At 41.2% G+C, this 57,671-nt stretch carries 48 protein-coding genes (1 of these 48 only partly in view); 20 read left to right on the top strand and 28 right to left on the bottom strand.

Features of this window, described 5'->3' with window-relative positions:
• Positions 1-20: 20 nt before the first annotated feature.
• On the bottom strand, positions 21-3,050 hold the full coding sequence (locus ACPPVU_RS15285; RefSeq protein WP_426667386.1) for a sigma 54-interacting transcriptional regulator: 3,030 nt from the start codon (positions 3,048-3,050) through the stop codon (positions 21-23).
• 1,366 nt (positions 3,051-4,416) lie between these two features.
• Between ACPPVU_RS15285 and ACPPVU_RS15290 the strand changes: the two genes are divergently transcribed.
• From ACPPVU_RS15290 to ACPPVU_RS15305, 4 genes are all read left to right on the top strand, one after another.
• A complete protein-coding gene (locus ACPPVU_RS15290) occupies positions 4,417-5,787 on the top strand; it encodes a sigma-54-dependent transcriptional regulator (RefSeq protein ID WP_426667387.1) in 1,371 nt (456 codons plus the stop codon).
• Positions 5,788-6,006: 219 nt separating this feature from the next.
• On the top strand, positions 6,007-7,020 hold the full coding sequence (locus ACPPVU_RS15295) for a sensor histidine kinase (RefSeq protein WP_426667388.1): 1,014 nt from the start codon (positions 6,007-6,009) through the stop codon (positions 7,018-7,020).
• A 153-nt stretch (positions 7,021-7,173) separates the two neighbouring features.
• Entirely contained in the window at positions 7,174-8,130 is a 957-nt protein-coding gene (locus ACPPVU_RS15300; protein WP_426667389.1) for a helix-turn-helix domain-containing protein, read from the top strand.
• Positions 8,131-8,133: 3 nt separating this feature from the next.
• On the top strand, positions 8,134-8,799 hold the full coding sequence (locus ACPPVU_RS15305) for a hypothetical protein (RefSeq protein WP_426667390.1): 666 nt from the start codon (positions 8,134-8,136) through the stop codon (positions 8,797-8,799).
• 180 nt (positions 8,800-8,979) lie between these two features.
• On the opposite strand, the gene ACPPVU_RS15310 is transcribed toward ACPPVU_RS15305, so the two are convergent.
• The 4 genes from ACPPVU_RS15310 to ACPPVU_RS15325 form a co-directional block, all read right to left on the bottom strand.
• Positions 8,980-10,245 carry an NAD(P)/FAD-dependent oxidoreductase gene (locus tag ACPPVU_RS15310; RefSeq protein ID WP_426667391.1) on the bottom strand — a complete coding sequence of 422 codons (1,266 nt, stop codon included), beginning with the start codon at positions 10,243-10,245 and terminating at the stop codon, positions 8,980-8,982.
• 22 nt (positions 10,246-10,267) lie between these two features.
• Positions 10,268-10,750: a hypothetical protein gene (locus tag ACPPVU_RS15315; protein ID WP_426667392.1), complete on the bottom strand. Its 483-nt coding sequence runs from the start codon at positions 10,748-10,750 to the stop codon at positions 10,268-10,270.
• Between the two features lie 109 nt (positions 10,751-10,859).
• Positions 10,860-11,498, bottom strand: a complete 639-nt coding sequence (locus tag ACPPVU_RS15320; RefSeq protein WP_426667393.1) for a phosphatase PAP2 family protein — start codon at positions 11,496-11,498, stop codon at positions 10,860-10,862.
• A 45-nt stretch (positions 11,499-11,543) separates the two neighbouring features.
• Positions 11,544-11,978, bottom strand: coding sequence for an ester cyclase (locus tag ACPPVU_RS15325; RefSeq protein WP_426667394.1), 435 nt, complete (start codon positions 11,976-11,978; stop codon positions 11,544-11,546).
• A gap of 653 nt (positions 11,979-12,631) precedes the next feature.
• Between ACPPVU_RS15325 and ACPPVU_RS15330 the strand changes: the two genes are divergently transcribed.
• Both ACPPVU_RS15330 and ACPPVU_RS15335 read left to right on the top strand, forming a co-directional pair.
• Positions 12,632-13,144, top strand: a complete 513-nt coding sequence (locus ACPPVU_RS15330; RefSeq protein ID WP_426667395.1) for a hypothetical protein — start codon at positions 12,632-12,634, stop codon at positions 13,142-13,144.
• 213 nt (positions 13,145-13,357) lie between these two features.
• Positions 13,358-13,672: a T9SS type A sorting domain-containing protein gene (locus tag ACPPVU_RS15335; RefSeq protein ID WP_426667396.1), complete on the top strand. Its 315-nt coding sequence runs from the start codon at positions 13,358-13,360 to the stop codon at positions 13,670-13,672.
• Positions 13,673-13,965: 293 nt separating this feature from the next.
• On the opposite strand, the gene ACPPVU_RS15340 is transcribed toward ACPPVU_RS15335, so the two are convergent.
• The 6 genes from ACPPVU_RS15340 to ACPPVU_RS15365 form a co-directional block, all read right to left on the bottom strand.
• Positions 13,966-14,346 (bottom strand): RNA recognition motif domain-containing protein, encoded by a 381-nt coding sequence (locus ACPPVU_RS15340; RefSeq protein ID WP_426667397.1) that lies wholly within the window; start codon positions 14,344-14,346, stop codon positions 13,966-13,968.
• A gap of 42 nt (positions 14,347-14,388) precedes the next feature.
• Positions 14,389-15,408 (bottom strand): MlaD family protein, encoded by a 1,020-nt coding sequence (locus ACPPVU_RS15345; protein ID WP_426667398.1) that lies wholly within the window; start codon positions 15,406-15,408, stop codon positions 14,389-14,391.
• Between the two features lie 6 nt (positions 15,409-15,414).
• Positions 15,415-16,176, bottom strand: a complete 762-nt coding sequence (locus tag ACPPVU_RS15350; RefSeq protein ID WP_426667399.1) for an ABC transporter ATP-binding protein — start codon at positions 16,174-16,176, stop codon at positions 15,415-15,417.
• Positions 16,177-16,185: 9 nt separating this feature from the next.
• Positions 16,186-16,956: an MlaE family ABC transporter permease gene (locus ACPPVU_RS15355; protein WP_426667400.1), complete on the bottom strand. Its 771-nt coding sequence runs from the start codon at positions 16,954-16,956 to the stop codon at positions 16,186-16,188.
• 383 nt (positions 16,957-17,339) lie between these two features.
• Positions 17,340-18,356, bottom strand: coding sequence for a cytochrome d ubiquinol oxidase subunit II (locus tag ACPPVU_RS15360; RefSeq protein ID WP_426667401.1), 1,017 nt, complete (start codon positions 18,354-18,356; stop codon positions 17,340-17,342).
• Positions 18,357-18,368: 12 nt separating this feature from the next.
• The gene (locus ACPPVU_RS15365) at positions 18,369-19,682 is read right to left on the bottom strand and encodes a cytochrome ubiquinol oxidase subunit I (protein WP_426667402.1); all 1,314 of its coding nucleotides are present in this window, start codon (positions 19,680-19,682) and stop codon (positions 18,369-18,371) included.
• Between the two features lie 473 nt (positions 19,683-20,155).
• On the opposite strand from ACPPVU_RS15365, the gene ACPPVU_RS15370 reads away from it, so the two are divergent.
• The 6 genes from ACPPVU_RS15370 to ACPPVU_RS15395 all read left to right on the top strand — a co-directional run bounded on the left by ACPPVU_RS15370 (position 20,156) and on the right by ACPPVU_RS15395 (position 26,625).
• Complete coding sequence (locus ACPPVU_RS15370; protein WP_426667403.1) at positions 20,156-21,355, top strand: acyl-CoA dehydrogenase family protein; 1,200 nt, start codon at positions 20,156-20,158, stop codon at positions 21,353-21,355.
• Between the two features lie 149 nt (positions 21,356-21,504).
• Positions 21,505-22,557 (top strand): enoyl-CoA hydratase/isomerase family protein, encoded by a 1,053-nt coding sequence (locus tag ACPPVU_RS15375; protein ID WP_426667404.1) that lies wholly within the window; start codon positions 21,505-21,507, stop codon positions 22,555-22,557.
• A 20-nt stretch (positions 22,558-22,577) separates the two neighbouring features.
• Positions 22,578-23,804 (top strand): CaiB/BaiF CoA transferase family protein, encoded by a 1,227-nt coding sequence (locus ACPPVU_RS15380; protein ID WP_426667405.1) that lies wholly within the window; start codon positions 22,578-22,580, stop codon positions 23,802-23,804.
• Positions 23,805-23,880: 76 nt separating this feature from the next.
• Positions 23,881-24,846: a 3-hydroxyacyl-CoA dehydrogenase NAD-binding domain-containing protein gene (locus ACPPVU_RS15385; protein ID WP_426667406.1), complete on the top strand. Its 966-nt coding sequence runs from the start codon at positions 23,881-23,883 to the stop codon at positions 24,844-24,846.
• Positions 24,847-25,018: 172 nt separating this feature from the next.
• Positions 25,019-25,948, top strand: coding sequence for a YncE family protein (locus tag ACPPVU_RS15390; RefSeq protein WP_426667407.1), 930 nt, complete (start codon positions 25,019-25,021; stop codon positions 25,946-25,948).
• Between the two features lie 203 nt (positions 25,949-26,151).
• Positions 26,152-26,625: an FUSC family protein gene (locus tag ACPPVU_RS15395; protein ID WP_426667408.1), complete on the top strand. Its 474-nt coding sequence runs from the start codon at positions 26,152-26,154 to the stop codon at positions 26,623-26,625.
• 128 nt (positions 26,626-26,753) lie between these two features.
• On the opposite strand, the gene ACPPVU_RS15400 is transcribed toward ACPPVU_RS15395, so the two are convergent.
• From ACPPVU_RS15400 to ACPPVU_RS15425, 6 genes are all read right to left on the bottom strand, one after another.
• A complete protein-coding gene (locus ACPPVU_RS15400; RefSeq protein ID WP_426667409.1) occupies positions 26,754-26,933 on the bottom strand; it encodes a hypothetical protein in 180 nt (59 codons plus the stop codon).
• A gap of 53 nt (positions 26,934-26,986) precedes the next feature.
• On the bottom strand, positions 26,987-29,566 hold the full coding sequence (locus ACPPVU_RS15405) for a BamA/TamA family outer membrane protein (RefSeq protein ID WP_426667410.1): 2,580 nt from the start codon (positions 29,564-29,566) through the stop codon (positions 26,987-26,989).
• Between the two features lie 12 nt (positions 29,567-29,578).
• Positions 29,579-29,938, bottom strand: a complete 360-nt coding sequence (locus ACPPVU_RS15410; protein ID WP_426667411.1) for a hypothetical protein — start codon at positions 29,936-29,938, stop codon at positions 29,579-29,581.
• Between the two features lie 69 nt (positions 29,939-30,007).
• On the bottom strand, positions 30,008-31,519 hold the full coding sequence (locus ACPPVU_RS15415; protein WP_426667412.1) for an MFS transporter: 1,512 nt from the start codon (positions 31,517-31,519) through the stop codon (positions 30,008-30,010).
• A 22-nt stretch (positions 31,520-31,541) separates the two neighbouring features.
• A complete protein-coding gene (locus ACPPVU_RS15420; RefSeq protein ID WP_426667413.1) occupies positions 31,542-32,609 on the bottom strand; it encodes an HlyD family secretion protein in 1,068 nt (355 codons plus the stop codon).
• A gap of 15 nt (positions 32,610-32,624) precedes the next feature.
• On the bottom strand, positions 32,625-33,974 hold the full coding sequence (locus ACPPVU_RS15425; protein WP_426667414.1) for a TolC family protein: 1,350 nt from the start codon (positions 33,972-33,974) through the stop codon (positions 32,625-32,627).
• 780 nt (positions 33,975-34,754) lie between these two features.
• On the opposite strand from ACPPVU_RS15425, the gene ACPPVU_RS15430 reads away from it, so the two are divergent.
• The 5 genes from ACPPVU_RS15430 (at position 34,755) to ACPPVU_RS15450 (ending at position 38,788) form a co-directional block, all read left to right on the top strand.
• Entirely contained in the window at positions 34,755-36,368 is a 1,614-nt protein-coding gene (locus ACPPVU_RS15430) for a Na+/H+ antiporter (protein WP_426667415.1), read from the top strand.
• 322 nt (positions 36,369-36,690) lie between these two features.
• The gene (locus ACPPVU_RS15435) at positions 36,691-36,987 is read left to right on the top strand and encodes a hypothetical protein (RefSeq protein WP_426667416.1); all 297 of its coding nucleotides are present in this window, start codon (positions 36,691-36,693) and stop codon (positions 36,985-36,987) included.
• Positions 36,988-37,315: 328 nt separating this feature from the next.
• Positions 37,316-37,561 (top strand): hypothetical protein, encoded by a 246-nt coding sequence (locus ACPPVU_RS15440; protein ID WP_426667417.1) that lies wholly within the window; start codon positions 37,316-37,318, stop codon positions 37,559-37,561.
• Between the two features lie 35 nt (positions 37,562-37,596).
• Positions 37,597-38,187 (top strand): hypothetical protein, encoded by a 591-nt coding sequence (locus tag ACPPVU_RS15445; protein WP_426667418.1) that lies wholly within the window; start codon positions 37,597-37,599, stop codon positions 38,185-38,187.
• Between the two features lie 262 nt (positions 38,188-38,449).
• Entirely contained in the window at positions 38,450-38,788 is a 339-nt protein-coding gene (locus tag ACPPVU_RS15450) for a single-stranded DNA-binding protein (protein ID WP_426667419.1), read from the top strand.
• 38 nt (positions 38,789-38,826) lie between these two features.
• Here ACPPVU_RS15450 and ACPPVU_RS15455 read toward each other — a convergent pair whose 3' ends face one another.
• Positions 38,827-39,243 carry a winged helix-turn-helix transcriptional regulator gene (locus ACPPVU_RS15455; protein WP_426667420.1) on the bottom strand — a complete coding sequence of 139 codons (417 nt, stop codon included), beginning with the start codon at positions 39,241-39,243 and terminating at the stop codon, positions 38,827-38,829.
• A gap of 89 nt (positions 39,244-39,332) precedes the next feature.
• On the opposite strand from ACPPVU_RS15455, the gene ACPPVU_RS15460 reads away from it, so the two are divergent.
• Positions 39,333-40,340 (top strand): zinc-dependent alcohol dehydrogenase family protein, encoded by a 1,008-nt coding sequence (locus ACPPVU_RS15460; RefSeq protein WP_426667421.1) that lies wholly within the window; start codon positions 39,333-39,335, stop codon positions 40,338-40,340.
• A gap of 225 nt (positions 40,341-40,565) precedes the next feature.
• On the opposite strand, the gene ACPPVU_RS15465 is transcribed toward ACPPVU_RS15460, so the two are convergent.
• The 6 genes from ACPPVU_RS15465 to ACPPVU_RS15490 all read right to left on the bottom strand — a co-directional run bounded on the left by ACPPVU_RS15465 (position 40,566) and on the right by ACPPVU_RS15490 (position 46,557).
• On the bottom strand, positions 40,566-41,243 hold the full coding sequence (locus ACPPVU_RS15465) for a YoaK family protein (RefSeq protein ID WP_426667422.1): 678 nt from the start codon (positions 41,241-41,243) through the stop codon (positions 40,566-40,568).
• Between the two features lie 36 nt (positions 41,244-41,279).
• Complete coding sequence (locus ACPPVU_RS15470) at positions 41,280-41,717, bottom strand: DoxX family protein (RefSeq protein ID WP_426667423.1); 438 nt, start codon at positions 41,715-41,717, stop codon at positions 41,280-41,282.
• An 8-nt stretch (positions 41,718-41,725) separates the two neighbouring features.
• The gene (locus tag ACPPVU_RS15475) at positions 41,726-43,639 is read right to left on the bottom strand and encodes an amidohydrolase (RefSeq protein ID WP_426667424.1); all 1,914 of its coding nucleotides are present in this window, start codon (positions 43,637-43,639) and stop codon (positions 41,726-41,728) included.
• A 19-nt stretch (positions 43,640-43,658) separates the two neighbouring features.
• The gene (locus ACPPVU_RS15480; protein ID WP_426667425.1) at positions 43,659-44,411 is read right to left on the bottom strand and encodes a M17 family peptidase N-terminal domain-containing protein; all 753 of its coding nucleotides are present in this window, start codon (positions 44,409-44,411) and stop codon (positions 43,659-43,661) included.
• Positions 44,412-44,422: 11 nt separating this feature from the next.
• Positions 44,423-45,796 (bottom strand): alginate export family protein, encoded by a 1,374-nt coding sequence (locus ACPPVU_RS15485; RefSeq protein WP_426667426.1) that lies wholly within the window; start codon positions 45,794-45,796, stop codon positions 44,423-44,425.
• A 128-nt stretch (positions 45,797-45,924) separates the two neighbouring features.
• Positions 45,925-46,557, bottom strand: a complete 633-nt coding sequence (locus ACPPVU_RS15490) for an isochorismatase family protein (protein ID WP_426667427.1) — start codon at positions 46,555-46,557, stop codon at positions 45,925-45,927.
• A 528-nt stretch (positions 46,558-47,085) separates the two neighbouring features.
• Here ACPPVU_RS15490 and ACPPVU_RS15495 point away from each other — a divergent pair.
• Positions 47,086-49,608, top strand: coding sequence for a sensor histidine kinase (locus tag ACPPVU_RS15495; protein ID WP_426667428.1), 2,523 nt, complete (start codon positions 47,086-47,088; stop codon positions 49,606-49,608).
• A gap of 116 nt (positions 49,609-49,724) precedes the next feature.
• Here the strand turns inward: ACPPVU_RS15495 and ACPPVU_RS15500 are convergent, their stop codons facing one another.
• Positions 49,725-50,567 carry an oxidoreductase gene (locus ACPPVU_RS15500; protein WP_426667429.1) on the bottom strand — a complete coding sequence of 281 codons (843 nt, stop codon included), beginning with the start codon at positions 50,565-50,567 and terminating at the stop codon, positions 49,725-49,727.
• 862 nt (positions 50,568-51,429) lie between these two features.
• Between ACPPVU_RS15500 and ACPPVU_RS15505 the strand changes: the two genes are divergently transcribed.
• Positions 51,430-53,910 carry a sensor histidine kinase gene (locus ACPPVU_RS15505; protein ID WP_426667430.1) on the top strand — a complete coding sequence of 827 codons (2,481 nt, stop codon included), beginning with the start codon at positions 51,430-51,432 and terminating at the stop codon, positions 53,908-53,910.
• A 25-nt stretch (positions 53,911-53,935) separates the two neighbouring features.
• On the opposite strand, the gene ACPPVU_RS15510 is transcribed toward ACPPVU_RS15505, so the two are convergent.
• From ACPPVU_RS15510 to ACPPVU_RS15520, 3 genes are all read right to left on the bottom strand, one after another.
• Positions 53,936-54,787 carry a universal stress protein gene (locus ACPPVU_RS15510; protein WP_426667431.1) on the bottom strand — a complete coding sequence of 284 codons (852 nt, stop codon included), beginning with the start codon at positions 54,785-54,787 and terminating at the stop codon, positions 53,936-53,938.
• Positions 54,788-54,848: 61 nt separating this feature from the next.
• Positions 54,849-55,709: a sigma-70 family RNA polymerase sigma factor gene (locus ACPPVU_RS15515; RefSeq protein WP_426667432.1), complete on the bottom strand. Its 861-nt coding sequence runs from the start codon at positions 55,707-55,709 to the stop codon at positions 54,849-54,851.
• Positions 55,710-56,115: 406 nt separating this feature from the next.
• Positions 56,116-57,671: the 3' portion of an amino acid ABC transporter ATP-binding/permease protein gene (locus tag ACPPVU_RS15520; protein ID WP_426667433.1), read on the bottom strand. It continues 76 nt past the right edge of the window; the window shows 1,556 of its 1,632 coding nt (coding positions 77-1,632); its start codon lies beyond the right edge, outside the window; the stop codon is at positions 56,116-56,118.

Consider the following 57,671-nt stretch of genomic DNA (forward strand, 5'->3'; position numbering starts at 1 on the left):
AAAGTTCGTTCCTGCAGTTATTAATTCTGAAAAATTTGCTCTTTAGTGATTTGAAGTTTAATTAGTCTGGACCTAAGTGTAGATATAGGTACTCCAAGAAATTTTGCTGCGCCACCCACTCCTGACAATTTTCCACCACATTTTTTTAATGTTGTTAGGATATGATCTCTTTCATTTTCCTTAATGGTTTTGAAGGAGAAGTCTTCCCGGGTATCCTTTTCATAAAGGTTTTTTTTAGGTAGAAAAATTTCTTTTAGGGAAGAGTCATTAGTCATCAAAACGCTGCGTTCCATTAAATGTTCAAGTTCCCGGATATTCCCGGGCCAATAATAATTTAAGAGCTCCTTCCGAACTTTTTGTGATATAGAAGTTATTTTTTTGCCGTTATTGCGGGAATAGCGATCCAAAAATGCCATTGCAAGATCTATAATATCTTCCTTTCTTTCCCGCAGGGGGGGAAGATTGATAGGGAATACATTTAAACGGTAAAAAAGATCGAGCCGAAAGCGTCCCGCATCAACTTCCTTTTCCAATTCCCTGTTGGTGGCAGCAATTATTCTGACGTTAACCTTAATTGTTTGTTTACCTCCAACTCGTTCGATCTCGCGTTCCTGAATCGCCCTCAGTAGTTTCACCTGTAATTCAAGAGGCATTTCACCAATTTCGTCAAGGAACAAAGTGCCGTTATTGGCAAGTTCGAATTTTCCTACCCTCCGCTCAGTAGCTCCTGTGAAACTACCGCGTTCGTGCCCAAAAAGTTCGCTTTCTATAAGGTTAGCTGGCAGAGCAGCGCAATTAACTTTTACCATGAGCTTGTCTGCACGTGATGAAGACATGTGTATTGCTCTTGCAATAAGCTCTTTCCCGGTACCGGTTTCTCCCATTAATAAGACTGTACTCGTCGACTTGGCCACTTGTGATATATGATTATAAACCTCTTGTATACAAGGGCTGCTACCGATTATCTCGTCATTAATGCTGGTATGAATTTGCTCAGTCAAATAGGAATTTTCCTCTTGCGGCCTACTTTTAAATAGATTAATTTCTTCTAACTGGGAAATAATCTGTTCATTGGCGAGTATATTAAATATGGCAACGGAAAGCTGTGCACAAACGCCCTTCAACAATGCCATGGAAATTTGGGAAGTCGTTTGCAACCATGCACAACCGATTGTCTTGTTAGCCACTTTTAATTTTATTCCAATAAGTTGGTCAATGGAATTATCCATATAATATCCGAGATAATCAGATACAACAGGATAGTTATTTAGTCTTTTAAGACTATATAGAACAGGGTCGTCAGAAAGCGTAACCCGTTCAAATATTTCGTCTTCTTTGATTTGAAATCTCTTTTTTGAAATGACATTCAGGTCTTCAGACAGGATTGGCTTTCCACGGCGTGTCGTCAGAAAAATCGAATGCGATTGCGCATCCTGGTTAATAATAGAGACGTGAAAACAATTTACATCGAAAAAATCGGTCAGTTTTGTTTGAATAATATGCAATAGATCCTGTTTATTTCTGAGTGCAGCCATATCATGGCTCAAGCTTAGCAATATTGACTTTTCCTTCTCTCTTTCCAAAATCTCCTCATTCGCTTCGATGTTCGCCACAGCCGTGGCCAAATGGCAGGAAATATGTTCTATAATTTCCAGAGATTCCCCATCAAAGTTGTTTTTTTTGTCGGAAAATAAAATCAGGATATATTTTGCATATTCTTCACCAGGGAGAATTGTCATAGCAATTTCCCGGGCACCGGTCTCATAATTAATTTTAAACCATAATGGCGGATTTTTATCCATAAAACTGTCCATATCAATGACGACCGGCTTCCCGTTCTTAATGGCTTGTCTGTAAATGCAATCATTCTCATTGTTTGATGTTGAAACGATTTCATTGTAAAACGCAGATTCTCTGGCCCTGGAATCAGGATCAAGCAGAAAAGCTTTGTAGGTTTTTCCGTCTTCACTTAGAATACCCATGTTATTGTGAGTAAAGTAAATTAGCTTTTTTAGCTGAATATTGATCACTTTGAGAAGATCTTCTTTGTTTCGTGTTATGGCCATATCAAGTCTCAGTTCCGCCAATACAGATTTTTGAAAATTTTCATGGTCAATGTGCTCTTTCAATAAAATATTGGACATCGCAGTCCATAACATTGGAGACAAATATTTGAACACTTCAATCGCCTTTTCGGTAAATTGATTTTTGGGGTTATAGGCTAATGCAGCGAAGCCAATTATTTCGTCTTTGTTCTTAAGTGGTATTATAACCAGGTCTTTGCATGCGTTTTCACAGCCTGCCCGAATATAATCCGGCATATCGGGATCGGCAGGCTTTTCGCCGGACCGAAATAGGACAGGCCGGTCCGAACAGAGTACACTTTTCATAATCGGATCTTTGACGGAATAATTCGTTTTTTTTAAATTAACCCAGCCGGGGCTATTTGCCATCTCGTCATCTAAAAGGAGTGAATAAGTGTTATTGACATTATCCATTGCGCCGATGATTCCACATTCAAATAATAGTAAAGGCCTTAACCGGACATTAAAGACCCTCGCTAAGTCGTTTTTATCTTTGGCCATTCCCAACTCCTCAAATACTGCATCGATTAGAATTTTTTCCTTTTCCGCAGATATTTTTTTTTCATATGCAATGATGTGGCTTAGGATATTTGTAAATAATGGTGTGATTCTGTCTGCGACCTCAACTATTTCTTCTGACACCGGATTTTGATCAAAATAAAAAATTAGCAATCCGAAAATGTCGAACGCATTATTAAGGCTTAAAACAAGGCAATGATCACAGTCGGTCGGCTTTCTGTTTTTTAAAAATGTGATAAGTTCGTTATCTACATGAGGCCGCCGGAACATAAATACCGTGGCTGCACTGTTTGCAGTTACCACATCTATTGGTACGATGAGATTTTGTTCTTCACCTGCCGGAACATCGCCAGAGCTATCTGACAATCGCCCGTTGGATAACCCCAATGTCATGAACTGTTCAAAGCTTATTTGATTCTCACGCTCTAACAGGATTTCAAAATCCATGTAATTAAAGGTTTTACGAAGTTCTTCGCAAAGCAATAAATGCAACGAGTTCTTATCCCTGATTTTTAACAACTCGGTGCGCAAGGAAGTTATTGCCATTTTACGTTTCTCCTGAGATTCTACCGGGCCAATAACATGCTCAAACTGATTATAATCTGGCTGGTTTAAGGCTATTGATGTTGTGCTGGCATTTAGCGTGGAAGTATTTTTCATGGGGGAAGGATTAGAGAATTAATTTTTGCTATCTATATTTAATTTAATATTTCATGCATACGGTCACTATTATTCAATACCAGTGCCATGTATTAAATATCTAAAAATCAATTATATAGGCAAACTAATTTCGAAATTCCAGTGAAATATCACTTAATTTTATCGCTTTTTTTATCTAAATATCACTAATGGGGGTTAACTATGTTTGAAATTCAAAGACTTTGCTTTCATTCTTATAGCCGACCGGCACAGCAAAACCTATAACTTTACTTCATTAAAAAAACAATATGAAAAAGCTTCTCTTAACTTTTGCCTGAATAGCGAGGTTTTCAGGGTTCGTCTTCGCCTCAAAAGAAAAAGAGATTTAGCGATGGTAGAATCAATTTTTGGCAAAGAAAAAAAACTTTCATCATGAAAAACAAGCAAATTGAGGATTTGAAAAAAACTGACTTTTGGAATCTATCCGATGAGTATGAAAGTGCATACTACGTTATAAGCCCTGGACAGGTTAGGATTATCAAACAATATGGATAAACTATAATCCCACGGGCGATACGACCGCAGTCAGACTTGCAGCTAAAATGATCGGAAACAGCGAAATTGTGATCGTTTCTACAAGAGTATTTTGACAGGCTTAACTAATTGTCATAGAATTGTCATTTCCAGCTTTGAGTATCCACAAGCATTGTGCCGATTTGTAAATTAATAATATTCAGATGATTATAAATTGACAATTATCAATTGGTGACATATAAACAATTTTTAATCTTGTAATTGTTGATATGTCGATAATAGACAACAAACTTGCGGCCGGGTATTTATCCTGTTTTCCGTTTGGCTTAAAATATCAGTTTTTACAGGGTAAGTGTTTCAAATTTATCACGATTTTTACTTATAAAACTGAGACACGTTTAGAATGCGGCCGGTCTTGGGATTTGAGAAATAAAGAATATGGAGTATGAGCATCTTTTCACATTTAACGGAAACTATCTGCTTCTTTAGTTTTTGGACTGAAACACGTTATCAAAAGCTCAACTCATCCTTTGTGATCAAATTTATTATACCGTTGGTTTTAGATTACAGTTATATTTAATGTTAAGATTAAAAGTACAGATAGTAATTCAATTCATAAGAAAGTATTATTTGAACAGTTATGAAAGCTAAAATACTTATCGTTGAGGACCAATTTGTTGAGGCGAATAATCTACGTCTTATGCTTGAGCATGCGGGGTATAAAGTTTGTACTATTGCAAGGTCGGTACCTATCGCCTTGAAAATTATTGAAAAAGAGCACCCGGAGTTGGTACTGCTCGATATTATGCTCCAGGGGGAGCTTACAGGCATAGACCTGGCTAAATCACTGAGAGCTAAAAATATAGCTTTCGTTTATCTGTCCGCAAACTCGAATAAACCAATCTTCGCCCTGGCAAAAGCGACCAAACCTTATGGATTTCTCGTAAAACCTTTTCGTGATAAGGATGTATTGGTTATGCTGGATGTAGCATGGTACCTTCATCAGGAACAATTACAAAACATAAATCAAAAAAAAGTTGCCACGCCTGTAGATAATGACACTGATCGCCCCTTAGGCCTGGATTATATTATTACAGAAAGCAAGGATATGCTTCAGGTACTGACAAGTGTAAAAACAGTAGCCTCAACGGATACCTCAGTATTAATTTTAGGTGAAAGTGGTACCGGAAAAGAATTAATAGCCCGCGGCATTCATCAGGCTTCTCAGCGGGCAACTAAGCCTTTCATTGTTGTCAATTGTGCAGCATTGCCGCAAAATCTCATCGAGTCCGAACTATTCGGGCATGAAAAGGGGTCATTCACCGGTGCTTTTAATAAAAGGATCGGAAAATTTGAACAGGCAAACGAAGGCACCATTTTTTTAGATGAGATTGGCGAACTGCCTTTGGAATTACAAGTGAAGTTCCTTCGGGTTTTACAGGAAAAAGAAATAGAGCGTATCGGAGGCCAAACCAGAAAGATTAACGTTCGTGTTATCGCTGCAACCAATCGTGACCTTGAAGAAGAAATATTGGTTGGCCGCTTCAGAATTGATCTTTATTACCGGCTCAACGTTTTCCCTATTTTACTGCCTCCGCTGAGGGAAAGAAAGGGGGACATTCTTCTACTGGCACATCATTTTATCACGTTTTATTCGAAGAGGGAAGGAAAAAAAGTAATCGGCTTGTCCGAACGGACAGCAAAAGAAATGGTAAACCATCCATGGCCGGGAAATGTACGGGAATTGGAAAATCTTATAGAGCGGTCAGTGTTAATGGCTACCGGATCAAAAATTGAAAATATAACTCTTGCCAGAGGCCTGCAAAAACCTGGATTAATTGAGGACGATCCTGAAAAACTAAAAACAATGGAAGAACATATGCGTGACTATATTTTGGCAGTATTAAAGAAATGTAACTGGAAAATTTATGGGAAAGGCGGGGCTGCAGAAATTCTGGGTATGAACGTTTCAACACTTAATTCACGTATAAAAAAACTGGGAATAAAATGAGGTTAAAAAAACCTGGGGAGGCCATAAACGCTTCAGCGCAATTTGCATGGAGGCGTGCACATAATAGATTCTATGGAGTTTTCATTTGAAATCGATTTTCGAAATCATAACCAGGTGCATCTTTACATTGCAACACGTTGTACATATTATTATACATTTAATTCGTAGCTAAAATCCATACTTGAATATTTGCGGGCAATACCGTTTGATATCATAGTTATGAGCAAACTCTATGTTTTTGCCTTAATGACGGCATACAGTTCAGGTGCTTATGCCCAGGAGATTTCCCGGCATGGGGTAGATTCTCTTTTGAAGGTAACAATTCATGTAAATGCCGCCCAGGTCGCCTATGAAAGAGGAAACAAAGAGGATGATATAAGGCTGCGAGATCAAAACATCAGCCTGCTCAAACAAAATGCGCGCCTGCAGCAGGCTTTGTGGGACGAGGCTGTCAGGCTTCGGAACGAAACGATCACCGGTATTTTAATTCTACTGATATGTGTGGGGCTATTTTACAGGCAATATCGGCTTAGGCAAAAATCAGACCGGTTGGTTAGTCAGAAAAACAAAATAATTACCGAAAAGAATGAATTATTTGATCGTGTGATCAAAGAGAACGAGTGGCTGCTCATTGAAGTGCATGACCGCGTTAAAAATAATCTCCATACGATTCTATCCCTTTTGGAGTCTCAATCTATTTTCCTGGAAAATGAGGCCTACAGGGCATTGGAAGACAGTAGGGGCAGGGTATATGCGATGTCACTGATCCACCAGCAACTCTATCGCTCTGAGGACATCAATGCGATCAATATATCCATCTACCTTTCAGAATTCGTCTGCCATCTCCAACAAAGCCCGGTTGCGCATAAGATTCATTTTGAACTTAATGCCGCACCTATACAACTGTCGCTATCACAAGCCATGCCTCTGGCCCTTATTATTAATGAGGCAGTCACAAATTCTATCAAATTTGCATTCCCCGGCAAAAGAAGCGGCGAGATTAAAATAAATCTCTCGCGGACAGATGAGTTGATCAAACTGGTTATCGCAGACAACGGCATTGGGATCGATCCTGTCCTCCTTGACACATCCCGGAATTCATTAGGTATTACCCTGATCAAGGGGCTGACAGAAGATATCAAGGGAACCCTGCAATTTGAGTCAAATAAGGGTACTTGTGTCACCCTGAGCTTTAATGCAGATTATTTTTATCATCCGCCTGTCCTGGGATAGATCAGAATCCTTAAACCGTATTTGAGCAGACTTTCGATTTGATTTTAAAATGTTTTTGTTTGAATAACAAAGTTTGTCGTCGCTCGATTTGCTGAACTTTAAACTGTGCGGATAATCCATTTTCGGGCTGCCCGTATTTGCCATTTTTGAACCATGAATATAAGTCTTGAGCATATCGAGGTTGAAGAAGATCTGTTGGTGATCCACAAATATATGGAGGTCTTCCAAAAATACCGTGATGATGGTATTATTGACTTGGATAAACACCTTAAAAATCAATTAGATTTTCAGATATACCGCCTGGAAGACGCTGTTCCGATAGTTCGCGGTATTGTTCCCTCGTCCCGCCAGACAGCCTATTGGATTACCCTTGTAAAAAAAGGGTCGGGGGAAAAATCAATAGGGCTGTTTACTTTTCCAATTGAAGACAATTCATTATTTATCATACCTAAAAGGGTTATTCATTCCAGCAAATACTTGCCAACGGACTGTGCCGGATATATTTTAACCTTTAATGTTGATTTTTTTTTGGATAAAGCATTCCCTGCAGAGCACGTCATCAACAGGAAAGTATTTAAAAGTTCTACACGACCTTATCTTCATCTTAATGAAAGTCAGATGCGGATCTTTTCCAAAATCTTCGAATGGATATTAAAAGAAAACGCCTCTGATGAAGAAGAAAAAAAAATGATAATTGCACTCAAGATCCTTGAAATGCTGATATACAGTGATCGCCTGTTTACCAAAGCGGAATTGATCAGTAAGGGAATCGTGTACCATCCCCTTATCGAACAATTCCATGAACTGGTTGAAATTAACTTTAAACAAGAGCATAGTGTCAAGTTTTACGCTGATGCATTGGCAGTTCACCCCAATCATATTAATTTTCTTTTAAAAAAACATTGTGAATTAAATGCGAAGGAGAGCATCAATAAAAGGATCATTTTAGAGGCAAAGTATCTTTTATCAAATCCCAGGCTCACAATCAAAAATATTGCCCTGGATCTTGGTTTTTCGGACGCGAATAATTTCTCCACCTTTTTTCATAAGTCCGCAGGTGTGTCAGCGTTTGCTTACAGAAATTCAATAATTAAATCTAACCAAAAATGAGACATGGATTTGACATTGTCAGGAATTAATGGTGCTGACGACCTTTTATTTATCAATAAGTTTAGGGACAGCTGCAGAAAATACCGCAAAGATGGCTTAATCGATATTGATAAACACCTTAAGCATAAATTTTGTTATAAAATTTATCGTCTGGAAGATCTGATTCCGAAGTTGGGTAGTTCGGTCCCACCTAAAAGGCAGGCTGTTTACAACATTGCTTCCTTTAAAAATAGAGACAGAGAAAAAACTATCGGACTAAACACTTTCCCAATTAAAGAAAATACACTTCTTATTGTAGCAAAACGGATTGTCCATTATAGGAAATATTTTTCATCAAGTTCCTGCGGTTATGTGTTATTATTTAACCGTAATGTTTTTTTGAACACCGCTATTTTTGAACAGGTTATAATTAACAAAAAAGTACGCAAAAACTCTGTAACGCCATACCTTTATTTAAATGATTGGCAAGCAAATCTGCTATCAGAGATTTTTGAATGTATTTTGAGGGAGCATCAGGACATTGATCAGCAAATGCAGGAAATGATCGCGATAAAGATTCTGAAGCTGCTGATTCATTGCGACCGCTTATATTCAGAGGCAGCGTTGATTGCTGAAGGGAAAAGCTTTAATTCGCCCATAGAGAAATTTTTGGAACTGATTGAAATTTAAAAAAGAAAAGACTGTAAAATTCTATTCACAGTCTTTAAATATCCAACTAAACTACCTTAACTCTCTGCTAAAAAACATGGTTTTCAAAACGTCTGCTAAGCCGATCCCGCGTGCCCACCGGTAATTAAAGCAGCTTTTTCCATAAGTTCCAAAACTTACTTAACGTGAATAGATAAATGTTCACGTTTTCGACGGTCGGACAATCATTCTTAATGACTGATCTTTCGTAATATAGGCCCCTGCCCAGTTATACAATGTGGTAATGCGGTTACGATTTTTAACCAGTGATAAAAGATGTATAAAAAGCCACATGAACCAAGCCAGGAATCCATTGAAATGCATTTTATTGTCCGGCATATCAACTACAGCCCTGTTTCTGCCTATAATAGCCATGCTCCCCTTGTCATTGTAAACAAACGGCTTTAAGAATTTTTCCCTCAAAATGCTTTCAAAATTTTCAGCCAGGTTTACGCCGTGCTGGATCGCAACCTGGGCCATCTGGGGATGGCCATTTGGGAATTTTAACTCATGACTTTGTATGGAGGTATCTCCGATTGCAAATATATTATTCAAGCCTTTCACCCTGTTGTATTCATCAACGATCAATCGCTTCCCCCGTCCGTAGCATTCAGGAGGCAAACCCTCAAACACCAAGCCGGTGACACCGGCTGCCCATATTAGTGTTTTGGTTTCTATAGTCGTCCCGTTTGTAAAAGTTACCACGTCATTGCTATAGTCTTTTACCTGCATGTTCAATCCTACCGTGACCCCCATTTTCATTAAAGCTTTGAGGGTGTCTTTTTGTGACTTTTCACTCATAGGCTTCAGCACAGCATCAACACCATCCACAAGGTATATTTCGGCGTCGATTTTATTCTTTATAATTTCCGGATAATCTTTGGGTAGGATGTCTTTTTTCATATCTGCCAGCATACCGGATATTTCCACACCGGTTGGGCCGCCGCCCGCCACAACGATATTGAGTAACTTGTTTTGCTCCTTTTTATCCTTCGATATTGCTGCCAACTCAACCTGTTTGAGAATGTGGTTTCGAAGTTCTAATGCGTCGTTAACCGTTTTCATCGGCAAGGCGTTCTTTTTGACGTTGTCCATTCCAAAATAATTTGTTGTGGTACCCGTGGCAAATACCAGGTAATCATAAGTCAGCTCTCCTGTTGACAAGATTATTTTGTTTTCAGATGGTATCACTTTCTCAACCTCGCCAAGATGGAAATTAACATTCTTCTTTTGCCTAAACAGTTTTCTAAAAGGATAACTAATGTTTGAGACTTCCAGGAACCCTGTTGATAATTGGTACAACAGGGGAGGAAAGAAGTTGTAATTGTTCTTGTCAACTAAAGTAATAATGAACTCGTTCTTTTTTGAAAGCCTTTCAATCAGGTTGATTCCCGCAAAACCTCCACCTATAATAACAATATGTTTCATACTCGCCTCCTAATTATTTAATTTAGTGCTGCAATTTTTGAATTTCTCCTATGACGGGGATATGACTTTGAACATTTGACTGCACTGCAGTTTGGATGTATAACTCGATCTGGTATAACGTTGCCGCCTTTAGTCCTCCAATTACCTTTTGGAATTTGCTGAAATATTCCCGGTGGAGATGATCAAGTTTTGCGGTATTGTTCATTAGACCCTCAGCAATCCGGGGAGCAGATGCGTTATCAAGGGTATCATAACTTTCAACAAATTGTTTGATGAGCCCCAATCTTTCCAGCAGTATAACATTGTTTTTATTTTCGTATTCGTCATACAAATTCCAGAATTCAGTTTTTTTATTTTCGTCAATTTGCATGTACTCCGCAATGATTGTTTTCTTGGCTTTTCCAAATATTGCTTCAGCAATAGCAGTATCCTCCTTCTCAGTTTGCGCCAGCGCAAGTGCAGAAAATGTGATCAAAAAAGTCAGAGTTAGAAATATTCTTTTCATGAGTTTTATAAATTATTTGTTTTCATTAATGTGTAAAATAAATTTTAGTATTTGAGCTGCCTTATCGGTTTAAGTACCGCCCGGGGAAATGAAGTGACAGTTGTTCTTGCTAATCATATGTTTTATTTGAATTTCCTTTGTTGTAATAGTGACTGAATATTTTTTTATTTAACCAATGACCGGCATAGGCCCCGCCCATGCCAACTGCAGCCCCGCCCAACACATCTGTGGGATAATGTTTGCCCAGATACATCCGTGAATATCCAACCGAGCCTGCCCATAGATATGCCGGAACCGTAATATACCACTTGTGGTATTGCAGGGAAAGTGTGGTAGCAGTTGCAAATGCTAAACTCGTGTGGCCCGACGGGAACGAATATTTGTGGGAAGGGGAGGTCACAAAGACCTCATTAGGATATCTGTCTGCTGGGCGTGTACGGTTAATAGTATACTTAAATAATTCAGTAACCAGTTCTGCCGAGCCAATGCTTATCAACGTTTCATAAGCGTTGTGCTTTGCCTGTTCATTATCATTTGCTAAACCATAAATGAGTGTTCCAATCGCTACTCCCCCGGATACCCAATAGGCAGAAGTACTTGTGTTTTTCCAATACGAAGAATTGGGATTACGGGGATTTATGAATTTTAACAGATCGATATCAGGGTTTTGTGCAAATAAATTAGTGCTTATTAAAGTTGACACATTAACAAGGACAATGAATAATAATCGTGATCTTTTTATTTTCATACGTTTTGTATTACAGGCAATATTTTCCATTACTTATTTTTATGATTATTGATACCTTATTTGCAACTGGGAGAGCATACGCGCTCCTTCGAAATATTCCCTTTGTTCTATAATTCTCCCATCACGCCACCTGCTGATTACCGCAAGAGTTACGTCAAAACAGCGGTGATTAGGCTCAATAACGATATCGTTTAAATTCATGTTACCTGTCATAGTCCCTGTTACCCGGGCTACCGAACAGGTTAAATTAATTTCTGCGTTTTCAAACAGTACCAGATACGGATCCGTGTGTATAAAGGCATCCCGAAAAATATTGCAGAATTTATTTGCGATGTTAATATGAGCTTCCTTAAAGTGAGGTGTCCTGTCGCCACTCCTGTAAGCGATAAGATCATTATCGAGAAAATCGGCATAATTCTTCCAATTCCGTTCATTCCATGCTTTATCTATTCCTACTATATTAATCAGGTTGCTGTTCATTATTATTTATCTGTATCTGAAAATTAAGGAGTTTGAAGGGGGCATCGTTATACAGCGAATGGCTGTTTTTGACATCAGCTATATAATTTTTCATTCTTTTTGTCGTGTTGTTTATGGGTATTATTTTCTCTATTACAGCTTTAATTTTCTATTACAAACATATCCAATAGTCATTTCCAGGCGCTTTTAAAACCACATGAACGTCTTTTAAAATCAAACTAATTTCAACTATTGGATTGCACGCTGGAAGGACTGGACTTGTATTGGGTGAAAAGGTGTTCGTGCATTCAATTCATCTGCGTTCCTGAGTTTTAAACCGGAACCCTTTTATAACCCGCTCCTGTTGCGTGCAGGGCGCTTAGCAGGAGGATTGCTAATCTATGCGCTGATCGCCTGGATCGTACTTATAATATATCATTGCAAATGAGAATAACAAAAGACCAGGAGAATAGCCATACAACTATTACCAAGCTGAATACCTCTTTGGATCTAGCCGGGTATGAAGTTTTGAGATTAGGACGTGCAAGAAATTCTTAAGTTAAAGTCTGCACGGATTTCTGATTTTTTGCCTCCCGATCAAAAAAAATGTTGTATATGTTAAAGCCAATTTTTACTTTTATGTAAATCCTAAAACCTTAACATCTTAACCAAATATGAAAGCCCAACTTCCTTATCCTAAAAACTTAATTGCAAGCCTTGTTTTTATTTTTGTTATTGCAACCATAGGTTGCAATAAGATCCATATCTTCCCTAAGGCCGTACCCCCCGCCCTCCCGGCAGAAACGCATGTGGGAAAAAAAACCTTTGGGTTTAATTTGAACGGACAATTATGGCTTCCGAATACAGCCGGTCCTGATGCCGGGCCGGCACTGACTTCTTATCTGCAGTTTAATTCATTTACCCTTGCTGCAAACCGCCTGAACCAGCATATTACCTTTAATATCCCGAACGTTACCTCTACAGGGAGCTATGATTTGACGACCAATGTGAACGTTGCGATTTTTTTCAGTGATACAACACGATATAAATGTACGCAAGGCACAATGGATATTACCTATTTTGACGGGCAGAAGGGTATCATATCCGGTATTTTTTCGATGAAGGCCGCCAGCCCCGCAGGCAATGAAGTGACAATAGACCAGGGCCGCTTTGATATGACATTTTAACTTATATATCTTAACACAAACTTATCCTTATCTTAATGAAAGTAAAACCATTTTGGGTCGCAGCGATCCTAACCGTGTGCCTCGCGCACAGGGCTTTTTCCCAGCAAACGGACAGTTTGTCCAATGCCCAGGTCACTTTTTACAGTAAGAACCTTTCTGTGAGTAAAACAAAAGCGAAAGAAGTGTTCGATATCCTGGATAAATACAAAAAGGATGCAGCGGCTGTACTCGGCAATGCTGCCTTATACGATATACCCCAACCCGGCCCAAAGTACGGTGAATATCATCGCTACCGATAATACAAGTTCACAAACCGCTGATGTGCTGCAAACAAATTCTGTTACTCAATCGCAGCCAAGAGTCTTTGATGCTTATATTTTAAACGATAAAGGCGTAAAACTGAGGATATCGAAGAATAACAAACAAACGGTCGGCTTTGATATAAGAGATTTACCGAATGGCCTTTATTTTGTTCACATTTACGAAAATGGTAAGATCATTAAAAAAGAACTTTCGATCAGCAGGTAGAAACTGCTTAATATGATACATCCCTGCGTGAAATAGCATTTGACTAGCTTCCTGCAGTGTAAATGACAAAAGCCATCGTACATCGACGGCTTTTGTCATTTACACTGGTTCGAAACGCTCAGCCAACATTTCGAATCTGCCCAGATCTGGGGAATCGCGGAATATCGCATAATCCTCTTTTTATATCAGCCCGAGATTATTAATTGATAATGATCCAAAACTCAGATGTGACAATGACAAAAGAAAAAAAGCAAAAAAAGGGATTATTATCAGAATACAATAAGAATTTGATGTTAATGCTGAATTCTCGGCCGCTTTTTTTTCGTAGTTCCCCGTTGCTCTTCTACATATTGCCTGGTGGATAAAGGACTTAGCGTTTGACCCGATTCCGAATATGTTTTTTGAGAGAAGGCTTGTTTGTCGGCAGCTACCCGCACACTAATTTGACGCTTATCGATCTCAGCCCCGTCCATTAGTTTTATTGCTCGAACTGCCGCCGCCTGATCTTTCATTCTAACAAATGCGTAGCCACGGCTTTTTCCCGTAGCTTGTTCCGTGACAATCTTAACTGATACGACCTCCCCATATTTACTGAACATCTCTGTAAGTTCAATTTCCTGCATATCCCTCGGGAAACCTACGATGAATAGTTTTACCATATCACTTTGAATCATTTATTTAGTTTTGACTTCAATTGGAAACAGGAGCGGATCAGACTAATGGGCTGCTAATTTGTTTTGATTCTTCAGGCTATCTTCCTTTTGTTTTTGTTGTTGTTTGGCTAACCTTTTAAAATAACCGCGGAGTAAAAAGTTATGTTTCATCGCTTCCATATTCTGATTAAAAGCCGCCGTACCCTTTTGAACGTTTTCCAAACTGCTACCGAGGTTTTCAGCCATAACTGAATCCCGCAATAAGGTATGAATGGATCCCTTTCCATAAAATAAATCATGGTTTACATTATTGACCATGTCATTTAGTTGGATAGTCAGCTTATTGGTGTTATTGCTTGCAAGTTTTATATTTGAAAGCGTTTCCTTCAGGCTTCCGGCAAAAGCTGTATCTGTTAATAACAGACCCGCAGCCCCCTTTCCCTTTTTCATTTGTACAACCAGCTGATTTATGCCATTTAGCATTTCATTTGCCTTAGCGCTCGCTTTATTGATGTTATTAAAAGTGGATCGCAGGCTTGCCCCTAAACTTTTATCGTTAATGACTTTGAAAACATCACTGCTGTCAACACGCAAAACAGTACCCTTTACGGTTTCTGTTATAGTCGCAATATTATTGTTTGTTTTGGCAAGCGTTTGTAACATATCATCCTTGTTGAACGGTGGTTGAACGGTCAATAAATCACCGTTCTTGACTATAGGACTATTACCTTTTATGGGCATTATGTTTATCATTTTATTGCCCATCAATCCTTCTGAACCAATAGTTGCCAAAGCATTTTCATGTATATAGGACTTAACTTTGTTGTCAATCAGCAATACAACCTCTATACTTGTATCATTAATAATGTTTATACTTTTTACGGTACCGGCTTGTATTCCCGAAAAAAGAACATTGTTTCCCTCTGCAAGGCCGTCCAATTGAGAAACGCGCGCTTTAAGCACAAAGCCGGATCCAAACATATTGTGGCCTTTACCGATCACATAGAATGAGAGTATAAGCACCAATAATCCGGCCGATACCAATAGCCCTAGTTTAATATTGTTTTCTCCGTAGTTTGTCATAGTAATTCATTCAAAAAATTGTTTTATATTTTCGTCATTTGATTGCTCAAGCGCTTCATAAGTTCCTTCAGTATAACATTTCCCGTCCAGCAACAAAACAACCCGGTCTGCAGTGTTTTTTACACAATTCATATCATGTGAGATGATGATGGAGGAGGTTTGGTATTTTTTTTGCAATTCCAGGATCAGGTTATCAATATCCCGTGCGGTAACAGGATCAAGCCCTGTAGTGGGTTCATCATATAAGATGATCTCCGGTTTTAAGATCATTGTCCTGGCTAAAGCTACCCGCTTTTGCATTCCTCCTGATAATTCAGCGGGCATCATGTCAACCGTGTGGCTTAAATTCACATTTTCTAATGCTTCCATCACCATAGTATCCACCTCCTTCTGTGAAATTTTAATCCAATGTCTGCGTAATGGAAACTCCAGGTTTTCTCTGACGGTCATAGAGTCGTATATTGCATTACCCTGGAAAAGAAAGCCCATTCTCGATCTTGCCCTATCTAAATGATCGTGATTTAGCTTTGGTATATTATCCCCCAAAACCATTATACTGCCGCTATCCGGTTTTAATAAACCTATGATACATTTTATTAATACCGATTTTCCCGCGCCTGATTTTCCCAGTATTACTACATTTTCTTCCTTTTGGACGGCAAGACTAAAATCATTTAATATCGTACGGGTTCCAAATTGTTTATATAGATGTTCGATTTCGATCACCGGTTCCTTATTGGGATTGTCAGTGTCTGGTTTTGTCCGCATATCCACTCTTTAATTTAGCTTTAATATGTTCGTAAATTGAACTGCGATCAGGTCAATTATAAAGATCAGGACAGAGGATATAACCACAGCAGAATTGGCTGAACTTCCTACACCCCTTGTACCATTGCTGGAATGATAACCCTTATAACATCCTATCAGCCCTACATTAAAACCAAAGAAAAAGGTCTTTATAAGTGCTGGTAAAATATCCCTGAGACCAATGCTAGCAAATACCTGCACGAAAAATAAATGAAGACTGGTTACCGAACCGATGTTCACACCGATAAAAGCACCCAATAATGATATGGCATCTCCTAATATGGTTAGTATGGGCAGCATCAACGTTGTGGCAAGCACCCTTGTTGCAACCAGGTATTTAAGAGGATTGGTGCCGCTCACTTCCATAGCATCGATCTGTTCGGTAACTTTCATGGAACCTAGTTCCGCGCCGATTGTGCTTCCAATTTTTCCTGTAAAAATTAAAGCTGTAATGACAGGACCGATTTCGCGTATAATAGCTACGCCTACCATTCCGGGAAGTTGAGAATCAATTCCATAACTCCTAAGGGATGGCTGCAATTGCATGGTTAATACCAGACCCATGATAAAGCCGGTTAACCCGATCAACCCAAAGGATTTATAACCAATTGCATAACACTGTGTAAAAAATTCCTTGACCTCATATTTGGGCTTGATACCAGAGGAAACAAAATGCCCGGTGAACCTTGAAATGTCACCGGTCTCGTTAAGGAACGCACGGGTTTTTATCATAAAAGCCATTTATTAAATAGTTTAGAATGATGGATATTATTATTTTCTTAAACTCTCTATTCGGGTGAGATTACTTATTATTATTTTCAGACTTAATGGACTTTGAAATTTTTCGGGATCATTTTATCGCAGGATTGTAACATGTGAGTTATTTTCAATCGTTATGCTCCCTTCTATCAATTATTATTCTCTGATCCTATAATTGCTTGTTTTTTTAAAATTATTCCCACTTCAGGTTTGATTTTCATCGTCCGTCTTTTTTATGAAAATATACCTGCACAAAGAAACTTTTAATGTAAATCCGGGCTCTTTTAAAATCAAACCGATATCTTTTGTTTTCAAATAGATTAAAGGTTTTGTGGTGCATGCTTGTAAATGGCGGGCACCAGGAGTTACTGATACTCTTCGGTGCCTTTTCTATTAAAGCTGTAAATCAGATATGCTAATGCCGGTAAAATAAATGCACTTCCTGCAAGCAAGGCTGCACCGAGAATATTTATTGTTTCCATAGAAACAGATTGACCTAATAAAGAGAGATAAGTACCGTTTTTCAACAGGATGATTTGTGGAAAATGGCTATACGTTACAGCGATCAATAATGATGTGACCATAAATCCGGCAAAAAAACGGGTGCTTCCAATTTTATTTTTTTCAATCATTTGGTACACTATGATTAAGGATAAAATCGCCAAACAAAGGGCAGTTACGCATATGAAACTTCCAAATATCCACCTGAACATTGGAATACCTTCGGTGTATGATGACAACAGGCAAAGGGAGCCAGATAGTACCATGGCCAGATTCATAATTTTTGCTTTTTGAACATATTTTCCTTTTAAGTAATCCCCTTGAACTTCGCCAGCCATGAAAACAGCGGCAAGAAATCCACATAGGGAGACGGTAAAAAGCCCTACCGAAAAGGAAAATGGATTTAGCCAATCATAAATATACGATGAAGAAAAATTCACTGACAAAGGGTCTATACGACCGGAAACCGCGCTTCCTGCAATGATTCCCAGAAACAACGGCGTCACCAAACTTGAGTACATATATATCCTGTTGTAATGATTGTGCATTTTATCTTTTACAGCGTCATAATTTCTAAAGGTGAAGGAGGTTCCGCGGGCAATTATACCAAACAGCATAATTACGACCGGTATATGCAGAAATACAGAAACGGTGGAATACACTTGCGGAAAACCGACGAAAATAATGACAACCGCAATAATGAGCCACATATGATTTGCCTCCCATATTGGCCCCATTACATGGTGTGATGTCTTTCTTATTTGATCCCTCTCTTTTTCTGAAGTAAATAATTCGAGAATTCCTGAGCCGTAATCAGCTCCGCCCATTAACAGGTAAATTAAAAGGGATACCCACAAAAAACCTATAACAACATAAAGCATAAATTTTTAATTTTAATTAGTTATATCATAAAGTTCTGGCACCATTTTGATCTGACGGCTAAGAAGAAACACGACGGCAATAGCCAAAGTGAAGTACATTGCACTGAACAGATAAAAAGAATAGATTATTCCGGGCATGGGTGTTACAGCGTCGGCTGTTCTCATTATTCCATGAATAATCCATGGCTGACGGCCTACTTCAGTAACTGTCCATCCGGCTTCGACGGCTAAAAAACCTACAGGAGTAGCCAAAACAAATAATTTAAGAAACCAGGACTGGTTAAACCAGATGGGTCTAAAGAAGAAAGCAGCCAGGTAAAACAAACTCATGCCTACCATTAGCATTCCAAATGCTACCATGGCCTGAAAGGCGTAATGGGTAATTGCTATTGGAGGCTGGTTATCCAATGGGATTTCATCCAGGCCTTTTACTACCGAATCTGTACTTCCATTTACCATAAAACTGAGCATACCGGGTATTTCCAAAGCATAGTTCACCCTTTGGTTTTTGACATCGGGAATGCCTCCAATGATTAACGATGATCCTCTCCCGGTTTTAAAATGCGCTTCCATGGCAGCGAGTTTGGCTGGCTGACTTTTAGCAACGAACTTTGCTGAAATATCTCCGCTAAACGGCTGTAATATTGCCGCCACAACTGCAAATACGATTGCTATTTTAAATGCAGCTGAATGAAAAACTATATTTTTCCCCTTTAAAATCATTAAAGCATGGATTCCTGCGACTGCGAAACCTGTTGCAGCGAATGCAGCAATGGTCATATGCAGGGATTGGGAAAACCATGCATCATTGAACATTGCTTTAATCGGATCAATATGAGTGTATCTCCCATTAACAATGTCAAAGCCTTTGGGACTATTCATCCAACTATTGGCGGCGACCACCAATATTCCGGAAATGACACCTGTGATGCCCACGAACACGCCTGTCAGCCAATGGAACCAACGGTTAAGGCGCTGCCACCCATATAGGAAAAACCCCAGAGCAATGGCCTCAATAAAGAAAGCAGTACCCTCCAGGGAAAAGGGCATCCCGAAAATTGGTCCTGCCTTTTTCATAAATTCCGGCCATAATAAACCTAATTCAAATGATAATACCGTACCGGAAACAGCACCGGTAGCAAAAAAAATAGCCACCCCCTTACTCCATGCCTTGGTTATATTTTTATAAAGAATATTCCCGGTTCTCAGCCATAGAAAATGTGCAACTGCCATAAAAAATGGCATCACCATGCCTATACATGAAAAAATAATGTGAAATACTAATGAAAGGGCCATTTGTGACCTTGCCGCTAAAAAATCGTTCATAGTTTTTTTGTTATTTTAAGCCATTTTTAGATTGAAAAAGCCAGTAAATAAACCCAGCGCTAAAAATGATTGCTAGCGGATGTAAAGGTCTGCTTAAAGGAATTCAAATAGATTTGATTTTCAAACAATGTGCTTTTAAAATCAAATGAAATAATAGCTTATTGTGAAGGTTAGGCACCTCTCCTCATTATATTTAAATACCCAATCCGACTTATATCTTCGTTAAAGAATAGACATTGGCTCTTGTTTTCTCAGGCCGTCTACACAATTAATCTGTAATAATTCCTTCGGATTATGCTCTTCCTGCGGCACCGTCATTGATTGATAATTCTGGATCCTGTATAAGCTAATTTGATTTTAAAAGTCGTTCGTGTGATTTTAAAAGTGTTAGGGTTTCTCAGGCCACTTACTTTGCTTTAGTTAAATGAGTATCGAAATGATACGTCAATTGCCAGGATTTAAATGTAAATAAAATGGAAACAACAAAGTTAGAAGTTAAACTGCCAACGCCCAATGCGGATTTTTATCAGATTACTGATTGTCTGAATGACTCAGAACGGGACAAGCTGAAGCAAGTCCGGGAATTTATGAACGCAAAGGCGGCGCCCATCATTAACAAGTTTTGGGCAGAAGATTCTTTTCCTTTTGAATTGATCCCCGGTATCAGGGACTTGAAAATTGCCGGCGCTGGATACGAGGGTTACGGTTGTGCCGGTGGAAACACATTGTTTGCAGGTTTTATTGCTATGGAAATTGCACGGGTGGATTGCTCTTGTGCAACATTTTTTGGTGTGCATAGCGGTTTGGCTATGGGTTCTATCTTCCTTTGCGGCTCAGAAGAGCAAAAACAAAAATGGCTCCCGCCAATGGCGAGACTTGAAAAGATTGGCTCTTTTGGGCTGACGGAGCCCCTGGTAGGATCCGGAGCTTCAGGCGGACTTCTGACAACAGCTAAACGGGAAGGGGATACCTGGGTGCTCAATGGCGAAAAAAAGTGGATCGGTAATGCCACGTTTGGTGATGTCACCATTATTTGGGCACGTGACGTAGCCGACAACCAGGTTAAAGGATTTATTGTCGAGAACAACACGCCGGGCTTTCGGGCTGAGAAAATAGAGAACAAAATGGCATTGAGGGTGGTCCAGAATGCGCACATTATTATGGAGAATTGCCGGGTGCCTGAAGAAAACCGTCTTCAAAACGACACTTCTTTCCGGGACACTGCACGGGTGCTGCGGATGACAAGGGCATTTGTTGCTTGGGAAGCAGTTGGGTGCATGATGGGCGCATATGAACATGCCCTGGCTTATGCACAAACGCGTGAACAATTTGGTAAACCAATAGGAAAATTTCAGCTAGTCCAGGACCTTTTGGTGAAGATGCTTGGAAATATCACGGCATGCCAGACCATGGTGATACGGCTGTCACAACTCCAGGATGATGGCAAATTAAAAGACGAGCATGCGTCCCTGGCTAAGGCATTCTGTACTGTCAAGATGAGGGAATCCGTGGGATTTGCACGTGAGCTGCTCGGGGCGAACGGTATTTCACTCGACTACAATGTCGGCCGTTTTGTTGCAGATGCCGAAGCAATTTACTCATATGAGGGTACCCGCGAAATGAACACACTGATAGTTGGTAAAGCAATTACCGGTTTTGGCGCATTTGTATAACTCCGGTAAAGCATCTAATACCCATGGCATTACCTGCAGATCGGGAAAAATTTTCATGGGTTTTTAAAAGCGATACAGAAAAATACCCTGCGGATACCTATGAGAACGCATAATAAATGAATCGTCAACTATCGAAAACTAGAATAGAAATGAGCAACGAAAGCACAATATCAAATGATTTAAGTTCCCCGCTTAACCCTGAACTGATCAATGTCGAGGAACTGAAACTGGGTGGGAAAACATTCAGGGAAAACGCAGGTGCGAGTATAATTGACATAGGTGACCGAATTGGGCTTATAGAATTTCATACGAAGGCCAATGCCCTAAACGATGATATCAGCGAAATGATAATGGTCGCATGCAATGAGGGATCCAGTCGCTTCGATGCTCTTGTCGTTGGTAACCGTGGCAAGCATTTTTCAGCAGGAGCAAATCTGGCGCTTGTGCTTGCTGCCGCCAGGGCCGGGAAATGGGCTGATCTTGAACATACTATCCGTTCGCTGCAGAATGCAAACATGACCCTTAAATACGGTCCTTTACCAGTTGTAGCCGCGCCATTTAGCAATGCCCTGGGTGGGGGATGCGAGGTATGTCTGCACTCGGCAAAGGTGGTAGCAGCAGAGGAAACACACATGGGCCTGGTTGAAACAGGCGTGGGACTCATCCCGGCAGGGGGGGGTACCAAGGAGCTGGGCTTGCGGGCCCAGGATCTCGCCGTCAAAAAGGGACTTACAGAGCCTTTGTTAACTCTTACGACTGTATTGGAGAATATTACTCATGCCCGGGTATCTCAATCGGGTCTCGATGCAAAACAATTATTTCTTAAGGAGGCAGATACCGTCGTTAATGCTCAGGGCCCGCCCATAGAAATTGCTAAACAAGTAGCCATTGGCCTGGTTCACGACCAATACCGCAATGGGACAGCAAGGAGTGATATACCTCTGATAGGAACAAAGGGTATATCAGCCTTTCAATCCAAAATCGATGAGATCCATCAGGCAAAACTGATCAGTGACCATGACGCGGTTATAGCCGTGCATGTGGCGACAATACTATGCGGTGGAAACCAACCGGCAGGGACAGCTACAGAACAACATTTTCTGGACCTGGAGCGGGAGGCCTTCCTGTCGTTGCTGGGTACTGAAAAAACACAGGAAAGGATTGAGTTCCTTCTTACAAACAATAAACTTCTTCGTAATTAATTATTAGTTAAAAGAACACTATGTCACAAGAACTTGGAATTTTTGCCGGACTTAAGGTTATCGACTGCGCCAGCTTCATTGCTGGCCCGGCAGCCGCCACGATTTTATCAGACTTCGGGGCAGACGTTATAAAAGTGGAACCGCCGGAAAGTGGTGACCCACATCGTTTCCTTTACCTCTTGCCGCCAAACCCCGTAGCAGCCCGGAATTATTTTTGGGAATTGACCAACCGGAACAAACGCGGCATTGCTTTGAATTTGAAAAACCCGGGTGGACTTGAAGTATTACGAAAACTCATCAAAGGTGCGGATGTATTTGTTATCAACTATCCCCCGCACGTTAGAAAGGCGCTCGGATTAACCTATGAAGATGTTTCAGGGATAAATCCCCAAATTATTTACGCAGACATCAGCGGCTATGGCGAAAAGGGCCCGGAAGCGGACAAACCGGGTTTTGATGTTACAGCCTATTGGGCTCGTACAGGCCTCATGGACGCAGCCAGAAATGATGGAAGTCCGCCTGCGTTCCCGATTTCAGGGATTGGCGATCATGCGACGGCCAGCACACTATATGGCGGAATCGTGACCGGTCTGTACCGGCGCGAGAAGACGGGAACCGGATGCCATGTATCAACCTCTTTAATTGCTGAAGGATCATGGGCAGCTGCCGGTTGGCTACAGGCCGCATTGGACGGTGCAAAATTTCCAGAATCAAAAGAAGATCGCAAGAATCCGCATAACGCTCTTACAAACACCTATCAAACCCTCGATAATCGATGGCTGGTACTTGTAATGGTACAGGAAGATAAAGACTGGCCGGGTCTGGTAAAAACGCTTGGACGCGACGATCTTCTGTCAGACAGCCGCTTCGCGAATTCAAAAATGCGCAGAGCCAATGCAATAGCACTGATGCAAATATTGGAAAAGGAGTTTTTAACAAAGCCCCTTGACTATTGGCGTAAAGGTCTGGACGAGGCTAGAGTTACTTTTAGTGTGATTCAGACAGTTGAAGAACTGGCAAGCGACCAGCAACTGATAGTGAACGAAATCTTACGGCCAATTCAAAATGGTGAAGACACTACCTCACTGACAGTAGATAGCCCTTTAAAGATTCAGGGAGAAAATAAGGTACTTCCACGGCCGGCCCCCAGCCTTGGACAACACACCATCGAAGTACTTGGTGAACTTGGATATAATTCCGCTGAAATAGAGAATTTGCGTAATGAAGGCGCTATTCCTAAAACTTAACACCCCGGTTGTCTGCATTTTCAATTAAAATACTATTGAAACAAGAGTTAATTATTAATATCTAAAAACATAAATTATGACCACTCAATCTTCTAATACAACAGAAAAAAAAACTGTTTTTGCAACACCTGCAACAATCGCGGTAATTGGTGCGGGGGCCATCGGGATTTCTTGGATTGGCCTATTCCTTGCCAATGGATTTAACGTAATCGTAAATGATCCGCGGCCCGATGTCGAAGAAGCCACCCTTAAAGGCCTTAAGGAAATAAGCCCCTCCCTGGCATCGCTGGGATATGACATTGATAACCTGACAAAAGACCTTTCTTTTGAAAAGGATGTTAACAAGGCTGTAAAAGATGCAGACGTTATCCAGGAAAACGGTCCTGAAAATGTTGGCTTCAAACAGGATCTGTATGCGGGTTTCGAGAGTTATCTGAAACCATCCGCATTGGTTTTTTCATCATCATCGAGCATTCCTGCTACAATTTTTACGGCAAAAATGAAGAACCCAAGCAGGGTATTAATAGGCCACCCTTTTAATCCTCCGCACCTGATTCCCCTGGTAGAAGTAGTCCCCGGAACAAATACAAGTAAAGAAGCAGTTGACGAGGCTGTACATTTTTATACTTCAATTGGTAAAAAGCCGATTGTAATAGAGAAGGAAATTCCGGGATTTGTTGCAAACAGGCTCCAGGCAGCCCTTATGCGTGAAAGCGTCTACCTGGTCAGCACAGGTGTTGTAACTATGGAACATTTGGATCTTATCGTTTCCAGTTCAATCGGACTCAGATGGGCAGCCGCCGGACCATTCAAAACCTTTACATTAGGCGGTGGCCCCGAAGGATTACCTCATTTCCTTAAACATCTTGGGCCAATGCTTGAAAATTTATGGACCTTATTAGGTGATCCGCATTTTGACAAGCCTACGGTTGATTTATTAATAGAGCAGTCGAATAACGGCTACGGTAAAATTCCATACGAAGAATTGGCAAGCGAAAGGGACCAGCAGCAGTTGGCAATTATGAAAGCGCTTAATGAATAAATAGAGGTGTTAAGCCTTGGTATTTACGACAAGGAATATGCGAAGCGGAGCCAGTAAACCTAAATGGCATAGTAAACAAGAATGTGTTTAAAATAAATTGATGTATGGCGTCCATTAAGGTATCGACAGGATTCAGATACCTGATTGGATCGCCATGCCTAAAACGAAATGTATGAAAAATAATAATGATAACGGGAGATTGCTTGTACTGGATGAAAAACATGGAAAAATGCTTTCAATGAGTACCGATGGTTCTGATATTACAACTGTCCTGGAGAACTGTGGATCCCCGGACGGAATAGCTATTGATCCTGTCCGTAGACATATTTACTGGACAAATATGGGCGTTCAATTAAAAGACACAGGGCATTTTTACGAAAATGATGGTTCAATTGAAAGGATTGATTTCGATGGTTCCAACCGTACGGTAATCGTTCCGGCAGGGGGAACCTTTACGCCAAAACAGTTAGCATTGGACATCGACAAACGCAGGATTTATTGGTGTGACCGTGAAGGCATGCGGGTAATGCGGGCTGAAATGGATGGGTCAAATATAACCACCCTGGTAGAAACGGGGAGGGGCGAAACGGATCGTTTGGATGAGACCCGGCATTGCGTTGGTATAGCACTGGATATCAAAAACCAACAGTTTTACTGGACGCAGAAAGGACCTAAAAAGGCAGGTCGCGGACGAATGTTTCGCGCACCAATGGAGTTACCACAAGGACAGGACCCCGTTAGCAGGAAGGATATTGAATTGCTATGGGATAAACTTCCTGAACCCATTGATCTCGAATTTGATCACAGGAACGGACATCTGTACTGGACTGACAGGGGCGCTCCGCCGAACGGTAATACACTAAACCGTGCCCCGATTTGGAATAACCAAGTGATGCCTAAGCCGGAAATAATTAATGACGGGTATAAGGAAGCAATAGGACTGGCTCTTGACCTGGAAAATGAGCGCGCTTTTTCAGTTGATCTGGGAGGTAATTTGTACTGCTGCAGCCTGGATGGGAGTGTTCGCCGTCTATTATATTCAGGGGATGCCATGTTTACAGGTATCGCATATTTAAATGACGGCGCTTTAATAAAAGCTTAAGGCGGTTATATTTTAAGCTGACTGGAAGTCCTGTATCCTTTACCCAAATGATATTACAGGACTTCCAGTTTTTCTTTTTTAATATCAAATCCGAACAAATAATGTATAAAGATTTATACAATTTCTTAAATGCGGGCAGCCAATAAAATCTGATAATTCAAACATGCCTTTACTTAGTTACACCAAATTGGATTAAATATCTCATGCCGGAATCTTCATCCTATATCGCCTATCTGATAAAATGTTTAATTGGCGTGGTAATTTGTTATGCTTTGTACTATTATATTCCCGAATATCCATTCAATTGGGCCATTGTCTCTGTTGTGCTGGTTCTTTCCCCGGACCAAAGTAACCGTCTGGCCTATGACCGGATGAAAGCCAATGCTCTGGGCTGTGCTGTAGGTATTGCTCTTTATCCATTAAAATTACCTGATATAATGATACTTTGCCTGGGAGTGATATTAACGATTGTTACAGGGATTGTGTTAGGAATTACAAGTACATTGAGAACAGCTCTTGCTGCACTGGTGATCAGTAATTTGCAGCAGGAGCAAACCAAACATTGGTACATGGCTCTGGAGCGCGTAATTTGTGTGGTAGCTGGCTGCACGGTCGCTTTGTTGATCACTATCCTTTTTAATTTGATCACCCAGCAATCTTCAGAAAAAAAGGTTTAAACTAATAATAGTTACATTTTGAGCTCCCGGTTGTCTTGGGATTTAATGTTGACATAGTAGCATAAGTATTTATTGTATAAATAATATCCTGTTTGGCGGCGCATTATTTCTCTGATCAGCGCTTCCGGTTACAACAGTTTCACTTTTTGCATGTTATAATAGCCGCCGCATATGTTGTTACAGTACAACAGGTACCCGCCTTTGGAAGCATCGCCCGGGGCATAAGCTGTAAATACACAAATAGCAAGTCCGGCTACCAGTAAAACCGACCTTGAAAATTGTTTTAAAATCAATGAGATACTTCTCATAAAGTGTATTTATATAAATGATTTTAATATAATAAATGGAACCATTTCAACAATCATAATCTAAAATCAAAGGCTATGTAGGGATACCAGCCTTCTTTGGAGTGGCCCGCAATAACCTGTATAACCGTCATCGTGGCAGGTGCGAAATAAAGTCCGCCGCCGGTGCCCTGGTGCCATACCCCGGTATGTTCCCCATCTATCCAAACCCGCCCTACATCATAAAAGCCCGTAATACCTAATTGTCCAGGTAGAATATAGCCGCCAATATTTGCTATTCTGAACCTCGCCTGGAAATTATTGTATGCCATTTCCTGCCCGGAAAACCTGTTTTGCAGATAACCTAAAAGATTACCTTGCCCGCCAAGAAACATATACTGGTAAAATGCCGGATGCCCGACACTGGCTCCGCCACCTATCCGGTCAGAAAGTACCAGTCGTGCACCAGAATCGATCTTTTGAAAATAAGTGAACTCGGGCCTGATTTGCATAAATGATTTGGAACTCGCATTTAAGCCGGCATATCCTTCCAATTTTACATTCAGGTAAAACCCTTTTGTAGGCAAAATTTTGTTATCTTTTTTATCGCTGATATAATCTGCGATAAAGCCTGCATGTGACTTATTTTTGTCGAAGCTCGTACTGTCATAGGATTTAATAAGTCCTGGCTGGTTGATCGACCTTCCGGTATTTCCATTCACATCAAAGTGGTAAAACTGAAATGACGGCCCCAGGCTAATAGTACTGCCCTTACCGGTATGCCAGCGCAATGCCGGATCAAGTTGGTAAAAGTCAAATCTTGTGCGGTAATATGTATGATAATCCCCGGTCTTGTCCAAAACAGTGTTATTACCCTGGCCAAAAAAGTTCATGGTATTGTCAGGTGCATCAACCAGCGCGTTTAGGGTAATATCTGCTTTTCCAATAGCCTGCATCCACTGGCCATTATAATTAATATTGAATGCCTTTGTTTTAAAAGAGTGTTCAACCATTACCTCCTGTATAGTAGAGTAGGGTAGTTTACGAAACCCGTCTTTTCCGGTGTACCTGAACCCCAACCCCAGTAGAAATCCGTCGTCCCTGTTGATGGCACCCGTGGCCAGTGGCGTCCATACATTGTAAGGATTTGTAGCAACAAAATGGGTATTTGACGTATCATCAGACAGATGTTTGCTGAGCCGGTTTGCCTCCCCGGTAAAGTTGACGCTATCTGCTCTGCCATACACCTGTATTTTTTTGTACGCCTGCTTTACTTCATAGGTCTTACTTCCATTAGTCCCTACAATTCTTAATTTAATGGGCGACGTTTTATTATTAATAATTACATGATCGTCTCCTGCGGACACATAAAGTCTGATCTCTTTAGTGATAGCTGGCTGGTAGGTTATGTCCATCAGGTTTTCCTTTGCCTTACCATTTTTACCTAGTTTGGAGATAATAATTTGCATTCCCTGATCGGGTGCATCATTTATCGTCACCTGTTCATCCTTATCACTTACCCGAATATCTATTATCCTGTTTATAAAATAGTAATATTCAGACATCGCAGCGGGGATATTGTCCCTCCGTTTTTTAAGCTTTGAAAGCAGTTCCTTATTCCGGATAGGGTACAATTCTTTTGGAAGACGGTTAATGCCTGCCTCCAGCACCTCGTCATTTTCTGCCTTTACAAATTCATTTACTATGCGCATCCAATCGGAGTAATTGAACTGTGCATCAGGGAACGCTTTAATGAAATTAGTCTTGTACAGAGAGTATTTTACATGGGGTATGGTTCCGTCAAAATTGCCAAGTAAGGGAAATACCCAGGGGAGTGAAGCAATAGTAGGAAAAACACCCTGGTCAACATGCATTACCTGATCACGGTCCCTGGGAACTGCTGTATATATCTTTTCTTTTCCGTCCCTGGTGCTCGTCCAGCGCCATTGATCTTCATGACGGTCCCAGTCACCGATAAGGAGGTCCAGCATACGCGCCCGCAAAAACTCTTCTCCATCAAACCGGTTATCATTACTGTCCTCAAGCTCTTTAAGCATTTTCAACGTGTTCTGTGACGGCCCTGTTGGTTCACGTTCTTCCATTAAAACCACACGGCCGGCAAACGCTTTGCCAAAGGTGCCCATGGCTGGGTCCGGAGCCAGAACGCCTATTACCGGATTGGTATGCGGCACCCGCGCAGCATCAGCCAGCGGCGGCACTATCAACGCAGAATAGGGGTGCTGACCGCTATATTCATCATCTACCCAGTCCAATACAAAAGTGCCCCTCAGGTTTTCCGGCAACAGTTTGTCCGGGGTTTTCTCCACACTGCGAATGGCCCATTCTCTGCCGGTTTTATCCTGCATCCTTATCGACTTCGTTTCCATGCCTCCTCCATATTGCAACGGGCGAAGGCCACCCTGAAACTCTGAGATCCTGATTACCGGGAGTTTTACTTTGGCTGCCCACTCCCGACGGAAATTTTCCCCAAATAACCACCTGTGGAATCCATTAACGTCATTATAAGAAGCGTGAACCTGAACGATCACGCTGTCCTGAAATTGCTTTTTTTGAGTAGAAGCAGCAGAACTTCCCTGCGCATTGCTGTACCGGGCCCAAACGATGACCAGCAGCAGTAAAAATATTTTCTTTGACATAACTTTTATTGATTAATGATTAGCCCGGGCAACGATCTCTTTCTTTATTTCAGGCGTGTCCATAGTCTTATTATCCATTTCAATCAAAACCGGATTGAAATGAAGCGAGTCAGCGATAAAGACGCCCTTCAGGCCTGAATGGGTTTCAATCGTATGGACGTATTTATAACATCCGGAAAAACGATCAAAGGCCAGATTAAATACCTTAATCTGTAAATTCGAAACGGAAAATTCCCCGTTGCATTGAACGCAGACATATCTTCCTTCATCCACCCTAATAAAATCTTCCGAATAGCCCTTTTCATGCAGTTTAATGATCATTCGTGTTAGCAAACAATTCAGCTTTATGCAATTTTTCTTAGTGGTATTCATGAGAATCTTGAATTTTATCCCTTTCAATACTATACTTCCCTCTTTCGTTAAACCGCGGTTTCAATACCTTCAACTGGCAATAATCCTGTTCATTAACTTCTGATAGATGTACTTTATTAATAATATGGTCAATAGTATAATGCCTGCAATAATGATGTAGCCAGACAATTCTTTAGACGCAGTCAGGACAGCCTGACCTTGAAGGTCTTTGTAAAAATCGATGCTTGTCCCGTGCTCTTTTATCAGTGAATTGTTTGGATCAGTCAGCCCGGCCAGATAGTTAAATCGCTTTATTCTTTCGGCGTAAAGGAAATAAGAGTAAAAGGCAGAGCAGACAGCGCTTCCTAAAAACGACCTGACAATAAGCATTGCGCCACCTGCCCCCATTATTTTTGTTAAGCTAAAATTTCTCGTCAGTAACAGGCCTACGGAAATATAGAGCAGAGCCTGGCCAAACCCTTTGATAATTAATGGTATTAAAAAACCCTGGATATTAAAGTCAGTTACAAAATTGTTGTACATCAGGATATGATAGATCACAAATGCCAGAAAGCCCGTCATAATTAAAAGTTCCTCATCGAATTCCTTCAGGTACCAGATGTAACAATAAATACAGCCCAGCATGATGCCTGGAATGAGGTAAAGATTAAGTTCCATGTTCCTGATCATTTCGTAGTGAAGGATACCACCCGAAAATGCCGATTGGAAAGTGCCGGGGATAAATATGCCCAGCAAAAAAAAGTACAATAACCCAAGGCGAAAATTTGCCTTGTTAAATGTTTGCATATCAAAAATCGGATGCTTTGTTGTTAATTCTCTTCTGATGAATAATAAGAAGCTGATTACCGCACCAAATAATGCTGCTACGATTTTTTTTGATTCCAGCCAATCCTCCACTGTGCCGTTTACCACCGCGTAATTTAAAAGCAGCATAGCCGCACCCAATAATATCAGTCCCGGATAGTCCATCTGGTACAGCGGCAGTCTTTTTTTTAGGGGATGGTTTTCGGCGAATATTAAAGCCAATAGGATGCAAACCAACAGCATGATGAATATCACGATGTAAGAAAATCGCCAGTTGTAGTCGTACGCGAGCCGTGTGGTCAGCCAGGTCACAAAATACAGCCCGCAAAGGGCAGTAAAATATACAAAAGGATATAACTTCTTTGTATCGAGCTTTTTGCTCCAGATGATCATCCATATAATATAAACCTCGATCAGGGCGGATATTTTTGTTATCCCAATGAACAGGCAGGCAAAAACAGTGAGGGTTGGATTACTGGTTGTTGCGCAAATAATATTCATTAAAAGCATACCGGACAGCCCGGCTATCAGAAGGGTTTTACTTGAAAATCGCATCTTCATCCGGGTATGAAGAATAAGGCCCAGACCCATCCCGATGTACATGGCATTGGCAGCCTGGGTGTATGGTTCATTGTATTCACCAAGACTGCTGAACATGTCCGTTATATTTCCCGCAAAAACTCCATTGGCAGTCAGCACTACAAAGAATAGGATAAACAATATCGGAAGCCGGAGATATACGGGTACCCACTTATATAATAAATCATAGATTTCCATGCTGTCAGTTTGTTTGTTATTATTATTCTGCAATCCTCACTTCGACGTTCATTCCCGCTTTTAATTGGTCAATATCACTGCTTTGATTAGCGGCAGGATCAAATTCAATCTTCACAGGAACACGCTGTTGCACTTTGACAAAATTCCCTGTTGAATTATCGACCGGTACGGCCGAATATCTTGATCCTGTAGCCTGTGAAATAGCAGTCACTTTACCAAAAATTTCCTTGTCATCGAGGCCATCTATTTTTAACTTCATTTTTTGCCCTATGTGCAGCTTGGTAACCTGGGTTTCTTTATAGTTGGCCACAACCCATTTACTATTATTTCTTACAAATGACAGCAGTGTTTGCCCGGCTTGTACCAACTGTCCCTCCTGTATATTACGACGGCCTGTTACCCCATCATAGGGTGCCAGTATCACGGTATAAGAAAGATTGAGCTTGGCCATATCCACCAGGGCATGGGTGCGTTTGATCTCGGCATCGTTTACCATGATCCTTTTTGAGGTCTCATCCGTTGAGAGGCTGGTGGTGTGACGTTGTTGTTTTAGTGCATTGGTCTGGGCCACCAAGGCATCATATTCAGTTTTAACCTGGTCAAATTGCTGCTGTGTCGCGGCGCCGTCTTTCAGAAGATTGGCATAGCGATGGTAGTTTTGCTCTGCGTTCCATACCCTGGCATCCGAAGCTTTAATATTAGCATCGGTAACGTTTATATTGCTATGTACCGTGTTAACCGAATAGGAGGTTACATTTTTTGAGGCCTGCGCCGTAAGGTATGCTGCTTCCGCCTGTTCAAGCTGTATTTTATATTCTCTGTCATCTATAATGACAAGCGTGTCGCCTTTTTTTATGTGCTGATGTTCCTCAAACCTCACTTCCTTGATATAGCCCGGTATCCTGACATTAACCGGGTTAATGTATTCCTCTACCTGGGCGTCATTGGTATAAAGAAAATGATCCAGGTTGAAATAGGTAGAAATGCCCCATATAATTGCAATAAGGATGCAGATAACGAGTATGCTATTTAATAGAATAATCTTTACCTTGCTTTTTGGCTTTTCATTAACAGGTTGTAAATCGCTCATATCGCTATGTTTTTATTAAAATTTTAAATTTCCGATTGCTTTTTGTAAGAGAAAATAGTTATAAACCGTATTGATCTCGGCGTTAGTCACTTTGGTTTCTGCTTCTATTTTAGTACTGGTTGCATCTATCAGGTCTGTGAGCAGAGCCAGTTGATTAAAGTATTTTTTCTCAACGATACGGTAGTTTTCCTCTGCTGATTTCAGGTCGTTTCTATATGTTTGCAACTCATCCTTTGCCTCACTATACTTAATGTACCGTGAGCCAATATTCACTTCCATATTTTGTTTTTGTAAAATTTCCTTTTGCAATGACTGCTCCAGCGCTATTTTCGCGGCCTTTATTTTTCGGGGCGACTGGTAAATGGATGAGATATTATAGCTTATGCTAATGCCCGCCTGCCATATATTATAATAGATATCTATTGCAGGGATGTTATACAGAAAAGGACGCTGCAAAGCGCTTCCGGAGTAAAGGCTTATCTGCGGATACCTGTCGCTGCCTGATATTTTAATATTTGTTTCAGCTATCCTGTTTTCAGTCGCCGCAATCTTTAGTTCGTGATTTTCCTGATACCCTTGTTCAATGAAGGCAGCCAAGTTTTTATCGTGCATTTGATATTGCAATAAAGTGCTGTCAGGTACAAGCCTGGCCGAGTCTGCCCGGCCTGTAACCATATTTAATTGTTTATTCAGAATAGCGATGGTATTGTCTGTTTTTAGTATGGCCAGCTGGAAATCGGACAGTGTAAGCTTTGTTCGCAAAACATCATTTTGGGTAACCAGGCCTTGCTTTTCCAGGGACAATATGTTCTCCAGCCTGTGCTGTGCCAGGACAGCATTATTAACATAAACCTGCCGCAGGTTTATAAACCTGAAAATGTCGAGGTATTGAGCCACAACAAGGAATTTAATATCCTCGGTGTTTTTTTCCTGGGCCAAAGCAGCCACCTGTTCTTCAAGCGACGCCTGTTTGAGCGTATTGGTGATTTCGCCTCCCTTAAAAATTACCTCCGCGGCCTGAACAGTCAGATTTGCATCCTGGTGGGGGATATGGCCTTTTTCGTGCCCGGAAAAGGTTGGGGTCCAGATATCTGCATTACTGATATAGCCATAACTTGCAGAAGAAGAAATTACAGGAAGCTTGTATAATTTATCGATCTCAATTTTCTGCCGTGCCAGTTCTGTATTTTTATCTCCTACTTTAAGCTGTACACTATTGTTTACTGCAAGGGTGACAACTTGTGGTAGCGTTAATACTTTATGAGATAAACTGTCCTGAGCCTGGAGCGCCGGTCCGTACAGAAGCGCAAAACCGATCAGCAATGCTGTATATTTATATTTTATTTTATAATCTGGATTTAGCATCTGAGGGATTGTAAATATTTCTTACCGTTGTACTTATCACTTTTTAAGAACCGGAACTTTAATATCATATTTATAGATTTTAGTCATTTGATATTTCACGTCGCGTTTCTCAAAACAAAAATCAGTTCTTTTCAATCCCCTGAACTTTAAAAATCAAACGATAAACTTTTATAATCAAATCTTTAGTTGGATCATAAGAATCATAGCAGGGCCAAATCATAAAAGCGTTACGGAATGGATTACAAGTACTAGTGTCGTGTCAATTAAGAACTGACGTTTAGTCCTGAGTCTAAAGTCTTAAGTTCTAAGTAAGGGAATGGGGAAAAATTCGACTTACGACTGTTGACTTAACACTACTTATTTTTGACTATCTGGCTATTTGGGGAAATGAGAGAACCTTATATGGGGTCGATGCCTGGGATTTGTAATACAGGAAAGCATAATTAGTTAATCGGGTCGACCTGTCGTGGTGTAATAATATCTGTAAGATTCAGATCATGGAAACAATCCATTTGCAATACTCTCCTGCATTAGCCTTTAGGCCGGCATATTGACAGCTTTCTTTGATTTTAATAGGGTTTAGTTTGAAAATACAAGGGATCTCCACTGAATAATCTTAAAATTTGTTTCTGAAAATATCAAGGTGTTTTCACCCTGGAATGGCCCTGATCTGAGAAATAATAAAGATTTACAGCAAGCTGAAATGTTCTGACAAATCACAGGTATATCCAAATATTATTTCATCGATGGACTGTTCCTGACATAACCATTGACAGAAAAATGCATCAACAATTATTATTCGTTTTGGTATTGCTTTTTATTGTGCTGTTGTTAATCATGCTGGCTCAAAGAATAAAAATCGCTTACCCGATTTTTTTGGTTTTGGCTGGTTTAGCGATCAGTTTTATACCCGAAATACCAAAAATCAGAATTAATCATGAACTGATCTTCTTGATTTTTCTCCCACCATTAATTTACGAGGCTGCCTGGTATACCTCCTGGAATGATTTCTGGAGGCGGAAGGGTACCATTGCATTTTTGGCGTTTGACCTCGTGTTTTTCACATCAATGGTCGTGGCCTTTGCCGCATTTAATATTATTCCCGGTTTCTCGCTCCCCTTAGGCTTTTTACTTGGCGGTATTATTTCACCGACCGATGCCGTTGCCGCTGAAAATATACTGACGGGAATGAAAGTTCCTAAGACCATATTAATTATATTAAAGGGAGAGACCCTGGTAAATGATGCGTCATCACTGATAGTGTGCCGGTTTGCTTTAGCGGCTGTTGTGACGGGGGGCTTCTCAATGCCAGCAGCCGTTGGCGAGTTCATTCTGGTTACAGGTATGGGGGTCTTTATTGGCCTTGTTGGCGCACACCTGATGTATGCCGTGCACCGTTTTTTGCCAACTACCCCGAACATCAATACAGCGCTTACTTTAATGACGCCCTATGTACTATATTTAGGAGCCGAACAATTTCACTTCTCGGGTATCATGGCTGTAGTAAGCGGCGGTTTGTATTTATCCTTCCGTTCCCTCGAGCTTTTTAGCAAAGGAGAAACACGTTTAAATATGGTGGGAACATGGAACACGATCACATTTATGTTAAATGCGTTGGTATTCATTATTATAGGACTTGATCTGCCTGAAATAATTAATGGGCTGGGAAATCATTCCCCTTCCGAGGCAATTAAGTACGGGATTTTGATTAGTTCGATAACTATAATTGTGCGGTTTATATGGGTTTATCCGGTCTTGTATGTTAGGAAGTGGTTCAGTAAAGCTACCCGTGAAGGCTCTTCACTGGGATGGAAGGGACCGTTGATTATGGGTATGGCCGGAATGCGGGGAGGCGTGTCGCTGGCTACCGCATTGTCAATCCCGGTATTAATGGGAAATAATGTTCCGTTTCCATTTCGAAATCTGATTTTATTTATAACATTTATTGTCATATTTATTACCCTTGTAATACAGGGCCTGGCATTGCCGCTTGTAATCAAATTAATCCGGATCACAGAAACCGATGATATCATTCTGGAAGACAGGCAGCATGATGATATCCGTGCAAGGTTAATACAGGTTGCCTTAAAAAAGCTTGACGATAAATACTCACTCGAAGTCAGAGATAATGAACGCCTCGGCGCTTTAAAAAACAATTTGGAAAAGGAAATTGTCAATACTAATCTACAGGTTCGCTCATGGGAATTCGCCAAAAAGGAACATGAGAAAACGGAACTTTTCAATACAGTCTTAAGGGATATTTATTCAGACCAGCGTAAAGAACTTTTCATATTGCGAAAGGAAAAAAAATTTAACGACGAACTGATCCGGCAACTATTAGTTCAGATCGATCTGGATGAGTTGAAGATTGGCGACCCAAATAAACCGGTATAACTGGTAGCTCTGCGTTCAATAGCTATCTGAGTCCATTTGCATGATGCCGGTATCCTGCAAAATCGTTTTACATGCTAAATTTCAAGACCAAAATACAGTTTTACTTGCTGCTGCCTATAGTTTTCTGAACGAGTAGCAGGAGGGAGGTAAGACAACACGGCGACTGATCCCCTTCGTTTAGCAAAAAGCCTGTTTGATTTTAAAATGATATTGCTTGAAAATCAAAGCTTGCCCTAAGCGATTACCAGGAACTTTGTCTTCGTGGAAGCTGCATAGCTTCTCCTTATAATTTTCACCCTCATGCGATAAATAAGATAATAATATGGAAACGGGTAACGAAACAAAAAGCAATTGCTGCGCCGCTTTTATAGCGCACCACCGACTCAGTCTGCTTCAGGAAGAACGATTCTTTAATGGCCTATATTTTGGCTTGGGAAACCGCGAATCGATTCTGCGTGACAACGAGCCATACTGGGGCATAGTGTATTTGCAGGATTCGGGTATTATGATTTTCGATTATTCATTTGGCAGGAGAAAAAAGTTAGCAGACCTGGTGAAGCTTATAAATACTGAAGTAACTAAAAACTCATTAACGAAGGGAGGAATAACAGACAAGTAGAAGCACGTAATAATATCTTATAAATGTAAACAATAGTTTATCAATGATTTACTACTGTGAATTTGCCTTCATCCTTTTATGGTGCAAAGAATGGGTATGATCATGACCATTTATTAATCAATTAAAATGCAATGGAAGAATTAATATTCGCAACAACCAGAATAATTTTATTTATCTGCTTAATGGTGGTCACTTATATCTCCGCAGTTCCTGAAGGTGAATTATCAGACCATTCAGGCATTTGGTGAATGGGATAAAATCAGTAACCCTGAGGAGATGAAATGGCAACTCAAAATAATGTCAATGTGATATTTAACCAGCACAATGGATGATGAAGACTTTAAATAAATGTGTCCCCCCGATAGGGGTCTCTTTTACCACAGGAAAAGGACAAAATTCATTTATCAATAGCAGCTCAAAAGTCGGTAAAGCGGGTTTCATGGCATGGGAGGCAAACCTGGAGAATAAGACTTTCCGGTTTCATATTCCTGTTGAAAGGCGTCTGGAAATTAAAGGGAAGCTGATTTCCCTTTATCTGATTTTCTTTGAGTTGCTCTATGCCATTTATAACTGAAACCAGATTATCAATAACAATTAAAATCAACAACAATGAAAAACTTATTCAAAACCGCCGCTTTATTCGCGGCTATCACAGGTATAACCGCAACAGCAAAAGCGCAAACAGGATCAACATCTGCCAGTAAAGAACCAAATGGCATCATTTTCAGCGTAGGTGCGGATGGGGGACTTGCCACAGGTTCCTTTAAAGATTCACATAAATCGATGGTAGGGGGGTCTATAGAGGCCGACTTTCCGGTTGCAGACCAATTTTACTTTACAGCCAATACAGGGTACAACCAATTTTTCGGGGTCAATAACGTATTTGGCACTGGAATAAAAGCCCCTGATATTAATATTATACCGGTAAAACTCGGTTTAAAATACTTTCCGATCAGCGCCCTTTATTTGCAGCTGGAAGCAGGCGCGGCATTCGTGACCAATAAATCTACCCTCGGTTTTGAAAGAACAGGTACGTTCATTTATGCTCCCCAGGTAGGCACACAGATACCATTAGGCGGAAAGAACTTTTTGGATGCCGGTGTTCGGTGGGAGGGATGCACCAACTTTACTCAAAACAATGGCAGCAGCAGGGGACACTTTTTTGCCTTACGCGTAGCGTACGCTTTTTGTACGAAATAGGGAGATCCGCCGGGGAAGAATAGCCCGGCACTGTGGATAATCCCAACATCGATCCTTGACAATCCTATCCAAACCTGGATGAAATTATTTCATTCAGGTTTGGGGTTTTACTATTGATTTTGAATTGACAGGCATGGCTTCAGGTTCATTATTCTAATTGCAGCTATTGTATGGCGGCTAATTGCCACAAATCAGTACAGCGATTGAATGAATAATCAACGGGGCCGAAATTATTTATAGGTGCATTAAAAAACTTCAGATTATGGAAGTCAAAGGAAAATTGACCGCAAATGCCTTGGTCAGGGAAGTAAACAGTGGTAAACTGGTAACCAATTTTACGATCGTCATGAATGAAAAGGATTACACGAAGAACGGTAAACGCAAAAAAACCAGCACGTATGTGAAATGTAATTATTGGTTTAATCCGGGAGTTGCCGAGTTTCTCAATGAAGGGACCCTGGTGGAATTAATGGGGCATATGGGGGCGGGCTCATGGGTTAACAAAGACGGGGTTGCACGGGCAAATTTGATCTTCAAAACATCAAACATCAAAATCTTAAACATTCCAGGGAAAAATGGCTTCAAAAGAATGAACAACTGATTTTTATTTAATTAATGAAAAGATCTGTTCCAAATTAGTCATATCCCTGTTAGCATATTGTTTACAGCTACATTTTCATGTGATAACGCTGAAACTTCACCAACAACCTGAGATCTGTGCCGGGTTCCCCAGGCATGAAGGGCGTCACATATGGGTACAATTTCCCGGCCAATATCGGTTAATGTATATTCTACTCTTGGCGGCACTTCTGCGAACACATGCCGGGCAATTAATCCATCCGCCTCCAACTCACGTAGCTGTAATGTCAACATACGCTCAGTGATATTTGCAATTTTTTTCTTCAGTTCCCCATATCGCTGCGTGCCCGTATTCAGCTGCATTAAGATCAATAGCTTCCATCTGCCGCCCATTAGCTGCACGGCATAGGTCAGATTACAGTCAGTTAAGAATCTGCGATTAAGGCTATTTGTTGAGTTTTCTTTGATTTTTGCCATTACTTACATTTTTGTATGTATCATACATTGGGTTGGTAACACAGCAAAGTTAAGGTATATGCTTTAAACTTGCAGAAAAAAAAGAAAAAATGTCAACTCAAACAAAACAAGTACAAGGTGTACGTTTCCACCAGGCAGGTGGACCAGAAGTCTTAAAGTTAGAGCAAGTAAATATACCAGCACCCGGCCCTCAGGAAATCCGTCTGGAAGTAAAAGCAATCGGTCTTAACCGCGTTGATTCAATGTTCAGAAGCGGTTATTATTCAGAACAACCGATCTTCCCATCTATGCTTGGGTTCGAAGCTGCCGGTATCATAGAATCTGTCGGAGAAGAAGTAAAAGACCTTGCTCCAGGGGAAGTGGTAAGTGTGGTACCGGCATTCTCTAATCACCAATATGGCACCTACGGGGAGTTCGTCCTGCTGCCGGCCTACGCTATCCAAAAACACCCGTCAAATTTAAGCTTTGAACAGGCAGCTGCACTTTGGACAAGCTATATTGCGGCCTATGGTATGTTGGTAGACGGAGCCAATTTACAACCTGGCCAAGCGGTATTGTTTAACGCTGCTTCCAGCAACACCGGACTTGCCATAGTTCAAATGGTTAACCTGTTAGGCGGTGTTTCCCTTGCCCTTACTAGCTCAGCATCAAAAAAACAAGCACTATTGGACGCGGGTGCACAACACGTAATCCTGACAAGTGAACAGGATATTGCGAAAGAAGTCCCGACGATAACCGGTGGCAAGGGCGCCGACGTTATTCTTGACGCGGTAGGCGGGAAGCATTTCGAATCTCTTGTAGCCGCCGCGGCCGAGCGTGCGCAAATATTTGCCTACGGCGCTTTGAGCTTTGAACCTGCAGTATGGCCGGCGGTTCCTGTCCTATTAAAAATGCTTTCGATCAAGGGATACAACGTGGGGGACTTGCTTATGGATTATGCTAAACAACAAGCAGCTATAGCGTTTGTGAAAGCTGGTGTAGAAAGCGGAAAGCTTCTGCCAATAGTTGGCCCTAAGTTCCAGCTAAGCGATGTTGCCGATGCACACCGCAGCCTGGAAACCAACCAGCATACCGGAAAAATTGTACTCACAGTTTAACGGTCACGTGGTGCAGAATGCAACATATGACAATTTGAGCAGCTCTAAGAGTTGATTCATAATTCTTTAAACGGTAACAGAGTTTCTGAGATGATGCCGATAGTTAGACGGCATCATCTTATGGAAAATATGCAGTTGCTAATAATAATGTATTCCTGCATTCAATTATATCTTATAATTTGGGGAGTCTGGCAGAGTTGCTAATCTATCAAATTCGCCGGTAAATCAGGTTTTACCATTTAACCGGTTAATTTTAAAAAGCCAGAATAAAAGGATAAATCCTGGTAATATTACCGCGCATAATCCCACTTTTGCCGCCATTAACGCTCCGAACAGGCAACCGAATAAAAAACCAACGATCAGGAATAACAGTTTTTTAAGGCTTCCCCAAGCATCCGCATCGAATGGCCTGACAGTTACAACTTTGATAAAATCGAGGGATGCCTGGGTTACATTTCCGGTCATAATAGTTGTAAGGCCATAAGTGGCTTTATTAAACAGTTTACCAAATGTGTTTTGAAAACCTAAAGCGACCACAATGATCATGGCAATCAGCAGTACCTGCCATTGAGTGGTGTCATTGACATTTTTTAAGGCTAAAGCCATTAACCCACTAATCAAAAGCAGTATACCTTCAAGAATAAGCAGAATATACATATTGGTCCATTTCCTGCTGATACGTCCGCCGGTCATAACAGCAAGTATGAAAACGGGGAAAGTTAAAAGTTTTTGCCATGCGCCTGCGTTAGCGTGTTTAATAATATCATAAGCAAAAACTATAAAATTACCCGTGACATGGGCCGAAAATAATTCACCCGCCGCCACAAACGTTACCGTATCACAAAAGCCGGCTACAAATGATAATAGCAGTGAAGTAATCCCGACAAGTTTTTCCTGTTCCATATAAAACTTTATATTTTTACTAAGCCAGGCTTAAATTTATTTATCTGTTAATAATTTATAAAAATAATGGTCAGCAGAAAATATGCCCGCTCCAACTATCATTAAGAATAAAAAACACAATGTATACATATAGGGTACATCTCTAACCTCGACAGAATCTTTACGATGTACGACAAAATAGCCGGTTGCGGTTACTCCAAGAGTAGGGAGCACCGCAATCCGGGTACCTATTCCCAGAATAACCAGGCATGGAACAACCGTATCGGCAAATGTAGCTACCAGTCCGTTCAATTTTTCAGGTAAATGGAATGGGTTTGGCTCATGCACCTTTTGGCCATTAACTAACTTGAACTTTTTCATTCCATGCACCCGGAACAATTCCAAGGCGAGTAGTACCCTGAAACCTAAAAGAGCCCAGTTATTTACTGTCGTGCCTGCATCAGAGTAGAGAATAGTTTTGATCAGATCCATCATGTTTATTTTTAAAAAGCAAAACAAGAGCAGCCCAGGGCACCCCAAAATGCAGTAAAGTTATTAAGCGGTATATCGCTTTTCCGGGCAACATTGTGGTTATGTCCATGTACATCGCAACTTCCTGCACACTGGTGTATCCTGGATAATAATAAATGCTGTTCATTTTTGACAACATCTTTTTTAGTCGCCTTAATATTAACCGCTGATGTCCCCAGGTTATTTGAACCCGGATAGTAACCATTATAGATCAGGGTTGGCGACCAATCGGGCAAAATCGGTATGGGTGGGGGTGAGAAAGAAGAAAAATCGCCTTTTGCATAGACAATTTTTCCTCCAACGATTGTGAGATCAGCCTCGATATTTTTAATTTCTTCATCGTTGACAGTAAAATAGTCTCTGTCCAGTACGGTCAGATCGGCAAGCATTCCAACCTTGATCGTCCCTTTTTTGTCCTGTTCACTAGAGAACCAGGCACTTCCTTTGGTGTAAAGGTTCAATGCAGTTTCCCTGCTCAGGCGCGAATTCTCATTATATAGCCGTAAACCACCTACCGTTTTCCCGGCTGTAAGCCAGTATAAAGACACCCAGGGGTTGTAGCTGCTTACGCGGGTTGCATCGGAGCCTCCGCCTACTGGTACTTGCATATCCAGCATACGTTTTACAGGAGGAGTATGCTGTGCCTGATCCGCACCATAACGATCGGTAAAGTATTCTCCCTGATAGGCCATACGGCTTTGTATTGCAATGCCACCTCCCAATGATTTTACCCGCTCTATATTTTTCTCAGTTATAGTCTCTGCATGATCAATGATCCAATGGAGATCACCAAAAGGTATATCACGATTGACCTTTTCAAACACATCAAGAAAACGGCCGATACTCTCGTCATATGTAGCGTGGAGGCGGAATGGCCACCGGTTTTCAACCAGCAACCGGATCACTTTTTCAAGTTCAGCTTCCATGTTTTCAGGCAGATCCGGTCTTGGCTCCAGGAAGTCTTCAAAATCTGCGGCTGAGAATACAAGCATTTCACCCGCGCCATTATGCCGGTACATTTCATCACCCTGGTGGAGTTTTACTGTTTTTATCCAGTTCTCGAAATCTTCATGCTCCTGTTTGGGCCTCTGGGTGAAAAGGTTATAAGCAATGCGCACAGTAAGTTGCTCCTTTTGATGCAATTCGTCCACTATTTTGTAGTCATCAGGGTAGTTTTGAAAGCCGCCCCCAGCATCAATCACGCTGGTGATACCAAAGCGATTCAGTTCCTTCATAAAATGTCTCGTAGAGTTCATTTGTTGTTCATAAGGCAGTTTTGGTCCTTTGGCAAGGGTTGAATACAGGATCATGGCGTTTGGCGTGGCTATGATGAGCCCGGTAGGCTCGCCTTTACTGTCTTTTTGAATAAATCCTCCGGGGGGGGCCTGGGTATCCTTTGTATAGCCCACAGCTTTTAAGGCGGCCCGGTTGAGTAATGCCCTGTCGTATAAATGAAGAATAAAAACAGGAGTATCCGGTGCGATAGCATTAATCTCATCCAGGGTAGGCATGCGCTTTTCGGCAAATTGAAATTCTGTCCAACCACCGACCACACGTACCCACTGGGGCGAAGGCGTCCGGTCAACCTGCTCTTTCAACATGCGCAGGGCATCGGCCAGGGACGGCACACCGTCCCATCGCAGCTCCAGGTTATAATTCAACCCGCCGCGTATCAGGTGGGTATGGGAATCATTGATGCCCGGTACAACTCTTTTGCCGTTAAGGTCAATTAAACGGGTCGCGGCTCCGGTATATTCCATTAACTGTGAATTACTGCCTACTGCTATAAATTTGCCATCTTTAACTGCCACCGCATTGGCGGCAGGATTTTCCTCGTCAACGGTATGTATTTTTCCGTTGTAAAGTATTAAATCAGCTTTTGTCATGTTCTTAATTTTAAATGGATTAATTTTCGCGGGTCTTGAGATATTCTTTTATCGCCCCTCCGGATATATCATAAAAAGCCTGGCCCGCCAGTAAGGTAATTTTGGTCAGCGGCTTTTTGGCGGATGCATGTTTGCTTTGAAGATAGAGGTCGGTCTCATAGCCGTCCAATGCTCCTTTTACAACATTCGAGGATATCAAACCAGTCGGAGAATCTATCCCGCCATCTTTCAGATCACTTGCAAACGCATAACTGGTTACGCCCAGCTTCAATGCTTCACGCATGGCCACGCGACCCATATCGATCATCAGGTCGGGGCTAAAGTCCTTCCGGTCTCCCAGCCCTAGAATCAATAGTTGCTTACCTTTTATCGTGCCCTTTGGTGGGGTGATGAGCAGCGTTTCAAGTCTTTGCCCTTTAAATTTTCCGCTTTTTCTCAAATCGGTCAGCAATCCGTTTAGTTGCTTGTCCACATGCACCAGGCCATTGGCGGCTGCGGGTAAGGCCGGTGGCGAAGTATAGATGTCCCCTTCTGTGTACTCGAATACACAGATAACCTGTAGCGGTGCCTCCTGATTTGACGGGCTCTGAACCACCGCCTCAATGTCAATTCCGTCGGCTCTGCCCAGGATAGCGTGTGTTCCTACGGGTTCAAGGACTGGCTTTCCCTGCGGAACGTCCTGTGCCCGTAAAGGGGTTGTCGCCATTAGCAGAGAGCCGGCAAAAAATGATGCGGTAAGGAATAACTTAACTTTGGTTTTGTACGATTTCATAATTTTTGATTTTAAAATTTGAAGGATATTCTTGAGTTGGTTTCGATCGTGTTTTTATGATTTGGTATTTGACTGTTGATGAAAGGGCCGGTAACTAAGTATTGAATCCCGAAATCCATACTAAAAAACTGGCTGGGGGCATAGCTCAGTTTGGCGAGGTAATCCGTCCCGATATACCTTTTGTCGGAGCCAGCGCCGCTGAGGTGAAAGCTGCCGCTGGGCCTGTAAATACCGTCGTCTAAAGAGTATCGCCAGTTGAACACGACATCAGCCAGGAAGGTAACCTTGGGCAGGACAATGATGGACGCATAAGGGTGAATATCAATCAGGTTGACAGGGCCGATTTGCGGATCAAATCCAAAATACCCTCCTTTGGGGTAAATAGGATTAAACGTTTGCAAATCACCATCACCCCTTTTGCTGTCACCCGATATATAATCATTCCGGACACCGATGGACGGCTTTGACTTGAGATCGCTGAAAAGGTATCCGAAATCAAAGGACGCCGTCCAGGCGCTGATATTACCGGTCTTAAATGTGCCGAACTGGTATGCACTTTCTATGTCGTAGAAGAACCCGCCGTTATTTTTCCATAGGCGTGCACCGACCGTATGCCGCGTCTCATTCCCTGTTCCCTCATCATAGGTCACGTTATCCTGGTGATTCCCGATGTAGTAGAAGTCGACATTTTTATTTCCCGGCAAAGCTAAAGTCGAATAAAGGCCCCAAAGATTGACCTGTTTCGACATCCGGTCGTCGAAGACGCCAGGCGTTAATTGGGATGCTTCCATTGCGAAAGCATCGACCGATAAATTCTTAAATTTGTAAATTGCCTTCAGCCCGGTGAAATACAGCCTGACGTTAGGTCCCTCTCTCACAGAAATGAGTCGTCCGGCACCATAGTTCAATTCCTGTCTTCCTCCCCGGAGAATCAGGGAATCGTTGTTGCTCCGCCACAATTTGACGTCAGCAAACAAATTTTGGACATTCAGCTGATCCTCATCGATAGGCCTGGGACCAGTTGGTCTTCCGTTTTCAATGGCGCTTCTGAGCTGGACAAATACCCTGAAGCTGTTTCCGAAGTGCCAATCGGTGTGCAAGTCATAGCGTTGCAGAAAAAAGTTATCGTGGCCTGCATTGTGCTGTCCCCAGTCCTCATTATTAAATGCATCAAATTCCATCCTGGCTTCTCCGCCTATAGATAAAAAATCATGCTTGTTGGCAGAAAGCGGAATAAACTTCAGATGGTCATAAAAACTTAATGCAGAGTCTTTTCTCAAAAAACTGTAGTCTTCATCGTATCGCATCAGCCTGAAACTCTGAGCAGTAGTTTTTTCTGCCGATAAGAAAATTCCTGCCAGCAGGAAAAGGACGTTAAGTTTCACACTTTTTGGTAAAATGAATTTTAGGCGAATCATATAGTGATTGAATTTTTACCCTGTCTTTATAAGAATTTGAGCTCAGAAATTTAAAATGCTCCACCATAGAGATGAAGCATTTTAACTGGTCAATCTCAGTGGTGAAGCATTTTGCGGGCATACTGTATACCTATACCATAGGCGCCAGCATGTTTCATTGCGAGCTGCATAACGGCCTCGTAAGTCTCTGTTCTTGCCCAGTCTCTTTGCAGTTCAAGGAGGTATTGCAAAGATGTTGTTGGATATGCGCCTGCCTGTACCATTCTTTCCACAGCTCTTTCATGCGCTTCAGCAGTAAGATCGCCGCATGCATCAGTAATGAAATAGGTCTCGTAATTTTCTGCGATAGCTGATAACACCGCGCTAACAATGCAGACACTCGTCCACAGACCCGCAAAAACAATTTTTTGTTTGCCTTTACCAACTATGGCCTGGTATGCAGCTTTATCTTCCCATGTGTTCATGCTTGTCCGGTTGAGATACCCGGAGGTTAGCTGCGGATAGCTTTCTTCGACTTCCGGGAATACCGGACCACTGAATGTTTCTTCAGCAACTGTAGTTACGACTGTTGGTACATTAAAGATTTTGGATGCACCGGCGATAATGTCGACATTAGTACGCAGTTCATTCATATCGATGCTTTTGGTTGCAAACGCCATTTGGCCTTGAAAGTCAATAAGTACCAGGGCATGGTTTGCCGGAGACAGTAATTTTGGTGATGGATTCATAATACGATTTAATTTATTTATCAATCACATTGAAAACAACATGCCATTGCTTTAAATAGCTAATTATCAATTGATTCTATAAATAAATTACCCGATTTTCAGAGTCGCTTTTTCGCAATAATGACGATTTTTTTTGCGAAATGTCATGCATGTGGGGGTTTTTGATATTAAAACAATATGTGCAGTTAGAAGTCACAGGTATTGAGTTCCGCATTGCATAGTCAGTTCTAGGACAAAGAAATTGTTGTTTTACAATCCAAATTTTGCCGTGTAAAACAGGTTGATTTTCAGCTGGTGAAAAAGAAGAGGGTAAGAAATAGGGATACCATACAATATTTCAGGTAGAGAGACGAAAGTTTTGATTGAGAAATTAATTTGATTTCCTAAATTTATATAAGATAAGCTATTTAGATACAGGAACTTATAACAACATATCACTGATGCTTATCATACCTATTATTTTAAATTAAATAAGGGCTTTTTTACATTCCATTATTCACGCTGTAACATTCTCAAATAAGTAAAGTTATGAGAAAGCTATTTACAGATGTTATATTGTTATTTACGCTCTGTTTGAATTGCTTTTTGTGTTTTAAAGCAGGTGCACAAACTATGGCATTTTATAAGCCGTCTGAATACAAAACCTCCTGGCAGCGTTTGCTTTTGCAGCTTAGCTCAGCATTTAACACGGCAGCGAAGGAAAACCAGGTCGACCTGGACAGCAGCCTTATCTATTGTGCGCATTCTCTTGGGCTGAGCCGGCTGCCGGTGATTGCTGAAGGGATAGACGCCCCCGAACTGAGCGGTCAGTTAAAATGGATAGATAAAAGAGATCCAAAAAGCGGTTTGCGTTTGTTATCAGCAGCGACAGGCAAAGAACATCTTGAATTATTGGTGCTGCTGGGTGCTTATTATGCCTTCGAGCCGGACGAGTACCATCGACATAAAGACAGTGTTTTATATTTTTTAAACAAAGCCATCAGGGAAAGTAAAACGCAGCACGAGCAGCAATTGGGCAGGCAGGCGCGTTTGCTTATCGGTAAGATGTACGTCGATGGTTATGATTTTCAGCATGGCGATCCCATCTTTGATCAGTTGGCAAAAGACTGCCAGGCAGCAGGTGATCACATAACCGAGGCAAAAGTATGGTTTTACCGGGGCCTGTACACCGGTTTTACACCAGTCACAGCCCCTAAAAGGATAGCTTACCTGCAGCAAGCAAGGCAGCTTTATCATCAGCAAAACAATACCGAAGGCGAAATAAGCGCGTTAACGGATATAAGCTACCTGAACTTACCCATTTTTCAATTGGATAAGGCTCATAAAGCTGCCCTCAAGGCACTCAGCCTGGCCCAATCGATCCAATACCCGTTTATACACTACAATACGGATGCAGTGGCCATGGTAACCATTTTGGCAGGTAAGTTTGGCGAACCTTTGCGATATGCCTTTGAAACGGTCCGGGTAGCTGAAGCGGCGCATGACAGTATAGGATTGGGCGGTTTTTACAACCGTATTGGCCTATTGTATTATACTGAAGATCACAGGCATGAAGAAGCCCAAAAATGGTTAGAGAAAGCGGTATATAGGATGATGAGGAGGGGCAACGACAATGTTTTATATCTGACCCTTGTTAACCTGGTCAATTCTCTTATCGCTTCAGATCATCCTGATAAAGCCTGGAATATCGTTCTGGAAGTTTCAAAAAAAATGCCGCCGAAAACGATCGTAGATAAACTATTCTATAATATGGCTTATGTACAGTGTTATAGCTCACGTAAGAGCTATGACGTGGCCGAAAAATATTTGGTTATGGCTGATAGCATTGAGCGGCAGTTGGAAAAAAATGGCTATAGTTTCAGACACGCAATTGTAACTGAGGGGTATGGAAATTTATATTTTTTAAAAGGTGATTATGCTAAGGCTCGTATCTTTTATGAGCAATACCTCTCAGACCCTTTAGCCGCGGGCGGGGGAATGATGAGTGACCTTAGCATATTAGACAATTTGATCAGCATCGACTCGGTACAAAGAGACTATGTATCGCAGTTGCGTCACTTTAGATCGTACAAAAAATTGTCAGATTCCAATTATACGATTTCAAAACTAAGGCAGGCAGAGGAATTGCAGGTTAAATATGCAACCGCAGAAAAGGAAAGCCAGATCACATTACTGAGCCAAAAAGCAAAACTGGAACAGGTCAATTTAAATAAAGCCAGGTTAATAAAAAATGTAACAATAGGTGGTATTGTACTGGTGATGATCATCGCTGGCTTACTTTACCGGCAAAGCAGGCTCAGGAAAAGGACCAATAAAATAATCGCCCGCCAAAACGAGCGGATCACCCATAAAAACGAGCTGATCACTCATAAAAATGAGCTGTTGCAGAAACTGGTTGCCGAAAAGGACTGGCTGCTTAAGGAAGTAAACCACCGTGTAAAAAATAATTTGCATATGGTGATCAGCCTTTTGGAATCGCAGGCTATGTACCTGGAAAACGATGCATTAAAGGCATTGCAAAGCAGCAAGAACCGGATATTCTCCATGTCATTGATCCATCAAAAACTCTATCAGTCGGAAGACGTGAAAGCGATTGATATGTCCGTATATCTTCCTGAGCTGGTCAATTACCTTCGCGATGGTTTTGATGCAGGGAAATACATTCATTTTAGCCTTGAAGTTGACCCGGTTCAACTCAGCGTAGCGCAGGCCATTCCGCTGGCACTAGTTTTAAATGAAGCTATCACAAATTCCATTAAATATGCATTCCCAGGTAACAGAATGGGGGAGATCAGCATCAAAATGCGCAAAACATGCGAAAATATTGAACTGATAATTATGGATAATGGTGTTGGAATGGGAAAAGCTACGAAAGACATCAATCTTAATTCCCTTGGTTTAAAACTAATGAGGGGACTTGTCGATGATATAAGCGGTCAAATAAATTTTGAAAATAACAATGGGACGATCATCACGATTACATTTATGATTGACCTCCTGGTTGAAAAATTACCCATTTTGAATTCATCAGAAAAGTATTTCTCCGCATAGGTTGGTGTTGTTATAGAAATCATCAACAAAACCACCTACTGCACATTAACTTGTGGTGACAACATCATGTTTAATAATTATCCTGTTGATTAATTTTTTGGTGAATTTGTTAACGCTTAATGTACATCATCGTGGTCGGTGCCGGTAATCACTTCCTGCCATTCTTCGATTTCCTTATTTAATTTTTCCATCTTCTGATTGAAGTAAAGCAGGGTATCCTTGCCCAGTGGCAGGTGGGTGGGCGGATTGACTGAGGCGGCTAATTTCATGATTGCCGCGGCCAGCTTACTTGGGTCACCCGGCTGTTTGTAATTGAGTTGCGAAGCAAATGCGCGCGACTGGCCGGAGGTGCCGGCATAGTCTTCAATTACTGATTTGGCGGAGGTCAGCGAACTACCGTCCAGAAAATTGGTACGGAAGAAGCCAGGTTCAACCGCGGTGACATGAACGCCAAGTGGTTTTAACTCCACGGCAAGTGCTTCGCTAAGTCCCTCTACCGCAAATTTGGTGGCTGCGTAAAGTCCCCAACCGGCAAACGAGGTCAGACCGACCACGGCTGACATATTGATCACATGCCCCGAGCGTTGAGAACGGAAATAGGGCAAGATTGCGCGGGTAACGTTCAGCAGGCCAAATACGTTGGTATCAAACGATTGCCTTACTTCGCTGTCGTTGCCTTCTTCCACGGCACCTAAAAGACCAAAGCCTGCATTATTGACCAATACATCGATACGTCCAAAATGGTCTGTGGCTTGTTTAGCGGCCTGCCTGGCTTGTTCTGCGTCGGTAACATCCAGTGTCACTACAAAAAGATTATCATTGCTGATCTCGCCTGCTAATTTTTCGGGCTGGCTACGTACTGTGGCAACCACTTTATCGCCATTAGCCAAAGCGGCTTTTGCGATCTCTAATCCCATGCCTCTGGAGGCACCGGTTATGAACCATACTTTTGTTTTCATTTCCTTTAACTTTTTTATGATTTTGTATTTTGAGTCCACTTTTTGGGCAGCTAAGATTGGCAGAACTGGCCGAGGCTGATATATTTAGTTGGTCTTGACCGTTTAGGTATAATGATCATTAATTTTTTAATACGCGGGTTTAATATAAAACCGGTTGGGATTGAAATTAAACAGCCATGAATAAAATCAGGCCTCCACAAGGTGAAAAATTCTCTGTCAATTTTGTGATGGGTCCATAAAATTCCGAAACTAAGCATTGCAGTCGTGGCAATAGTTACCAAAATGACGAATGCTGGTGCTGCTTGTTTTTTTGTGAGTCTCATGTTTCTAAATGTTGACTTTTTCAATGTTCCACGTTTAAAATAGTACTCGTTGAGAAACTTGACCAACATTTGCAAAAAGGACTCCTTGCTGATAAGTGCCTGTTATATAGATTGTTGAATGTTTTGTTGAATGTTTTTTGTTGATGATATTTCGCATATTTGCGATAGGGATACCATCAAAATCACAAAAACAATTATTGCTTTAATAATGGATTGAAGTAACCAGCATACGGTATATTAAATAAAATTAAATCCCTTTGTTTCGGGATACCGTTTTGCTGGGTTAGCCAGTTTAGTTCTTTGAAGCGTTTAGCCGCATACCCAAAGATTGTCGTTGGCCATCCAATATTTCAGGTATAGAAACGAAAGTTTTGATTGAGAAATTAATTTGATTTACTAAATTCACATAAAATAGGCTATTTTGATCGCAAGAACTTATGGCACTATATCACTGATGCTTATCGCACCTATTGCTCTTAAATAAGGACTTTTTTTACCTGCCATTATTCACGCTGTAACATTCTCAAATAAATAACGCTATGAGAAAGCTATCTACAGCTGCTATATTATTATTTACGCTCTGTTTGAATTGCTTTTTGTGTTTTAAAGCAGGTGCACAAACTACGGCATTTCATAAGCCATCTGAATACAAAACCTCCTGGCAGCGCCTGCTTTTGCAGCTTAGCACAGCATTTAATACGGCGGCAAAGGAAAATGCGGTCGACCTGGATAGCAGCCTTATCCATTGCGCCCATTCCCTTGGGTTGAGCCGGCTGCCGGTGATTGCTGAAGGGATAGACGCCCCCGACCTGGACGGTCAGCTACGATGGATAGATAAAAGGGATCCGAAAAGCGGTTTGCGAATGCTGTCGGCCTCAACAGGAAAAAAGCATCTTGAATTATTGGTGTTCCTGGGTGCTTATTATGCTTTTGAACCGGATAGCTACCATCGTTATAAAGACAGTGTTTTATATTATTTGAACAGGGCCATCAGCGAAAGTAAGACGCAGCACGAACAGCAACTGGGCAGGCAGGCACGTTTGCTTATCGGTAAAATGTACGTTGACGGATACGATTTTGAGCATGGCGACCCTATCTTCGATCAACTGACAAAAGACTGCCAGGCGGCAGGTGATCACATAACGGAAGGAAAGGTATGGTTTTACCGGGGCCTGTATACCGGGTTTACACTTGCGACAACCCCTAAACGGATAGCTTATCTGCAGCAGGCCCGGCTGCTCTATCATCAGCAAAAAAATACCGAAGGCGAAATAAGCGCGCTAACGGATATCAGCTACCTGAACGTACCCATTTATCAATTGGATAAGGCCCGCAAAGCTTCTTTCGAAGCGCTTAACCTGGCCCAATCGATCCATTTTCCTTTTACACACTACAATACCGATGCCGTGGCCATGATAACCACGTTTGAAGGCAAATTTGGCGAACCGTTGCGATATGCCCTTGAAACAGTCCGGGTAGCTGAAGCAGTGCATGACAGTATTGGATTGGGTAGTTTTTACAACCGTGTTGGGGCATTATACAGTATCGAAGATCCAAAGCAGGAAGAAGCCCTAAAATGGTTAGAGAAAGCAGTATATACGATGGTGAGGACGGGCAATGACAATACTTTATATATAAGCCTTTATAACCTGGTCAATTCACTTAACGCTAAGGATAATCCCGATAAAGCCTGGAATATCCTTCTTGAAGTTTCAAAAAAAATGCCGCCAAAAACGACTTTAGATAAACTAAATTATAATCAGGCCTATTCATGGTGTTATATCATGTCTAAAAACTATAACATGGCCGAAAAATATTTGGTTAGCGCGGATAGTATCGAGCAGCAATTCGAAAAAAATGGATATAGTTTCAACCGCGCGTCTGTTACTAAGGAGTTTGGAGATTTATATTTTTTTAAAGGCGATTATGACAAGGCCCGTATCTATCTTGAACGATACCTCTTAGACCCTTCACGTGCAGGCTCGGGATTGTCGACTGAGCTTTACGTGTTAGAGCAATTGATCAGGATCGACTCGATACAAAGAGACAATACATCGGAGGTGCGTCATTTTAGATTGTACAAAAAATTAGGTGACTCCTATTTTGTCATTTCAAAAATAAGGCAGGCAGAGGAACTGCAGGTTAAATATGCGACCGAAGAAAAGGAAAGCCAGATCGCATTACTGAACCAAAAAGCAAAACTGGAACAGGTCAATTTAAATAAAGCGAGGTTAATAAAAAATGTGACCATAGGTGGTATTGTTTTAGTGTTAATCATCGCCGGGTTGCTTTACCGGCAAAGCAGGCTTAGGAAAAAGAACAACAGAACCATTACCGTCCAAAATAAACTCATCACCCATAAAAATGGACAGCTGCAAAATTTGGTTGCCGAAAAGGACTGGTTGCTTAAAGAAGTAAATCACCGGGTAAAAAATAATTTGCATATGGTGATCAGCCTTTTGGAATCGCAGGCGATGTACCTGGAAAACGATGATGCATTAAAGGCAATGGAAACCAGCAAGCACCGGATATTCTCCATGTCATTGATCCATCAAAAACTCTATCAGTCAGAGGAGGTGAAAACGATTGATATGTCCATATATCTTCCCGAATTTGTCAATTACCTTCGCGATAGTTTTGATGCAGGAAAACACATTCATTTTAGCCTTGAAGTTGACCCGGTTCAACTCAGCATAGCGCAGGCTATTCCCCTGGCATTGGTTTTAAATGAAGCTGTCACAAATTCCATTAAATATGCATTCCCCGGTAAAAGACGGGGGGAGATCAGCGTAAAAATGCAGCAAACAGGTGAATATATTGAGCTTATAATCAGCGATAATGGTGTTGGAATGGTAAAAGCTACGGAAGACATAGATATTGATTCCCTTGGTTTAAAACTAATGAGAGGGCTTGTCGAAGAGATCAGCGGTCAGATACAGTTTGAAAATAACCATGGGACGATCATCACCATTACCTTTAAGACCGACCTCCTGGTTGAAAAATTACCCATTTTGAATTAATCAGGCTGAATTTTAGTAAATGCAATTATTTGAGTATAAGTATCGGGATATAAGTGAACGTATAGACCTTATGAAGAATACTTGTATGAAGAAGCTTATAAAACAGGGAATGGTGTCCTCGTAAGGCTATGATCAATTCCGTCCGGTTTCGCAAAGCAAAGTCGAAAATACCCTGGACAAGGGCATGATTGGTCACAGAATTTATTTGGTAGTCGTGGCCTGGCAGAAGACTACTCAATGATTCCTTTAAATAATCGTCGGTTATGCCGGCGACAGGCTCAGAGGTCTTATTGTTATTTACATTGAGTAATAATAATCTCGGTGTATGAGCACTAATAATTACTTTTAGACGCGTCAGTAGATTGGCATTTTTAAAAGATCTGAAATTACCGGCAACGATAGCAGTGCTGATCGGAATGTATTTGAATTGGGCCGGAATAATCATAACAGGAGTGCTAATGGCTTCAATTAATGCAATAAGCTGATCAGCCACAAAATTGTCATCATTCGATTCCAGTGCTTTGCTGCCAATAACCACCAGTTCCGGCTTTACTGAAGCAATGATTTCAGAAATTGAATCTTTTAACAGATTTTCCGTAATGATCGATCTGACAATTGTATGGCCAAGGTTGCAGTATTTTAATTTTTCAACCAATCCTGCCAAATGGTCTTCGACCAATTTACGCCTCGCATGGAGACTTTCAGGATTTTCCTGGATCATATCAGGCGATGGTATTACCTGTTCTAAAACAGATATATGGAAATTTCCAATCAGAATAATTTGGTCAAAATTTCGATTCTTTGCTAATTCTCCGGCGTATATGACAGCATTAAGAGAACTATTCGAAAAATCTACAGGTACAATCAGGGTTTTCAAAATATTGACTTTATGGTTTTTTTTTAAAATTAATTATAGCCTTACCTGGCCAGATCTTATATTAATTAAAGCATGCCTTTAAAGAAGGGCCGGCATCTGAGTTACGTAAGCACTCAAGCGCTTTGTCTTTAAGTCTCCGTGTTTGTTCAACTGAACGGTTAATCCTTTTGGCAATTTCCTCAAGTGGCATAGGCTCCAGGCTGGTTAAACCAAAATACTGCGTCACGATCTGGCGTTCCTTATCCTTCAGCACATTTAAACAGCGCAGGATATAATTTCTGACATTCACTGATGTAATGGCGTTCTCAGAAAACAAGTTGTCACTTTTTATAGTGTCAAGCATTGTCATTTCCGAGTTTTCAGCAACCGGACGATCTAATGAAATATGCTTTCCGGTATGACGTACCAGATCCCTGAGCTTGTCTACAGTCAACCCCAGATCGGCGGCCAACTCGTGCTCCGTTGGCTGCCGGCCGTATTGTTGTTCCAGTTTTGCATACACCTTATTGTATTTACCCAATAAAGTAACCTGATTGTATGGCAAATGGACAATCCGGGTTTGTTCTTCAATCGCAAAAATAATAGACTGTCTGATCCACCAAACCGCAAATGAGATAAACTTAAATCCCCTGCTTTCATCAAATTTCTTTGCCGCATTCATCAGTCCTATATTCCCCTCATTGATCAGGTCGCCGATGGACAGGCCCTGGTTCTGATACTGCTTGGCTACAGATACTACAAACCGGAGATTACTGCTCACCAGCCTTTCAAAGGATGCTTTGTCACCCTCCCGTATCTTTCGGGCAAGTTCAATTTCCTCATCGGAAGTGATCAGGGGTATTTTATTGATTTCATTAAAGTACCTGTCAAGGGATTGGTAATTTCGAAGGGTAATCGATTGTGAAATGATAAGCTCTTTCATGATGTATATTTAATCCGTTTTATTATTCCTGCTTGAAGGGGCATATCAATACGCTGTTCTGCAACTTTTTTGACATCTTTTTTAATTAAATTGTTAGTTATTTGCTATTATTTGCAGGGAACAATACCATTCCCATACCAATTGATAACTGGTTGATAATAAGAAAATTATAAAAAACTATCCGCCTTTTTATGGTTTCAATTTCGCAGATTTCCGATGTAATAGATTGATATTTCAACAATCAGCTAAGAATGACAATCATGATTTGGAATTCAACAGAATGCCTCTTCCAGATTTCAAAGGCTTGAAAAAGAAGTTAAAACTGAAGGATTATTAAATTCCGGGACTGATGAATAGGATAGAGGTCAACTCATTTCGGATTTGGCGGAACTTAAGAACATTCTTTTCATTGCAAATTATAATGGTGATCGGCAATAGAAACAAGTGATTTCTTGTGAGTCACGAGAATAATAGTTTTAATGCCTTTCCAGGAAGAAAGTAAATTAAGAAGATTTCTTTCAGCCTCTATGTCTAGCCCTTCTGTAGGCTCATCCATTAACAGAACCGGGGGATCTTTCAGTATTATTCTTGCCAGGGCAATCATCCGGGCCTGTCCACCTGAAATATTCTTTCCTGACTCACCGGCTTGTTTTTTCAAAAAATCCGGATTTTGTTCCAGGGTTGGACCGAAACCAGCCCGGACAGCAGCATTAAATACATCAGTGTCGACTGCACCTGGTTTCGCCAATGCAATATTGTCGAACAAGCTCATATTAAAAATGGTCGCGTGCTGTTCCATATATCCGATGTTATCAATCAATTCGTCAGGATCAATGTCAAATAAACGCTTACCACCAATAAAGATGTCTCCTTGAATAGTCATTTTCAAACCACATAAAATGTCCAGCAATGTTGTTTTACCGCAGCCGTTGCACCCCGTCACAGCTGTAATAGAGTAGGAGGGGAATCTCAAAGTTAAGTTCGTGAAAATGTTGCGCGAACCATAAAAGGCGGATATGTCTTCGATTTGAATATCCGGATCTGGTGGAAATGGCAGTTTCCCCATTTCCTCACTTGCATGGTGATTATTTTTCCATTCATTGAGACTATTGCCACTCCACATAGTCCTTGAAAACTGGTGAGCGAGAGCAGGGAAGGGTATAAGCCCCTCGAAAAGTGTAATCAAACTGATCACCAACAAAACCAGCAGCGGCCCGTCGATATTTTCAATATGGCGAAAAATAATTAGTATGGAAACAATTAATCCAGCCTGCAAAGTAATTTGCTGTGCGAATTGCCAAGCAGCCAAAGTCTTTTTGGATTTACTCCGGAGATGCTGTTCTAAATTTATTTCCCGGATAATGAGCTTTCGTTTTGCATCGAGTAGTCCAAATTGCCGTAAATCTGCAAAGCCTCTTAACATGGTAATCAAATCCGTATGAGATTGCCGTTTGAGGAACAAACTTTCCTCTTCCTGTGATTTGCTGCTTTTGTAAGTCAGGAAAGGGATAATAAAACCTGGAATAAGGAAAACCCCCAATAAGACCCATAGCATGACAGGAAGTACAACTGTAAAAAATATGGCTGCCAGCAAAAACAAAATTCCTGTTGAAATCCAGGGAAGTATCATTCCCAGGTAAAAATGGTCCAGCTCCTCGATGTCGTTAACCAGACCATTTAATAATTGAGCCGACCTGAATTTGACCAGCTCAGCCTTCTTAAGTCGTGCTATCTTATCAAAGAGCCATCCTCTTGAAGAACTTGATTTATTTAATGTTACTTTATGGTTGTATATTTTTTCCACATACCTGTTGAGCGGCTTATACAGGGCCAGAAAGCGAATACATGCGCTTGGTAAAAAAATATTGTAGCCCTGCACCCCAAGAACTCCCAGCCCCGTTAGTGCTGTAGCAGTAATAAACCATGCCGAGCTGCAAACAAGAAGCAAACCGGCAGCAAGAG

This window comes from Mucilaginibacter sp. McL0603 (assembly GCF_049992945.1).
Taxonomy (GTDB): domain Bacteria; phylum Bacteroidota; class Bacteroidia; order Sphingobacteriales; family Sphingobacteriaceae; genus Mucilaginibacter.

Coding starts and splice junctions, on each gene's coding strand:
- ACPPVU_RS15285 (WP_426667386.1), bottom strand. CDS start 3,050: ATGGATTTTGAAATCCTGTTAGAGCGTGAGAATCAAATAAGCTTTGAA.
- ACPPVU_RS15290 (WP_426667387.1), top strand. CDS start 4,417: ATGAAAGCTAAAATACTTATCGTTGAGGACCAATTTGTTGAGGCGAAT.
- ACPPVU_RS15295 (WP_426667388.1), top strand. CDS start 6,007: ATGAGCAAACTCTATGTTTTTGCCTTAATGACGGCATACAGTTCAGGT.
- ACPPVU_RS15300 (WP_426667389.1), top strand. CDS start 7,174: ATGAATATAAGTCTTGAGCATATCGAGGTTGAAGAAGATCTGTTGGTG.
- ACPPVU_RS15305 (WP_426667390.1), top strand. CDS start 8,134: ATGGATTTGACATTGTCAGGAATTAATGGTGCTGACGACCTTTTATTT.
- ACPPVU_RS15310 (WP_426667391.1), bottom strand. CDS start 10,245: ATGAAACATATTGTTATTATAGGTGGAGGTTTTGCGGGAATCAACCTG.
- ACPPVU_RS15315 (WP_426667392.1), bottom strand. CDS start 10,750: ATGAAAAGAATATTTCTAACTCTGACTTTTTTGATCACATTTTCTGCA.
- ACPPVU_RS15320 (WP_426667393.1), bottom strand. CDS start 11,498: ATGAAAATAAAAAGATCACGATTATTATTCATTGTCCTTGTTAATGTG.
- ACPPVU_RS15325 (WP_426667394.1), bottom strand. CDS start 11,978: ATGAACAGCAACCTGATTAATATAGTAGGAATAGATAAAGCATGGAAT.
- ACPPVU_RS15330 (WP_426667395.1), top strand. CDS start 12,632: ATGAAAGCCCAACTTCCTTATCCTAAAAACTTAATTGCAAGCCTTGTT.
- ACPPVU_RS15335 (WP_426667396.1), top strand. CDS start 13,358: ATGCAGCGGCTGTACTCGGCAATGCTGCCTTATACGATATACCCCAAC.
- ACPPVU_RS15340 (WP_426667397.1), bottom strand. CDS start 14,346: ATGATTCAAAGTGATATGGTAAAACTATTCATCGTAGGTTTCCCGAGG.
- ACPPVU_RS15345 (WP_426667398.1), bottom strand. CDS start 15,408: ATGACAAACTACGGAGAAAACAATATTAAACTAGGGCTATTGGTATCG.
- ACPPVU_RS15350 (WP_426667399.1), bottom strand. CDS start 16,176: ATGCGGACAAAACCAGACACTGACAATCCCAATAAGGAACCGGTGATC.
- ACPPVU_RS15355 (WP_426667400.1), bottom strand. CDS start 16,956: ATGGCTTTTATGATAAAAACCCGTGCGTTCCTTAACGAGACCGGTGAC.
- ACPPVU_RS15360 (WP_426667401.1), bottom strand. CDS start 18,356: ATGCTTTATGTTGTTATAGGTTTTTTGTGGGTATCCCTTTTAATTTAC.
- ACPPVU_RS15365 (WP_426667402.1), bottom strand. CDS start 19,682: ATGAACGATTTTTTAGCGGCAAGGTCACAAATGGCCCTTTCATTAGTA.
- ACPPVU_RS15370 (WP_426667403.1), top strand. CDS start 20,156: ATGGAAACAACAAAGTTAGAAGTTAAACTGCCAACGCCCAATGCGGAT.
- ACPPVU_RS15375 (WP_426667404.1), top strand. CDS start 21,505: ATGAGCAACGAAAGCACAATATCAAATGATTTAAGTTCCCCGCTTAAC.
- ACPPVU_RS15380 (WP_426667405.1), top strand. CDS start 22,578: ATGTCACAAGAACTTGGAATTTTTGCCGGACTTAAGGTTATCGACTGC.
- ACPPVU_RS15385 (WP_426667406.1), top strand. CDS start 23,881: ATGACCACTCAATCTTCTAATACAACAGAAAAAAAAACTGTTTTTGCA.
- ACPPVU_RS15390 (WP_426667407.1), top strand. CDS start 25,019: ATGAAAAATAATAATGATAACGGGAGATTGCTTGTACTGGATGAAAAA.
- ACPPVU_RS15395 (WP_426667408.1), top strand. CDS start 26,152: ATGCCGGAATCTTCATCCTATATCGCCTATCTGATAAAATGTTTAATT.
- ACPPVU_RS15400 (WP_426667409.1), bottom strand. CDS start 26,933: ATGAGAAGTATCTCATTGATTTTAAAACAATTTTCAAGGTCGGTTTTA.
- ACPPVU_RS15405 (WP_426667410.1), bottom strand. CDS start 29,566: ATGTCAAAGAAAATATTTTTACTGCTGCTGGTCATCGTTTGGGCCCGG.
- ACPPVU_RS15410 (WP_426667411.1), bottom strand. CDS start 29,938: ATGAATACCACTAAGAAAAATTGCATAAAGCTGAATTGTTTGCTAACA.
- ACPPVU_RS15415 (WP_426667412.1), bottom strand. CDS start 31,519: ATGGAAATCTATGATTTATTATATAAGTGGGTACCCGTATATCTCCGG.
- ACPPVU_RS15420 (WP_426667413.1), bottom strand. CDS start 32,609: ATGAGCGATTTACAACCTGTTAATGAAAAGCCAAAAAGCAAGGTAAAG.
- ACPPVU_RS15425 (WP_426667414.1), bottom strand. CDS start 33,974: ATGCTAAATCCAGATTATAAAATAAAATATAAATATACAGCATTGCTG.
- ACPPVU_RS15430 (WP_426667415.1), top strand. CDS start 34,755: ATGCATCAACAATTATTATTCGTTTTGGTATTGCTTTTTATTGTGCTG.
- ACPPVU_RS15435 (WP_426667416.1), top strand. CDS start 36,691: ATGGAAACGGGTAACGAAACAAAAAGCAATTGCTGCGCCGCTTTTATA.
- ACPPVU_RS15440 (WP_426667417.1), top strand. CDS start 37,316: ATGATGAAGACTTTAAATAAATGTGTCCCCCCGATAGGGGTCTCTTTT.
- ACPPVU_RS15445 (WP_426667418.1), top strand. CDS start 37,597: ATGAAAAACTTATTCAAAACCGCCGCTTTATTCGCGGCTATCACAGGT.
- ACPPVU_RS15450 (WP_426667419.1), top strand. CDS start 38,450: ATGGAAGTCAAAGGAAAATTGACCGCAAATGCCTTGGTCAGGGAAGTA.
- ACPPVU_RS15455 (WP_426667420.1), bottom strand. CDS start 39,243: ATGGCAAAAATCAAAGAAAACTCAACAAATAGCCTTAATCGCAGATTC.
- ACPPVU_RS15460 (WP_426667421.1), top strand. CDS start 39,333: ATGTCAACTCAAACAAAACAAGTACAAGGTGTACGTTTCCACCAGGCA.
- ACPPVU_RS15465 (WP_426667422.1), bottom strand. CDS start 41,243: ATGGAACAGGAAAAACTTGTCGGGATTACTTCACTGCTATTATCATTT.
- ACPPVU_RS15470 (WP_426667423.1), bottom strand. CDS start 41,717: ATGATGGATCTGATCAAAACTATTCTCTACTCTGATGCAGGCACGACA.
- ACPPVU_RS15475 (WP_426667424.1), bottom strand. CDS start 43,639: ATGACAAAAGCTGATTTAATACTTTACAACGGAAAAATACATACCGTT.
- ACPPVU_RS15480 (WP_426667425.1), bottom strand. CDS start 44,411: ATGAAATCGTACAAAACCAAAGTTAAGTTATTCCTTACCGCATCATTT.
- ACPPVU_RS15490 (WP_426667427.1), bottom strand. CDS start 46,557: ATGAATCCATCACCAAAATTACTGTCTCCGGCAAACCATGCCCTGGTA.
- ACPPVU_RS15495 (WP_426667428.1), top strand. CDS start 47,086: ATGAGAAAGCTATTTACAGATGTTATATTGTTATTTACGCTCTGTTTG.
- ACPPVU_RS15500 (WP_426667429.1), bottom strand. CDS start 50,567: ATGAAAACAAAAGTATGGTTCATAACCGGTGCCTCCAGAGGCATGGGA.
- ACPPVU_RS15505 (WP_426667430.1), top strand. CDS start 51,430: ATGAGAAAGCTATCTACAGCTGCTATATTATTATTTACGCTCTGTTTG.
- ACPPVU_RS15515 (WP_426667432.1), bottom strand. CDS start 55,709: ATGAAAGAGCTTATCATTTCACAATCGATTACCCTTCGAAATTACCAA.